The organism is Parafrankia sp. BMG5.11, assembly GCF_004337455.1.
Window position 1 is genome coordinate 1 of record NZ_SJXI01000083.1, and the last position, 57,671, is coordinate 57,671.

The 57,671-nt window shown below is 73.9% G+C and carries 36 protein-coding genes and 4 pseudogenes (1 of these 40 running past the window's edge); 15 read left to right on the forward strand and 25 right to left on the reverse strand.

Going from position 1 to position 57,671, the window contains the following annotated elements:
- The 3 pseudogenes from tnpB to E0504_RS52780 all read right to left on the reverse strand — a co-directional run.
- Positions 1–1,044 (reverse strand): annotated as a pseudogene (tnpB, locus tag E0504_RS40735) (IS607 family element RNA-guided endonuclease TnpB); the annotation flags it as partial.
- Positions 1,041–1,208, reverse strand: a pseudogene (locus E0504_RS51560) (IS607 family transposase); the annotation flags it as partial. The pseudogenes tnpB and E0504_RS51560, both read right to left, overlap by 4 nt.
- A gap of 135 nt (positions 1,209–1,343) precedes the next feature.
- Positions 1,344–2,315 (reverse strand): annotated as a pseudogene (locus E0504_RS52780) (amidase); the annotation flags it as partial.
- A gap of 611 nt (positions 2,316–2,926) precedes the next feature.
- Between E0504_RS52780 and E0504_RS40745 the strand changes: the two are divergent.
- Positions 2,927–4,084 carry a DUF2637 domain-containing protein gene (locus E0504_RS40745; protein WP_131626984.1) on the forward strand — a complete coding sequence of 386 codons (1,158 nt, stop codon included), beginning with the start codon at positions 2,927–2,929 and terminating at the stop codon, positions 4,082–4,084.
- Between the two features lie 34 nt (positions 4,085–4,118).
- Here E0504_RS40745 and E0504_RS40750 read toward each other — a convergent pair whose 3' ends face one another.
- The gene (locus E0504_RS40750) at positions 4,119–4,637 is read right to left on the reverse strand and encodes a MarR family winged helix-turn-helix transcriptional regulator (protein ID WP_112108949.1); all 519 of its coding nucleotides are present in this window, start codon (positions 4,635–4,637) and stop codon (positions 4,119–4,121) included.
- A gap of 152 nt (positions 4,638–4,789) precedes the next feature.
- On the opposite strand from E0504_RS40750, the gene E0504_RS40755 reads away from it, so the two are divergent.
- Positions 4,790–6,304 carry an MFS transporter gene (locus tag E0504_RS40755; RefSeq protein ID WP_071063121.1) on the forward strand — a complete coding sequence of 505 codons (1,515 nt, stop codon included), beginning with the start codon at positions 4,790–4,792 and terminating at the stop codon, positions 6,302–6,304.
- Positions 6,305–6,372: 68 nt separating this feature from the next.
- Here the strand turns inward: E0504_RS40755 and E0504_RS40760 are convergent, their stop codons facing one another.
- Positions 6,373–7,776 carry a histidine kinase gene (locus E0504_RS40760; RefSeq protein ID WP_112108950.1) on the reverse strand — a complete coding sequence of 468 codons (1,404 nt, stop codon included), beginning with the start codon at positions 7,774–7,776 and terminating at the stop codon, positions 6,373–6,375.
- Positions 7,777–7,835: 59 nt separating this feature from the next.
- Positions 7,836–9,623, reverse strand: coding sequence for a sensor histidine kinase (locus E0504_RS40765; protein ID WP_131626986.1), 1,788 nt, complete (start codon positions 9,621–9,623; stop codon positions 7,836–7,838).
- A 494-nt stretch (positions 9,624–10,117) separates the two neighbouring features.
- On the opposite strand from E0504_RS40765, the gene E0504_RS40770 reads away from it, so the two are divergent.
- Positions 10,118–11,053, forward strand: a complete 936-nt coding sequence (locus E0504_RS40770) for a cation diffusion facilitator family transporter (protein WP_368672130.1) — start codon at positions 10,118–10,120, stop codon at positions 11,051–11,053.
- A 24-nt stretch (positions 11,054–11,077) separates the two neighbouring features.
- Here the strand turns inward: E0504_RS40770 and E0504_RS40775 are convergent, their stop codons facing one another.
- From E0504_RS40775 to E0504_RS54595, 3 genes are all read right to left on the reverse strand, one after another.
- Positions 11,078–12,292, reverse strand: a complete 1,215-nt coding sequence (locus E0504_RS40775; RefSeq protein WP_131626990.1) for a homoserine O-acetyltransferase — start codon at positions 12,290–12,292, stop codon at positions 11,078–11,080.
- On the reverse strand, positions 12,289–13,584 hold the full coding sequence (locus tag E0504_RS40780) for a bifunctional o-acetylhomoserine/o-acetylserine sulfhydrylase (RefSeq protein ID WP_131626992.1): 1,296 nt from the start codon (positions 13,582–13,584) through the stop codon (positions 12,289–12,291). Before E0504_RS40780 ends, E0504_RS40775 begins: the two co-directional genes overlap by 4 nt.
- Positions 13,585–14,028: 444 nt before the next feature.
- Positions 14,029–14,121: a putative leader peptide gene (locus E0504_RS54595; protein WP_338045467.1), complete on the reverse strand. Its 93-nt coding sequence runs from the start codon at positions 14,119–14,121 to the stop codon at positions 14,029–14,031.
- 197 nt (positions 14,122–14,318) lie between these two features.
- Between E0504_RS54595 and E0504_RS40785 the strand changes: the two genes are divergently transcribed.
- The gene (locus tag E0504_RS40785; RefSeq protein ID WP_131626994.1) at positions 14,319–15,563 is read left to right on the forward strand and encodes an isopenicillin N synthase family oxygenase; all 1,245 of its coding nucleotides are present in this window, start codon (positions 14,319–14,321) and stop codon (positions 15,561–15,563) included.
- On the forward strand, positions 15,560–16,966 hold the full coding sequence (locus E0504_RS40790; RefSeq protein WP_131626996.1) for a bifunctional o-acetylhomoserine/o-acetylserine sulfhydrylase: 1,407 nt from the start codon (positions 15,560–15,562) through the stop codon (positions 16,964–16,966). The genes E0504_RS40785 and E0504_RS40790 overlap by 4 nt, the downstream gene beginning before the upstream one ends.
- A 63-nt stretch (positions 16,967–17,029) precedes the next feature.
- On the opposite strand, the gene E0504_RS40795 is transcribed toward E0504_RS40790, so the two are convergent.
- Both E0504_RS40795 and E0504_RS52785 read right to left on the reverse strand, forming a co-directional pair.
- Positions 17,030–19,417 carry a TIR domain-containing protein gene (locus E0504_RS40795; protein WP_131626998.1) on the reverse strand — a complete coding sequence of 796 codons (2,388 nt, stop codon included), beginning with the start codon at positions 19,415–19,417 and terminating at the stop codon, positions 17,030–17,032.
- A gap of 214 nt (positions 19,418–19,631) precedes the next feature.
- On the reverse strand, positions 19,632–21,266 hold the full coding sequence (locus E0504_RS52785; RefSeq protein ID WP_243657849.1) for a serine/threonine-protein kinase: 1,635 nt from the start codon (positions 21,264–21,266) through the stop codon (positions 19,632–19,634).
- Between the two features lie 337 nt (positions 21,267–21,603).
- On the opposite strand from E0504_RS52785, the gene E0504_RS40805 reads away from it, so the two are divergent.
- Positions 21,604–22,191: a pyridoxamine 5'-phosphate oxidase family protein gene (locus E0504_RS40805; RefSeq protein WP_071063107.1), complete on the forward strand. Its 588-nt coding sequence runs from the start codon at positions 21,604–21,606 to the stop codon at positions 22,189–22,191.
- 111 nt (positions 22,192–22,302) lie between these two features.
- On the forward strand, positions 22,303–23,580 hold the full coding sequence (locus E0504_RS40810) for an MFS transporter (protein WP_071063106.1): 1,278 nt from the start codon (positions 22,303–22,305) through the stop codon (positions 23,578–23,580).
- 42 nt (positions 23,581–23,622) lie between these two features.
- Here E0504_RS40810 and E0504_RS53760 read toward each other — a convergent pair.
- The 6 genes and pseudogenes from E0504_RS53760 to E0504_RS40840 all read right to left on the reverse strand — a co-directional run.
- Positions 23,623–23,721: pseudogene (locus tag E0504_RS53760) on the reverse strand (hypothetical protein); the annotation flags it as partial.
- A gap of 1 nt (position 23,722) precedes the next feature.
- Positions 23,723–24,913, reverse strand: a complete 1,191-nt coding sequence (locus tag E0504_RS40820) for an FAD-dependent monooxygenase (RefSeq protein WP_235014992.1) — start codon at positions 24,911–24,913, stop codon at positions 23,723–23,725.
- Positions 24,914–25,303: 390 nt separating this feature from the next.
- Positions 25,304–27,142, reverse strand: a complete 1,839-nt coding sequence (locus E0504_RS40825; RefSeq protein WP_131627000.1) for a DNA-binding protein — start codon at positions 27,140–27,142, stop codon at positions 25,304–25,306.
- Positions 27,143–27,168: 26 nt separating this feature from the next.
- A complete protein-coding gene (locus E0504_RS40830; protein WP_112105809.1) occupies positions 27,169–27,984 on the reverse strand; it encodes a protein phosphatase 2C domain-containing protein in 816 nt (271 codons plus the stop codon).
- Positions 27,981–28,853, reverse strand: a complete 873-nt coding sequence (locus E0504_RS40835) for a vWA domain-containing protein (protein WP_020461782.1) — start codon at positions 28,851–28,853, stop codon at positions 27,981–27,983. The genes E0504_RS40830 and E0504_RS40835 overlap by 4 nt, the downstream gene beginning before the upstream one ends.
- 199 nt (positions 28,854–29,052) lie before the next feature.
- Complete coding sequence (locus E0504_RS40840; protein ID WP_112105808.1) at positions 29,053–29,556, reverse strand: hypothetical protein; 504 nt, start codon at positions 29,554–29,556, stop codon at positions 29,053–29,055.
- A 638-nt stretch (positions 29,557–30,194) separates the two neighbouring features.
- On the opposite strand from E0504_RS40840, the gene E0504_RS40845 reads away from it, so the two are divergent.
- Positions 30,195–36,278 carry a type I polyketide synthase gene (locus E0504_RS40845; RefSeq protein ID WP_131627001.1) on the forward strand — a complete coding sequence of 2,028 codons (6,084 nt, stop codon included), beginning with the start codon at positions 30,195–30,197 and terminating at the stop codon, positions 36,276–36,278.
- A 103-nt stretch (positions 36,279–36,381) separates the two neighbouring features.
- On the opposite strand, the gene E0504_RS40850 is transcribed toward E0504_RS40845, so the two are convergent.
- Complete coding sequence (locus tag E0504_RS40850; protein ID WP_112105806.1) at positions 36,382–37,428, reverse strand: hypothetical protein; 1,047 nt, start codon at positions 37,426–37,428, stop codon at positions 36,382–36,384.
- A gap of 434 nt (positions 37,429–37,862) precedes the next feature.
- On the opposite strand from E0504_RS40850, the gene E0504_RS40855 reads away from it, so the two are divergent.
- A complete protein-coding gene (locus tag E0504_RS40855; RefSeq protein ID WP_131627003.1) occupies positions 37,863–39,299 on the forward strand; it encodes a P-loop ATPase, Sll1717 family in 1,437 nt (478 codons plus the stop codon).
- Positions 39,300–39,611: 312 nt separating this feature from the next.
- Positions 39,612–40,637, forward strand: a complete 1,026-nt coding sequence (locus tag E0504_RS40860; RefSeq protein WP_131627005.1) for an alpha/beta hydrolase fold domain-containing protein — start codon at positions 39,612–39,614, stop codon at positions 40,635–40,637.
- Positions 40,638–40,740: 103 nt separating this feature from the next.
- On the opposite strand, the gene E0504_RS40865 is transcribed toward E0504_RS40860, so the two are convergent.
- Complete coding sequence (locus E0504_RS40865) at positions 40,741–40,980, reverse strand: hypothetical protein (protein WP_020461788.1); 240 nt, start codon at positions 40,978–40,980, stop codon at positions 40,741–40,743.
- A gap of 784 nt (positions 40,981–41,764) precedes the next feature.
- Here E0504_RS40865 and E0504_RS40870 point away from each other — a divergent pair.
- Positions 41,765–42,835, forward strand: a complete 1,071-nt coding sequence (locus E0504_RS40870) for an aromatic ring-hydroxylating dioxygenase subunit alpha (RefSeq protein ID WP_071063088.1) — start codon at positions 41,765–41,767, stop codon at positions 42,833–42,835.
- Between the two features lie 190 nt (positions 42,836–43,025).
- On the opposite strand, the gene E0504_RS40875 is transcribed toward E0504_RS40870, so the two are convergent.
- From E0504_RS40875 to E0504_RS40885, 3 genes are all read right to left on the reverse strand, one after another.
- A complete protein-coding gene (locus E0504_RS40875; RefSeq protein WP_112105804.1) occupies positions 43,026–45,245 on the reverse strand; it encodes an NADP-dependent isocitrate dehydrogenase in 2,220 nt (739 codons plus the stop codon).
- A 232-nt stretch (positions 45,246–45,477) separates the two neighbouring features.
- Positions 45,478–46,365: a siderophore-interacting protein gene (locus E0504_RS40880; RefSeq protein ID WP_131627007.1), complete on the reverse strand. Its 888-nt coding sequence runs from the start codon at positions 46,363–46,365 to the stop codon at positions 45,478–45,480.
- Between the two features lie 211 nt (positions 46,366–46,576).
- Positions 46,577–50,194, reverse strand: a complete 3,618-nt coding sequence (locus E0504_RS40885) for a proline dehydrogenase family protein (RefSeq protein WP_131627009.1) — start codon at positions 50,192–50,194, stop codon at positions 46,577–46,579.
- Between the two features lie 264 nt (positions 50,195–50,458).
- Between E0504_RS40885 and E0504_RS40890 the strand changes: the two genes are divergently transcribed.
- The 3 genes from E0504_RS40890 to E0504_RS40900 all read left to right on the forward strand — a co-directional run bounded on the left by E0504_RS40890 (position 50,459) and on the right by E0504_RS40900 (position 53,510).
- A complete protein-coding gene (locus E0504_RS40890) occupies positions 50,459–50,845 on the forward strand; it encodes a VOC family protein (RefSeq protein ID WP_071063080.1) in 387 nt (128 codons plus the stop codon).
- Between the two features lie 23 nt (positions 50,846–50,868).
- Positions 50,869–52,104: a pentapeptide repeat-containing protein gene (locus E0504_RS40895; RefSeq protein ID WP_131627011.1), complete on the forward strand. Its 1,236-nt coding sequence runs from the start codon at positions 50,869–50,871 to the stop codon at positions 52,102–52,104.
- A gap of 98 nt (positions 52,105–52,202) precedes the next feature.
- Positions 52,203–53,510, forward strand: a complete 1,308-nt coding sequence (locus E0504_RS40900; RefSeq protein ID WP_131627013.1) for an EAL domain-containing protein — start codon at positions 52,203–52,205, stop codon at positions 53,508–53,510.
- Positions 53,511–53,550: 40 nt separating this feature from the next.
- Here E0504_RS40900 and E0504_RS40905 read toward each other — a convergent pair whose 3' ends face one another.
- Entirely contained in the window at positions 53,551–54,891 is a 1,341-nt protein-coding gene (locus E0504_RS40905) for a lamin tail domain-containing protein (protein ID WP_112105799.1), read from the reverse strand.
- 535 nt (positions 54,892–55,426) lie between these two features.
- Between E0504_RS40905 and E0504_RS40910 the strand changes: the two genes are divergently transcribed.
- Positions 55,427–56,593, forward strand: a complete 1,167-nt coding sequence (locus E0504_RS40910) for a glycoside hydrolase family 43 protein (protein WP_112105798.1) — start codon at positions 55,427–55,429, stop codon at positions 56,591–56,593.
- A gap of 120 nt (positions 56,594–56,713) precedes the next feature.
- Here E0504_RS40910 and E0504_RS40915 read toward each other — a convergent pair whose 3' ends face one another.
- Both E0504_RS40915 and E0504_RS40920 read right to left on the reverse strand, forming a co-directional pair.
- Positions 56,714–57,361, reverse strand: coding sequence for a CoA transferase subunit B (locus tag E0504_RS40915; RefSeq protein ID WP_112105797.1), 648 nt, complete (start codon positions 57,359–57,361; stop codon positions 56,714–56,716).
- 1 nt (position 57,362) lies between these two features.
- Positions 57,363–57,671, reverse strand: partial view of a CoA transferase subunit A gene (locus E0504_RS40920; protein ID WP_071063147.1) — the end only. It continues 435 nt past the right edge of the window; the window shows 309 of its 744 coding nt (coding positions 436–744); the start codon falls outside the window, past its right edge — the gene reads right to left on this strand; the stop codon is at positions 57,363–57,365.

Sequence of the window (57,671 nt, forward strand, 5' to 3'; positions counted from 1 at the left end):
ACCAACGGTCCGCGACGTGCAGCCGCGAACCGTACCAGCGGGTCTTGTAGTCGAGTTGCCGGCGGATCTCACCCATCCCGACGTCCGAGACGGCGCGGGCGAGCCGCCGGTTGCGGACCATCCCGGCGACGTGCAGATCCTCGACCACGATCACGTCGTGGGACCGGGCGAGCCGTGTCGTGAGCTTGTGCAGCCCGTCGCGGCGCTGGCTCGCGACCCGGACATGGATCGTCGCGAGCTGGCGGCGCGCTGCCGGCGCCCAGCGCTGCCCGGCTTCGACCGGGCATAGGCCCGCGACGCGCGACGCAGTTTCCGTAGCGCGGCGGCGTGCCGTTTCGGGTTCGCCACCGTCTCGCCGCTGGAGAGGACCGCGAGGTGTTTCACGCCCAAGTCGACGCCGACCGTGCCGCCCGTCCGCTGACGGCGGGTCGGCCGTTCAGAAACGTCCCGGTCGGCCTCGACGGTGAACGCCACGAGCCAGCGGCCAGCCGTCCGGGACACCGTCGCGCCGCCCAGCCGCGCCCGGCCGTCCGCCAGCCGCGACGTGAGCGCGCCCATCGGCTCGTGGACCTTGACCCGGCCGATTCGGGGCAGCTTCACGTGCAGGTCGCCGGCCGGGCCGTAGGCACCGGTGGTGTAGCGGAACGAGTCGCGGGCTTTCCCGCGCTTCTTGAACCGGGGAAAGCCGACCCGGCGGCCCTTCCGCTTTCCCTTCCGGGAGTCGGTGAAGTTCTTCAGTCCACAGGCAAGCTGGTCCAGCCCGGCCGAGTACGCCTCCTTCGAGCACTCGTCCCACCACGGGGCGACCTCCCGCTTGGCAGCGTTCCAGGCAAGCCGCAGCGCGGGCAGCGTCCACGGCACCGGGGTGAGCAGGTCGCCGTCCAAGCCGTAGGACTTCTCCGCGTCGCGCTGCGCAAACGCGGCCTTCACCCGGGCCAGGCCCCAGTTGTAGGCGAACCGGGCCGCCCCCGCGTGGCGACGCAGGTTCGCGGCCTGGACGTCGTTCGGGTCGAGCGCGAACCGATACGCCTGCAACGTCCTCATTCGGCCGCCTCAGTGGCAGCGGCGACCGCGCGGCGGGCTCGGTTCGCGGCGGCGCGGCGGCCGTACAGCCGGGCGCACATCGAGGTCAGGATCTCGGTGATGTCGCGGACCAGGTCGTCATCGACCTCGGCCGGGTCCACGACGAGTAGGCGGCGGGCGACCGCCCGACTCACCCGTCCGGCCGCGTTCAGCCCGGCCACCAGGTCGACGGCACGGCGCTCCCGGGCGGCGGAGATCATCACCCGGGAGACCGCCTCGAGCCGCTCGGCCGGCGGCTGCCGTGGGGCGAGCAGGAAGGGCGCCGCGGAGGCCACCGCCTCCGCCGCCACGGCGCTCACCACGCTCTCCCAGTCCAGGACGGGGCTGGCGACATCGACGTGATGGCCGAGCCCGGCGAGGCACTCGGCGGCCCGCACGGCCGCCTGGGCGATCTCGCCGTCGACCGCGGCACCGGACCACGCCCGGGTGGTGACGGCCACCCGCAGCCGCCCCGGGTCGGCGGTGACCTCGTCGGCGTAGCGGCCGGTGGGCGGCGGGGCGGTGAACGCGTCACCGAGCCCTGGGCCGGCGACGACGTCCAGGAGCCGGGCGGTGTCGCGGACCGTTCTGGTCAGGGCGAACTCGGAGAGCATCCCGAGCAGGCCCATCCCGGTGTCGGCGCCGACGGGGGTGCGCCCGCGGCTCGGCTTCAGCCCGGCCAGCCCGCAGCACGACGCGGGGACGCGCAGCGAGCCCGCGCCGTCGTTGCCGTGGGCCAGCGGAACCGCGCCGGCCGCGACAAGGCCCGCGGCGCCGCCGCTGGAGCCGCCGACCCCGCGGTCGAGGTTCCAGGGGTTGCGGGTCGGTCCGTACCGGACCGCCTCGGTGGCGAAGTTGAGGCCCAGCTCCGGCGCGGTCGTCAGGCCCATCGTGACCAGCCCGGCCGCCCGGAAGCGGGCCATGAGCTCGTGGTCCTCCTGGGCCGGCACACCCGGGCCGAGGGCGCGGCTGCCGCAGTAGAAGGGAACTCCCCGGGCCATCGGGCCGATGTCCTTGATCAGGAACGGCACTCCGGTGAACGGGCCGTCCCCGTGATCGAGCGCCGGGGTGAACAGCGGCGCGGCCAGCCCGTTGATCTTCTCGTTCACCGTCTCCAGGGCCCGCCGGGCGGCCTGTTCGACCTCGGCGGCGCTGACCTCGCCCCGGCGGATCAGCCCGCTCAGGCCGACCCCGTCATGGCATGCGTACTCGTGAGTCTCCATCGATCTTTCCTGTTCGGAGGCAGGGGACATCGGCGGCCGGCCCCGTCCGGGCACCGGCCGCGAGGTTGATCGTTTCGATGGCGACTCAGGCTCGCATGCGGCGCATGCATCCCCCCTCCGGCCGGCCGCCGTCCATTGGGTTTCCGGCTGGCAGCGGGGCTGCGGGCCCACTCGGACGGCGCTACCCGGAGTACGTCACCCGGAGTACTTCGTCAGCACGCGGAACGTCAGGAAACACCGGGTGGAAATCCCGGGAAAACGTCGCCGGTATGCGCTCGCCGGCATTCCGGGCCGGCGGCGCGGTGTTCGGACGGCCGTTCATCGAGCGGGCGCCGGCGCGACAGCGGGCGTTCGACCCCACGTCCCCAGCGTCGGCGAGTGCGGCCCGGCCGCCCGGACCCCGCACGGAAACCTGCTGGTCACGATGCTCGTACAGGCTCGCGGGAGACGCCGCGGGCGGTCGCTGGAACAGGTACTCCCGCGGAGTTCCGCAGGGAAACCTGACGGTCACCCTTTGGAGCCCCACACCGGCACCACGGTGCATAAGAACCGTACGCGCCGTTCGCGACTTCCGTCTTGTGTGCGATGGTTTGTGTCGAGAGGTTCCAGGCTGTTATTGACGGGCTGAAAAGGTGATCGGTGTGGTCGACGGACGTCCGGCGCAGGAGGCTCGGCGGGCCGGAGGCCGGGCGGAACGGGCCATCCGGATCACCACCGTGATCGCGGTGGCCACGGTCGCGGCCGTGGCGGGTTTCGTCTCCTACCGCCACATGCGCGGCGTCGCCCTGCAGTACGGCGAGGACGCGATGACCTCGGCCGTTCTCCCGTTCAGCGTGGACGGGCTGATCGTGGCCGCGTCGATGACGATGCTGGCCGACCGGCGGGCCGGCCGGCGGCGGTCCTGGCTGTCCTACACACTGCTGATGCTGGGGGCGTGCGCGTCACTGGCGGCGAACGTCCTGCACGCCGAGCCGACCACCGCAGCCCGGATCATCGCCGGCTGGCCTCCGCTGGCACTGCTCGGCTCGTACGAGCTGCTCATGCGCCAGATCCACCCGACCAGCCGGCGGACAGCCCGCCAGCAGGCCGCCGCCGCGGCGCCGGCCGACGTCCCGACTGTCGATCCCCAGGCTGATGGCCCAGCTGCCGGTGGGCAGCCGGGCGGTGGGCAGCCGGGCGGTGGGCAGCCGGTTCCGGCGCCGGGGTCCATTCCGCCGCAGCGGCAGCGGATGCCCGCCGTCGGCGGCGACTTCCCGGCTGGCACCCCCGCTCCCGCCGCGACAGCTCCCGCGGCGACCGACAACGCTGTGGCCGACAACGTTGTGGCCGACAGCACGGTGGCGGTGGTCGACCTCTCGGTGACCGCACCCATGGTCACGCCCGCCCCCGCGACGGCCCAGGCCCTCGACCCGGCACCCGGGCGGACGCCTGCGCCGGGCCCGGCCGTCCCGACAGGCGCCTCGGCAACCGTCCCGACAGACGGGCCGGCGTCCACGGCCGGGGCCGGCTCCGCCGGCGGAGTGGACACCGTGGACTCCTCGGTGAAGCGCGAGGCGATCATTCGCGCGCTGGACGAGACCGGCGGTTCGGCGACCTCGGCGGTCACCCTGCTCGGCCGGTGGGGCATCACGGTGAGCAAGAGCTGGGTGTACCAGGTGCGCAAGGAGACCCGGCACGCCGACGTGCAGACCGGGCCGCTGGTCATGCCCACCCACCGTGCCCATCCCGCCAGCCGCGGGCGGCGGCGCGGTATGGCGCCCGACCGGCCGCTCGTGGCACCGAGGACGACCGGGGGCTGACGCCCGCCGTTCGTTGGCCGCGCCCCCGCAGTGACTAGAGGGCGCGCAGCAGAACGCGCAGCGCCTGGTCGAAGTGCTCCCGCTGCTCAGCCGTGAGGTGGTTCGCCAGCCGCGCGATGTTGGCGGCGTGCCCGGTGAACGCGGTATCGATGACGGCGAGGCCCTTGTCGGTCAGCCCGACCCGGAAGCTGCGCCGGTCGTCGGGATCCAGGTTGCGCTTCACCAGGCCGGCGGCCTCCAGCCGGTCGAGCCGGTTCGTGATGCCGGCCCGCGACATCATCAGCGACGCGGAGAGCTGCGAGGGGATCAGCACGCACGGCGGGCCGGTGCGGCGCAGCGTGGCGAGCACGTCGAACTCGCCGGGAGTCAGGCCGTGCTTGTCGAGCTCGCCCTCCATGCTCGCGGTGAGCCCGGCGATGAACATCTTCATCCGGGCGAACATCCCCATCGCGCTCAGATCAAGATCGGGGCGCTCGCTCTGCCACTGCTCGACGATGCCGTCGATCTGGTCGGGCTCCGCCCCACTGATGCACGCGTCCGTACCGCCGTCCATGCAATGAGCTTATTTGATCATCGATGGTTCGCCCAGAAATAATTCGAGCCTGTACTATCAGGCCGCGTACTATTCGACAGCGAACCAGATGCCGGGCCACTCCCGGTGACCACCTCGACTGACAGCAACCACCGGACACGAGGAGATCTTCCGTGACCGTTTCCACCGACGTCGTCGGCGACGGGCACCCGCCCGCCGCGGTCGGGTCACCAGGGGCGAGTAGCCAGCTCGACCCGCGACGCTGGCTGGCGCTCAGCATCATCGCGGTCGCCCAGCTCATGGTCGTGCTCGACGCGTCGATCGTGACGATCGCCCTCCCGCACGCCCAGAGCGACCTGGGCATCTCCACCGCCAACCGGCAGTGGGTCATGACCGCCTACACCCTGGCGTTCGGCGGCCTGCTCCTGCTCGGCGGGCGCATCGCCGACTTCCTCGGACGCAAGAGGATCTTCATCTGGGGCCTGGTCGGCTTCGCGGCCGCCTCGGCGCTGGGCGGCGCCGCTCCCAACGCCGAGTTCCTTTTCGCGGCCCGGGCCCTGCAGGGTGCCTGCGCGGCGCTCCTCGCCCCAGCGGCACTCTCCCTGATCACCGTGACGTTCACCGAGGGCAAGGAGCGCGCCCGCGCCTTCGGCGTCTACGGCGGGATCTCCGGTGGCGGCGCGGCGATCGGGCTCATCGTCGGCGGGCTGCTCACCGAGTACGCGTCCTGGCGCTGGTGCCTGTTGGTCAACGTCCCGATCGCCCTCGCCACCGCCGCGGCCGCGCTGCCCATCGTGCGGGAGAGCAAGGCCGAGGGCACACCGAGCTACGACATCCCCGGCGCGGTGACCGTCACCGCCGGCCTGCTCGCACTCGTGTACGGGTTCACCGTCGCGGCCGACGACGGCTGGGGCTCGGCGACCACGATCGGCCTGCTCGCCGGCGCGGTGGCGCTGCTCGCGGTGTTCGTCGTGATCGAGACACGCACGGCCGCCCCGCTGCTGCCGATGCGCGTGCCGCTGGAACGCAACCGAGGCGGCTCCTTCCTGGCGTCGCTACTCATCGGCGGCGGCCTGTTCGCGATGTTCCTGTTCCTCACCTTCTACTTCCAGTCGACGCTCGGGTACAGCGCGCTGCGCAGCGGCTTCGCCTTCCTGCCGTTCAGCGCGGGCATCATCCTCTCGGCCGGTCTGGCCAGCCAGTTCCTCCCCCGGGTGGGGCCGACGATACTGATGATCATCGGCACCGCGCTGGCCGCCGGCGGGCTGGTCCTGCTCAGCCAGATCGGGGCGGACTCCAGCTACGCGGGCCACGTCCTGCCCGCCGAGATCCTGATCAGCCTCGGGATGGGCCTCGCGTTCGTCCCGATGTCCAGCGTCTCCCTGCTGGGGGTCGCCGACCACGACGCCGGTGTGGCGAGCGCGCTGGTCAACACCACCCAGCAGGTCGGCGGGTCACTCGGCGTCGCGCTGCTGAACACCGTGTACGCGACGGCGGTCTCGGACTACCTGGGCTCGCACGGCACCGGCGCGGCCGCGCAGCGGCAGGCGGCCATCGAGGGCTACACCACGTCGTTCGTATGGAGCGCCGGGCTCGTGGGGATCGCCCTGGTCGCGGTGATCCTGCTGGTCCGTGCGGGCCGGGACGACGTCCCCGCGGTCGACGGGGTGCCCGTCCACGCGGGCTGATCGCGTCTGCCGGCCGATCAGCCCTTCGGCTGGCCGGCCGGCAGATCGGCTCCGGCTGGCCGGGCTGATCAGCCGGCGGAGCGGGAGCGCGCCGGGGCCGCGTGGGTGCCGTCCCGCGGGCTCAGGCCACGCCCCAGGTCGCGGACCTCCTGGTTCGCGGCGAGCAGGCCCTCGTGCAGCCCCCGCAGCACGGTCCGCGCCGCGACCGGGTCGGCCGCCGCAGCGTCCTCGGCCGCGGCGGCGGCCCGCTCGAGCTCGGCGAGCCGCCGCTGCATCCCGTCGTGGAGGTCGCGGGCCATCCGGCGGCGCTGCGCGGCCTGCGCGTCGGCCTCGCGCAGGTGCGCCTCCCGCGTCTCGACCAGCCGGGCCCGGACGGCGACCTGCAGCTGGGCGTTCTCCAGCGCGAGGCGCCCGGCCCGCAGCGCCGCGTCGGTGAACGCACCGTGATGGCCGAGCGCGGGATCACCCGTCACCACGGCGAGCGGCTCGCCGGCCCGGGTGCGGACGTCGCGCGTCCAGCGGGGACCGCGCGGTTCCACCGGGGCGACGGCCGGCCGGCCGTCCACGTCGACATACCCCGCGCCGCCGGGCAACCGGAAGTACACCTCGACCGTCGGGTCGTGCAGGACGGCACGCAGCGCGTCGCGGACGCTGCGCACGGTCGCCGGCGCGGCGAGACGGAGCACCCGGTCGGCGGCGGTGGCCACGCCGAGCACGCGGCGGCCGGTGGCGACCACCAGCATCGCCGGGAACACCGCCAGAACAGCGCCCTGCGACGCGACCGCCCCCAGCACCCGGCTCAGGTCATCGGCCTCGATGGCCGGTGCCAGCAGGGCCGCGCCGGCCATCGCCACGCCCACCCCGAGCAGCACCAGCGGCGCGACGGCGCGCTCCGGGCCGCGCACCCGCCGGAGCCGTCGGATCAGCAGAACCGCGAAACCGACCGCGAGCAGCGGGTTGACCACCTGGTACGCGTCGCTGATCGCACCGAAGACGTCCTCGTCGGCCAGGGGCGCGGGCCACCAGACGTCCGGGGCGTACCCGTTCCACTCGGGCCGCGAGGCGAGGATGCTCCACAGCATCAGCGGCCCGAGCACGATCGCCATCAGCACCAGGATCGCCCGGTCGGCCCGCCCGATGAACCGCCCGTCGGGGTAGAGCAGCAGCGCGGTGCAGAACAGCAGATAGAACTGGCAGCTGCCGGCGATGCCCAGCAGCGGCAGCACGCCGGTGTCCCAGCTCATCGTCCACGTCGTGAGCCAGGCGAGACCGGCCCCGGCGAGCAGGACGCCGGTGCGCCGCAGCAGCGCCGACCCGGCCAGCAGGACGCCGGCGGTGGTCAGCGAGCCGGCGACGAGAATGTTCAACGCCGCCAGCGCGGGCTCGTGACGCAGGTAGGGCCAGCCGGCGCAGAGCGTCCCCGCGGCGACCGCGGCACCGGCGCCCACCGCCGGCAGCAGCGGACGCGCCACCGCCCACCCCCGCCGGACCAACCGTGCCAACGGGTGCGCCATGTGCCCCGGGCGCGGCGTCAGCGCGCACCGCCGACGGGGACGCTGACAAGTACCGTCGTCCCCGCACCGGGCGGGCTGGTCAGCAGCATGCTGCCGCCCGCGGCGTCGACCCGGTCCCGCAGGCCGGCCAGGCCCCCGGCGGTGCCGGCCGCGGCGCCGCCGCAGCCGTCGTCGCGGACCTCGGCCTCGAGCCGGGCCTCACCGCCGGTCAGCCGCACCCACACTGCGCCGGCCCCGGAGTGCTTCACCGCGTTCGCCAGCGCCTCGCAGACCGCGAAGTACACCGTGCGCTCGGCGAGGTCGCCGTAGGGGGCGGTGCCGGTGAGCTCGACGCGCAGGTCCACGGGCAGCCCCGGGCGGCCGGCCGCGTCCCGGACCGCCCCGGCCAGGCCGGCGGTACGCAGGATCTCCGGGTCCAGACCGCGGGCGACGTTGCGGACCTCCGCGTTCGCCGCCAGCAGCCCCGCCCGGATGTCCCGGAACACCGATGCCGTGCTGTCCGGATCGTCGTCGGTGGACCACTCCGCCGCGCTCGCCGACATCGCCAGCGCGAGCAGGCGTTGCTGCACACCGTCGTGCAGATCACGCGCGATGCGGTTGCGCTCGGCGGCCTCGGCATCCTCGACGCGCCGCTGGGCGGCCCGGGTCTCCACCAGCTGCGCCTGGATGGCGACCTGGAGCTGCGCGTTCTGCAGCGCCAGCCGCGCGGCCCGCAGCGCGGCCTCGGTGAACGGTGCGTGCCGACGCAGCAGCGGCCCGCCGGTCACCACCGCGAGCCGCTCCCCCGAGGTCGCCGTCACCTCCTGGCGCCAGGCCTGCGGCCGCCCGTCCGGGTCGGCCGCCTCCCCGTCGACGTCGACGAAACGATGCTCCTCGGGCAGCCAGAAGAAGACGTCCACGGTGCCGTCGCGCAGCACGCTGCGCAGCGCGTCCCGGACGGCGCCGACCGTCGCCGGGCCGCCGCCGAGACGCAGCATGCGATCGGCCGCCGTCGCCGCGGCGACGGCGCGCCGCACCATCGCGACGAGCAGCGCGAGCGGGAACACCGCCAGCGCGGCGCCCTGCGCGGCGATACCGTCGGCGACGTGCCCAGGCCGGTGGTTCTCCAGCGTGGGTGACAGCGCCGCCAGGCAGAGCACGACGACGCCCAGCACGGCGAGCGCGGGCGCGATCAGCGAGCGCTCCAGCCCGTAGAGCCGGGCGCAGCGCCGCACGAGCAGGCCGACGAACACCACCGCGAGCACCGGGTTGACGACCGTGTAGAGGTCGCTGACGAACCCGAACACGGCCTCGTCGGACAGCAGGGACGGCCAGCGGACCTCCGGCGCGAACCCGTTCCACTCCGGTTCGGCCACGATGATCGCCACCACGGCCAGCAGGCCGAACGCCACGGTGGTGGCCATGGCCGCCCACCAGTCCGCCCGTCCGGTGAGCCGCCCGTCCGGGTAGAGCAGCACCCCCCAGCCGAGCACGACGAAGAACAGCGCGTTCGCGAACAGGCCGATCGCCGGAAGCGGTCCGACCTCCCGGCACAGCAGCCAGGTGGCGGCCCAGCACAGCCCGGCCGCGATGGCGAGCAGACCGGTGCGGCGCAGCGCGGCGAGGCTGGCGAGCAGGATCCCGGAGGTGACGAACGCGCCGGTCACGAAGGCGTTGACCGCGGCCGCCGCGGGCTCGGCACGCCAGTACGGCCATCCGGCGGCGAGGGCGAGACCGCCCGCCACCGCGCCGAGCGCGAGGGCCGCCGACGCTAACCGGTACCGGCCCCAGCGGTCCGTTGCCGGGCCGATCACGATCGTCGACACGGATCCCCTCCGCCGGCCGCCACGTGGCGTGGGCGGCTGTGCAGTTACGCGTTCACAGCGCGGTCACCGAAGCCGCCGCTCTGCGTGGCGATCGTCGCACGCTCACGGACAGCCACGGCCGCCTGGGATCACGCACCGCCCGGCCGGGGGACGACTGATCGACCAACTGGGGGTCACAACGACGCTCACCCGGAGCCCACCCCCGACGCGCCAGAGGAATGGTCGCAGAAGCGAAATGCTTGCACCTGCGACATCGGGCTTTCCGCCTTGTAGCCGCAATATTGTTTTCGTGTCACGGTATTCGCGTGAAGGACTTCAGCCCGCCGAATCCAGCTCCGGAAAATGCGGCGAACGACGATCGGGCACACCATTCGCGCGGCGCCGTCCACGGGCACGGGCACGGGCACGGGCACGGGCACGGGTCACGGCACCGCGGCTGGGAGCGGCTGCGTCTCCCGCACCCCCACCGCCACTCGCACGGCCTGTCCGGCCGGATGGACGCGGAGGCCGCGTCCGCGGAGGGGATACGGGCGCTGCGGAACTCCCTGGTGATCCTCGGTGTCACGGCCGTCTGTCAGTTCGTCGTTGTCCTGCTCTCCGGGTCGGTGGCCCTGCTCGGAGACACCATCCACAACGCCGCGGACGCGCTGACCGCGCTTCCCCTCGCGGTCGCGTTCTGGCTGGGCCGGCGGCCGGCGACCCGCCGGTTCACCTACGGGTACGGCCGTGCGGAGGACCTGGCCGGCATCGCGGTGGTGCTCGTCATCGCCGCGTCCGCGGGGGTGGCCGCATACGAGGCGGTGGACCGGCTGATCCATCCGCGGGACGTGTCGCATCTGCCGGCGGTGGCGGTGGCCGGCCTGCTCGGATTCATCGGCAATGAATGGGTCGCCCGCTACCGGATCGAAACAGGCCGGAGAATCGGGTCGGCGGCACTGGTCGCCGACGGGCTGCACGCCCGCACGGACGGATTCACCTCGCTGGCCGTGCTGATCGGCGCCGGCGGGGTCGGGCTGGGCTGGCAGCTGGCGGACCCGCTGATCGGCCTCCTGGTCACGGTCGCGATCCTCGCGGTGCTGCGGGACGCGGTCCGGGAGGTCTACGAGCGCCTGATGGATGCCGTTGATCCCGGGTTGGTCGACGCGGCGGAGGCCGCGCTGGCCGCGACGGCCGGGGTACGCGGGGTCGGCGCGCTGCGGCTGCGGTGGATCGGCCACCAGCTCCGCGCCGAGGCCGACATCCTCGTGGACGAGCACCTGACCGTCGTCGACGCGCACGCGATCGCGGTGGAGGCCGAGCACTCCATGATCCACGCCGTCTCCCGACTGACCGCGGCGACGGTCCACACGGATCACGCGTCCACCGCGTCGTCGGGCGGCAGGCACGAGGCTTTGGCCCACCACCTCCATCAGGTCGGACCCGCCGGATAGCGGCACGAAGGCCGCCCGGGGCGATCAGCACGTCGCGGCGGGGGCGAGCGCGTCGCGGACGACCCTGCCGACGGCGGCCGTCTCGAGCAGGAAGCCGTCGTGACCCGACGCGGAGGGGACGAGGCGCAGCTCGGTGCCCAGGTGGCGGGCGAGCTCGGCCTGCAGGCGCGGCGGGTAGAGGCGGTCGCTGTCGATGCCGGCGACCGTCACCGGGACGGGGCAGGCCCGCAGCGCCGCCGGCACGCCGCCACGGCCGCGGCCGGCGTCCTGGCTCATCATCGCCGCGGTCAGCGTGAGGTAGCTGCCGGCGTCGAAACGGTGCGCCAGCTTCGCCCCGTGATGCTCGACGTAGGACGCGGCGGCGTAGCGGCCGTCCGCCTGCACCGCGTTGCCGAACCGGTGGGCCAGCTCGCGCTCGCTGCGGTAGCTGACCTGCCCCATCTGCCGGGCCAGGCCCAGCCCGACGTGCGGCCCGGCCCCGGGCGGGCGGTCGTGGTAGTCACCGCCGTGCCAGTTCGGGTCGGCACGGATCATCGCAAGCTGGGTGGCGTAGAGCGCGATCTGTTCGGCGGTCGCCGCCGCTCCGCAGGCGATCACGACGGCGCGCCGTACCCGGGCGGGGAACGCCAGCGCCCATTCCAGCGCCCGCATCCCGCCCATCGAGCCGCCGATGACGGCCGCCCACCGGCCCACGCCGAGCTCGTCGGCCAGCAGGGCCTCCGCCCTGACCTGGTCGCCGACGGTGATCTCCGGCCAGCGGCCACCCCAGGGACGTCCGTCGGGTGCGGCGGAGGCCGGGCCCGTGGTGCCCTGACAGCCGCCGAGGACGTTCGGGCAGACGACGAAGAACCGGTCGGTGTCGAGGACGGCGCCCGGCCCCACCAGCCCACCCCACCAGCCCGGGGTCGGATGCCCCGGCCCGGCGCCGCCGGCGGCGTGACTGTCGCCGGTGAGCGCGTGCAGCACCAGCACGGCGTTACCCGCGTCGGGCGCGAGCGTGCCCCACGTCTCGTAGGCGATCGTCACCTCGGGCAGCGAACCACCGCGTTCCAGGGTCAGCGGGCCGGCCGACCTGACGAACCGGCGATCTCCCACCGGGTCGCCGGGGCGCCACGCCGCCGACGCCGGCGGCGACGGCGACGGCGACGGCGACGGCGGTGCCGGCCGCGGACCCGACGGTGGCCGGGGTGGCGGCGCCGGCTGGCTGGCGGGTGCGGCGTCCTGACGCTGGTCGGTCATCCGGACTTCGCGGCCCGGAAGCCCGCGTCGAGGTCGGCGAGGATGTCGTCGATGCCCTCGATGCCCACCGACAGCCGGATCAGGTCGGGGGTGACCCCGGTCGCCGCCTGTTCGGCGTCGGTGAGCTGCGAGTGGGTGGTCGTCGCCGGGTGGATGACCAGCGAGCGGACGTCGCCGATGTTGGCGAGGTGGCTGAACAGCTCCAGGCCCTCGACGAACTTCCGGCCCGCCGCCGCACCGCCCTCGATACCGAACGCCAGCACGGCGCCCGCGCCGCGGGGCAGGACCCGGCTCGCCCGCTCGTACCACGGCGAACCGGCCAGCTTCGGGTAGGCGACCCAGCTCACCTCGTCGCGCGCCCGCAGCCACTCGGCGACCCGCTGGGCGTTGGCGCTGTGCCGCTCCATCCGCAGTGACAGCGTCTCCAGGCCCTGCAGGAACAGGAAGGAGTTGAGCGGCGCGACGGCCGGGCCGAGGTCGCGCAGGAGCTGCACCCGGGCCTTGGCGATGTAGCTGCCGTGACCGAGGGCGTCCCAGTAGACCAGGCCGTGGTAGCTCGGGTCGGGGGTGGTGAAGTTCGCGAACCGCCCGCTGGCGCCGTAGTCGAACCGGCCGCTGTCGACGATGATCCCGCCGATCGAGGTGCCGTGGCCGCCGATGAACTTGGTCGCCGAGTGCACGACGATGTCGGCGCCGTGCTCGAACGGCCGGTACAGGTAGGGCGTCGCCAGGGTGTTGTCGATGATCAGAGGTATCCCGGCCTCGTGCGCGACGGCCGCGACGCCCTCGGTGTCGAAGACGTCCCCGCGCGGGTTGCCGATCGTCTCGCCGTAGAAGGCCCGCGTCTCGGGGCGTACCGCGGCCCGCCAGGCGTCAAGGTCGTCCGGGTTGTCGACGAACGACACCGAGACGCCGAACTTGGGCAGCGTGTAGTGGAACAGGTTGTAGGTGCCGCCGTAGAGGTTCGCGGAGCTGACGATGTGGTCGCCGGCCTCGGCCAGGTTGAGGATCGCCAGCGTCTCCGCCGCCTGCCCCGATGCCGTGGCGAGCGCGCCGATCCCGCCTTCGAGGGCGGCGACGCGCTGCTCGAAGACGTCCTGGGTGGGGTTCATGATCCGGGTGTAGATGTTGCCCGGCTCGCCGAGCGCGAACAGCGCGGCCGCGTGGTCGGTGTCGCGGAAGACGAAGCTCGTCGTCTGGTAGATCGGGACGGCTCGCGCACCGGTCGTCGGATCGGGCTGGGCGCCCGCGTGGATCTGCTGCGTCTCGAACGACCAGTTCGACTCGGTCATGGCGGAAGTCCCCCTCTGGCGGTGGTGGTACGGCGGAGCCTGGTTCGGGGTGGTTCTCGGACGGCGGCGTGGACGGGGGGCCTCACGGGGTGCGCCACGCCCATCTCATGGCCTGGCCGGCCCCCCGGCGCACATCCGTTGGTCGCGGGCGGGTGGCCGTTCGGCACCTCGGCCCGGGGCCGGAAGAAGGATGCCCCGCCCGGAGCGGAATGGCGCGGATACACGCCGCACCGGCACCACTCCGCCGGGTCATGGCCTGGCAGCGCGTCGGCCGAACGGCCCCGCTCGCAGTGCGGGTCACAGCGGTGCCGGACCACATGTACGGGACGGCGGGCGCCACCGGACGGATGCGTGCGGCTTGCGGGAGCAGCGCGAGCGTGGGAGCGCAGGAGCAGCGCGAGCGTGGGACCGTGGGAGCGGGGTGTCGCGCTCGCCCGACGGGAACTAGCCGAGCGGCCGGCCGCCGGTACAGGCGGCCGAGGTGACGCGGAGCAGATCGATGTACTCCCGACGCACCAGCATCAGCGGAGTCGACATGCCCGAACCGAAACACGCCTAATACCGGGCCGACAACACGCGTCCAACGTGTCCCACACCACACTCCTGTGTGTCACCAACCCAACCCCGAACGTCCTGTGGACCCACGACCTCGCCCTTCACGGAAAACTACTTCTCCGATCGGGAAAGGGAGTAAAGTCCCGCCGACGCATCCCGCCCGGAGCAGGGAGGCTCGCATGCCCGACTCCCCCGACTCCCCCGCTCGTCCGCGCGCCGCGAGCGCGGGTGCCGCGCGACTCCCCGTCCTCGACCTGCGCGACTACACCGCGCCGGACGGCCGTGCCGACCGCCGGGACTTCCTCGACGCACTGCGCGCGGCCTGCCGCGATCCGGGCTTTCTCCAGCTGACCGGGCACGGCGTACCTTCCGGCCTCACGGAGCGGATCATCGCGGTGAGCCGCGCGTTCTTCGACCTGCCGCTCGCTGCCAAACTCGAGATCGAGAACGTCCACTCCCCGCACTTCCGCGGCTACACCCGCCTCGGGCACGAGATAACCCGGGGCAGGCCGGACCTCCGCGAGCAGATCGACATCTCCGACGAGCGGCCGGCCCGCGTCCTCGGGCCGGACGACCCGCCCTACCTGCGTCTGGACGGGCCCAACCAGTGGCCGGCGGCGCTGCCGGAGCTGCGCGTGGCCGCCCTCGCCTACCTGGCCGAGCTTGGGCGCGTCGCGCGGGTGCTGGTGCGTGCGCTCGCCGAATCGCTGGGGCTGCCGCCCGACCACCTGGACCCGACCTTCTCCGCCGAGCCCCGCTCCCATCTGAAACTGCTGCGCTACCTGCCGACCCCCGCCGGCAGCACCACCGGACACGACGCTGCCGGACACGACGCCACCGGACACGACGCTGCCGAGCCCAACGCCGCCGCGGACGGCCAGAACGTCGACCAAGGCATCGGCCAGGGCGTCGGCGCGCACAAGGACGGCGGCTTCCTGACCTTCGTCCTGCAGGACGGCGTCCGCTCAGCCCGCCAGGACGGCGCCCACCCGGACCCCCGCTCCCCCACGGGCCCGTCCGGCCTACAGGTCGCCGACGGCGCGGGCGGGTGGATCGAGGCCGCCGCAGTGCCTGGCGCGTTCGTGGTGAACATCGGCGAGATGTTCGAGCTGGCCACCCGGCGTTACTACCGGGCAACCGTCCACCGGGTCGTGAGCCCACCACCAGGCCACGAGCGGGTGTCCGTGGCGTTCTTCTTCGGGCCACGGCTGTCGGCCACCCTCGAACCCATGCCGCTGCCCGACGCCCTCCTCGCGGAGATCCCCGACGCCGAACCACCCGACCCGGAGAACCCGATCTTCGCCCAGCACGGGACGAACACCCTGAAGAGCTGGCTGCGCAGCCATCCCGAGGTGGCCCGCCGCCACTACGCCGACGTGGCACCCCCGGCGGGCGTGGCGCCGGCGGCCGGAGGCGGCGCGTGACCGACACCATCGGCGCCTCCCCGGCCCGCCAGAACACCGCCGCGCCGGCAGGCCAGAAGGCCGTCACGCCGGCGCCCCGCGAGAGAGGCGAGCCGGGGCGGCCGGCGGCGGGCACGCCGGACTGGTCGTTCGAGACCCGGCAGATCCACGCCGGGACCCGCCCCGATCCCACGACCGGGGCCCGCGCGGTGCCGATCTACCAGAGCACCTCGTTCGTGTTCCCGGACGCGGCCTACGCCGCCGGTCTGTTCGCCCTCACCGAGACGGGTTTCACCTACACGCGGGTGGTGAACCCGACGCAGGACGCCCTCGAGCAGCGCGTCGCCGACCTCGAGGGCGGTGTCGCCGCCCTGGCGACAGCCAGCGGGCAGGCCGCGCAGACCCTGGCCGTCCTCAACCTCGCCTCCGCCGGCGACCACCTGGTGTCGTCCGCGTCGCTCTACGGCGGAACGTACGCCCTGTTCCGCCACACCCTGGCCGACCTGGGCATCGAGACCACGTTCGTCGACGACCCGGACGACCTCGACGCCTGGCGCGCGGCGATCCGGCCGAACACCGCGGCGTTCTACGGCGAGACGATCGGCAACCCGCGCGGGAACGTCCTCGGCATCGCCGGCGTCGCGGGGGTCGCGCACGAGGCCGGGATACCGCTGCTCGTCGACAACACGCTGGCCTCGCCCTACCTGGCCCGCCCGCTTGAGCATGGGGCTGACGTCGTGCTGCACTCGGCCACGAAGTTCATCGGCGGGCACGGGACGTCCATCGGCGGGATCATCGTCGACGGCGGCCGGTTCGACTGGGGCAACGGGCGCTACCCGCGGTTCACCGAACCGGACCCGGCCTACGACGGCCTGGTGTTCCTCGACGCCTTCCCCGAGACGGCCTTCATCCTGCGGGCCCGCGCGCGGCTGCTGCGCGACCTCGGCCCCGCGCTGGCGCCGATGAACGCGTTCCTGCTGTTGCAGGGCCTGGAGACGCTGTCGCTGCGGATGGAGCGGCACAGCGCCAACGCGCTGCGCGTCGCCGAGTGGCTGGCCGCGCGCGACGAGGTCGGCTGGGTGGCCTACCCGGGGCTGCGTTCCAGCCCGTGGCACGCCGCGGCGGCGCGTTACCTGCCGCGCGGCACCGGGGCGGTGGTCGCGTTCGGCCTGCGCGGCGGGGCGGCGGCCGGGCCCGCGTTCATCGAGGCGCTGGAGCTGCACAGCCACCTGGCGAACGTCGGCGACGTCCGCTCGCTGGCCATCCACCCGGCGTCCACCACGCACGCGCAGCTACGCGAGGACGAACGGCTCACCAGCGGGGTGTCCGCCGACCTGGTCAGGCTCTGCGTCGGCCTCGAGGGCGTGGACGACATCCTCGCCGACCTCGACGGGGCGTTCCGCGCGATCACGGGCCCCGTCTGAGACCTCCGGCGGTCGGGACGCCCGCGGTCGGCCGACGTCCCGACGGCGCCCGGGCGGGGCGGGTCAGGGCGCTCCGAGGCCGACCTCCCGACCGTCGCAGCGCGTGCTCGCCGCTGCCGCGGCGCGCGGGTCCGGGATGGCACAGCTGACGGTGATGACCGCGCGCGACGGTTCCGCGGAGAGCTCGTAGACCACCATCAGCTTCCCGGCCGGGTCCAGGCCGCCGCCCTGGTCGGGCACGTCGAGCGCGCGGTCGGGCTCGGGGTCGTGCACGACCCCGGTGACCCCCACGAAGCCGCGTCTGCCCTGGTAGACCTCGCGGAGCGCGACGTACAGGTCGAAGCCGTCGAAACCGGTGGTGAGCCGGCGGTGCGACGTCTCGCGGACGGCGTCCGCCCGGTCCAGCAGCTCGCGGCACCCGTCCCCGGCCGGTTCGCGCCGGCACGACCCGGCACGCAGCCCGACCTGCCCGGCGAGCGTGACGGCGTCGTACAGGGCCCAGGCGGCCGAGTCGGGAAACTCCGCGAATCTGGGCCGGTCCTCCTCCGGGAGAAGGTCCCGGACCCTGCGGAATTCGCTCTCGGCCGGGCCGAAGTCGGCGATGAGACCGTTCTCGAGCAGCCTTCGCGCCGAATTCGGCTCCTCCGGGCCGAAAGCCGAGAACAGGAGCTTCGGCCTGGTGACGGGGTCCTTCTCGAGAATTTCCCGGACGGTGTCCCAGGCATCCCCGTCGCGCAGGTCGGAAAGCGCGTCGCCACCCAGCACGTGGACGTTGCTCCGGCACTTCGCGGGCAGGGTCATGAGAAGGCTGAGCAGCTCGGGGAGTTCTGCCGTCCGCCCGGCATAGATGATGAGCCGGGGTGCGTCGGTCACCGCCGTTCCGTTTATCTCGGGGTTGTCCCCGCAGATCCTGTCCTGCGGTTCCGCCAGCACGTCACCCAGCGGTCTCGGGGTGTCGGGATCCGTCGAGTAGGCGATCACCCGCTGCTCGAGCAGGGTCTCGAACGCGGTGCCGTCGAACCGGGACTTGTACTCGGGGCTGGTCAGCTTCCGGTTGTAGGCATCGAGCATGCTCCGGCCCCAGCGATCCGCGTCGTCGTAGACGATGAACGGCACGACCCGGTGGAGCAGGCCCCGCGGCGCCCAGGACAGCCCCATCTCGGCCTGCCGGTCGTCGGATCCGCCGATCCGGAAGTAACCGGGCTCCCCGGTCAGGTCCGTCCCGGACTGGGTGGCTGCGATCATCGGCACGCCTGAGAAGGCGTCCGTGTTGCCGGCGAGGTCCATCTGGCCGACATTATTGATCATCTTCTCGGAGTCGTCACGGGTCTGGCCGAGCCCCACGACGATCACCGGCCCGGCATCCCTGGCGGCCTCGCTGATCTTGTCCCCGGCCTGCGCGGCGAACTCCGCGTCCCCGCCGAGGTTCGCGGCCCACACCCGCATCCGCAGGTCGTCACGGTGCGCGGCATTGAACTGCCGCATCCCGGTCAGCGCGGTAAGCAGCTCGACGTTGTCGAGCCCGTCCGTCTGTTCCCCGGAGCTCAGGTGGCCGGCCAGCACGACCGTCAGGTAGTCGGGCGATGCGCCGCGCTCACGGTCCGCCCGCTCGGTCCGCTCGTTCTCGGCCACGATCTGCTGCCAGGCCGCCTCGATGCTCCGCTCGGTGTCGCTGGGCACCTCCCCGCCCGCCGGCACGCCCTGGCCGGCCGGCGCGCCGTCACCGGCGTTCGGATCGGCGGCGGTGCCATCACCGCCACCGGATCCGAGGATGTTCCAGAGCACGAACGAGACCAGCACCGCAAGGACGGTGACCAGGCCGACGAGGGCGGTTCGCAACCGGCCGCCCCGGCGGCGGGCGAGGACGGATACCGACCCGGCCAGCCGGCTCCCGAGGCTCGGCGGCGGGGGCAGCCGGTCCGCCATGACCTGCGCCAGGCGGCCGATCTCCCGCACGTACGTCCCGCTGCTCGGGCGCAGGGTGCGCAGTGGCCTGATGGCATGGTGCTGGCGGTCGCGCAGCACCCGGAGCATGGCGGCGCGCTGATGGTCGCTGCTCGCCTCGGCGGCGGCGAGCAGCCCGGCCAGGTCCACCTCGGACCAGTAGATCGGGATTATCCGGCGGCGCGCGCCGCGCCTGGACTGCTCGGCGCGTTCCAGGGCCAGGAACTGGGTGAACTCGCGGAGGCACTCGTCACTGGCCACGAAGGCGGGGGACACCACCGGCAGCAGGAACAGAACCCTGCCCAGCCCGGTCTCGAGTGTGGATCGCCAGAGGTCACCCGCTACGACGTCGCTGCGATCCTGGAAGATCTTGATATCCCGGCCGGAGCGCTCGCAGAGCTCGTGTTCCAGATCCGTCCTGAGCCTGGTGAGACGACCGCGACCGGTGTCGTCCGTGTGCGCATAGCTCAGGAAGGCAACCGGCTCCACCATGGCCCGCGGCGCCATTCAACGTCTCCCCCCTCGTGCGAACACGTCAGTATCACCTGCTCGCACACAGTGGGGGAATAACCGGTGCCGTTCCGCGCCGGCAGAACAGGCCGCGCACGGAGCAAGCCGACATCTGGCGGGACTCGCCTGGGACGGCCCCGCCCCCTGGCATGGGGAAACGATTTGTCGTGCCGGCGGCCGGTATGCGGGCCGGTATGTCGACGCAGCCGGGTCAATGCCCCCGCGAGGTGCCCCGACCAGCACGTTCCCGCGGCTCCGACCGCATCCAGGACAGCGTCCGGAGCAGTTCCACCGACGGCACGGGTGTCCGGGAGAAGACATCGGGCAGGCGGCGGGAGAGCACCAGGACCGGCCGCGCTCCCGGGACCTCGACGGACACCCCCGACACGTCGGGCAGGTCCGGCAGGTCCGGCACCCGGGGGGTCGCCACCTCCCCCACTGTCGGCCGCCACGGGGCGAGCAGCCGGTCGAGGCCGGCGAAGCCGGCCAGCGCCGACTCCGCCGCGGTCCCGGCGCCCGCGGCCGCCGGGTGCCCGGCCCACGCGCGCCGTACGGGGGCCGGCGCCGGACGACCGGCCGCGGCGGTGACTCCACCGATGGCTCCGGTGACGGCCACCGCGGGCGGCTCGACGGGCGGGGGCGGGGGTGGCGGGTCCACCGGCACGGCCACCCGGTCCCGCCCGTCGCGCGTCGCGGGCGACCCCGCCGCCGGGCCGGCCCCGGCCGCACTCACCACGGGCAGCGCCGCCTGCTCGGCCCGGCTGGACCGCGCGGCGGTCAGCGCGTCCCCCGGGACGACGTTCATCCCGGCCGCCGCGGCGACGATCGCGACGACCCCGGCGGCCGGAACCAGTCGGCGGCCCGCCGCCGGCACCCGACGACGCAGACCCGGCCGGCCCTGCGCGCCGTCCCCGGCGGCACCTCCGCTGGCCGGAGCGTCCCCGCCCGTCGGAGCTCCCGCACCCGTCGGAGCGTCCGGGCCCGTGACGACCTCGAGGACCCGGTCGGCGTCCGCTCGCGGGTCGATGCCGGCCGGCACGTCACCGGAGACCAGCCAGCGCAGCAGATCCGCCGCACCCGGGCGCAGCTCCGGCCGCTTGCGCAGCGCCGTGGTCACCACCGGGCGCAGGTCGGCGGGGACGCCGTCGATGTCGGCGTCTCCCTGCACCGTACGCAGCACGAGCGCCTGCAGCGGCCCGTCACCGAACGGCGCCCGCCCGGTCGCCGCGAACGCGACCGTCAGCGCCCAGCCGAAGACGTCGGCGGCCGGGCCCGGCCGGTTGTCACCGGCGATCAGCTCGGGCGCCATGTAGCCGACGCTGCCCAGCACCACACCGGAGGCCGTCATCGTCCCCGGCAGGCCCGCGGCGATGCCGAAGTCGATCACCTTCGGGCCGTCCGCGGCGAGGATGACGTTGCTGGGCTTGAGGTCGCGGTGCACCACGTCGACGTCGTGGATCGCGCGCAGCGCCTCGGCGAGACCGGTCGCGAGGGTGCGCAGGGCCTCCTGCCCGGCGGGGCCGTCCGCCGTGACGGCGCCGAGCAGGGTGGGGCCGTAGACGTATTCGGTGGCGATCCACGGCGGGTCACCGGCCGGTTCGGCGTCCAGGAGGCGGGCGACCCGCGGGCTGTCGATGACGGCGATCGCGGCGGCCTCCCGGGTGAACCGGCGGCGGAAGCCCTCGTCGTCGAGGTACTCGTCGCGCAGCACCTTGACGGCGGCCTGGCAACCGGCGCCGTCCACGCCGAGGTACACGACGCCCATGCCGCCGCTGCCCAGCCGGGCCGCCAGCCGGTAGGGCCCCACGACGAGCGGGTCACCGGCCCGCAGCGGCTTCAACGCCACCAGCTCCTCCGACCGCCAGGTTCCTGGGCCGCTGCGTCGGACGGGTTCACGGTCACCACCGGATCACTCGTGATCGGACATCGGGCATCGGGCATCGGGCGGACGTGCCCGACGGGCTCGGCACCCGGTTGGCGGCCCACCGCCGCGCGCACGGCGACCACCGGGCTCGAGCCCGTCCACAGGTAGATACGCGGTGACCACCCGGCTACCCACGCGCCACATCAGCGCAGCCACCCGAACGGCCCCGAGCCAGGTTCGGAGTCGGGTTCAGGACCGGGTTCCGGGCACCGGCGCCGAAGGCCGGTGGGCGGGCCGTCCGGTCGCGGATACTCCGGGAATGGGGCGCACCTATGACCGGATCGACGACCGACTGCGGTCGTTCATCGAGGATCAGAAGATCTTCTTCGTGGCGTCGGCGCCGCTCTCCGCCGACGGCCACGTCAACCTCTCGCCGAAGGGCCGCGACGGCTCGCTCACCGTGCTCGACGAGCGGACGGTCGCCTACCTCGACTTCGGCGGCAGCCACGCGGAGACGATCGCGCACCTGCGCGAGAACGGCCGGATCACCCTCATGTGGTGCGCCTTCGACGGGCCGCCGAAGATCGTCCGGGTGCACGGGACCGGTGAGCCGGTGTTCCGCGACGACCCGCGGTGGCCGGAGCTGATCGCCCGCTTCCCGCCCGGCCAGGCGGCCGCGGGCGGGCTTCGGGCGGTCATCCTGATCTCCGCGCGGCGGATCAGCGACAGCTGCGGCTACGCCGTCCCCTTCATGGACTACCGGGACGAGCGCCCGCTGCACGCCCAGTACTTCGACCGCAGGACGGACCCCGAGTTCGGCGCCTACTGCGATCGGGCCCCGTACAACGGCGCGAGCATCGACGGCCTGCCCGCCCTCCCGCTCCCCCTGCCGCCCCGCACCGGCTGAGCCGCTCTCCTACCGACCGAGCCACCGGCTGAGCCGGCCCGTGCCTGCCCGGCCTGCGGCGACATCGCAGGTCCTGTCACCTGCGAACGGAAAGCACCGTACGATCCCGGCGTGTCGGTTTCGCCTCCCGCCGCGCCGCGAGGCCGCGCAGACGACGGGTCTCCCGCCTCCCCCGCGACGGCCCCGCCCGTCGCCCCGGCCGGCGGGCGGGCAGCCTCGCTCACCCATGCCCGGCTGCCGCTGCTGTTCTCCGCCGTCGGGCTGGAGAGCACGACGGCGGTGGTCGCACCGTTCATCGCCGGGACGCTGGGAGCCGCGCCGATCGCGCTCGCCGGGATCGAGGCGGCGGGGCGTGCCGGCGGCAGCGCGGCCCGTGCCGGCGCGACGAAGCTCGCCGACCGCCGGCCCGGGCTGCGCGGGCCGTTCACCGTCGCCGGGAACGCCGGGCTGGCGCTGGCCGCCGCCTTCCTGGCCGGAAGCAACGCCGTCTGGCAGGCCGGGGCGTGCCGGTCGGGGTCGTGGGTGGCACGCGGCCTGGGTACCCCGCCGCTGCTGGAGGTGGCGAGCTCGACCTCCGCGCCGCGCGAGCTCGGTGCCCGGCTCGGCCTCGAGCGCTCGGTGGGGGCCCTCGGCGCCGCCTTCGGCGCGCTCGCGGCGGCGCTGCTGCTGGCGTTCGTCGAGGTGCGGACGGTGATCCTGCTCGCGCTGGTCCCGGTGGTCGCCGCGGTCGCCGTGAGCGCGCACGGCACCCTGCGCGGGCGGGACACGCTCGACCACGGCATCCCAGCCCAGACCCGACCCCAGCTCTCGCTGCTGCGCCAGCCGCCGCTGCGCCGGCTCGCCCTCGGCATCACCTGCTACGAGGCGTCCAACATCGCGGCCGTGCTCCTGCTGCTGCGCGCCAGCAAGTTGCTGCCCGACGGCTCCGGACGGCTCAGCCAGCTCCAGGTGGTCGCCGTGCTCTACGGCCTGTTCCACCTGTCCTCGGCCGCCGCGGCGGTGTGGGGCGGCCGGCTCGCCGACCGGTTCGGGGCCGGTCGGGTGATCGCGACCGGCGCGGCCTTCCTGCTCGGCGCCTACGCCGGCTTCGCCTTCGCCGGCGAGGGTGACCTGACCGCGATGACGGTCTGTTTCCTGCTCGCCGGGACGGCCGCGGGCGCGGTCGACGCCGCCGAGTACACCGGCGCCGGGCGGCTCACCCCGCCGGAGACGCACCGGGCCGTGTTCGGCGCGCTGTCCGGGCTGCAGAGCGCCGGCCGGGTCGTCGCGACGATCACCGCCGGCGGGCTGTGGACCCTCGTCGGGCCCGAGGCCGGGCTGCTGGTCTGCGGCCCGCTGCTCGTCCTGTGCGTCGCCCTGTTCACCAGGGGCACCGACCGACCGCGTTGACGGCCGCCCGCGGGCCCGCTCGTCGGGGAGCGTCACGGTGTAGGCGTCGAGTGTCTCCAGGGTCGTCCTGATCACCGGATGGTCCCGGTCGTAGCCGAGCAGCCGCAACGCGATGATCGAGTAGACGGCGGGTGGCTGGATGTCAGAAGACGGTTGAGAGCGGGTCGCGGCCGGGGGACGGCTCGTCCCAGGCGATCCGGTAGTCGTACATGGCGGCCATCTGGCGCAGGCCGACCTTCATCGCCACCGGGACGATGTGGTCGCGCATCCAGCGGGCGGGGGCGTTCGGCGGCGGGGTGCGCGGCCGGTTGCGTCGGGCCAGCCGGTGGACGTGCGCCACCCGCTCGGCGCGGGCCGCCCGGTAGGCGGCGAAGCCGATGGGGGCCGTCGGGGCGTCGCGCAGGCAGCGGCCGAGCACGATCGCGTCCTCGATCGCCATGGACGCCCCCTGGCCGGCGTGCGGGAGCATGGCGTGGGCGGCGTCCCCGAGCAGGCAGACGTTGCGGCGGTACCAGGTCCCGACCGGCTCCAGGACCGACAGCGGGAGCCGCTCGAGCCGGTCGGTCGCGTCCACGACCGACCGCAGGTGGGCGGGGGCGTGCTCGAGCTGGGTGAGCAGCCGGCGTCGCACCTGCTCCTGACCGGCGTCGGTGCGCGGTGAGGGCCACGGGTCGGTGGACACCATCGACATCGCCCACATCACCTCACCGCCCGCCGTGCCGTAGTGGATGAACGTCCCGGTGCCGACGATGGTGAACTCGAGCATGCCGGTCTTGTACGAGCGGCCGACGCGGTCCGCGAACCCGCCGACGGTCACCAGGCCGGCGAAGGTCGGCCAGGGCGTCTCGGGCGCGACGTGGCGGCGCACCCGGGAGCGCAGGCCGTCGCAGCCGAGCAGGAAGTCACCCACGGCGCTGGAGCCGTCTGCGAAGTAGGCGCGGACGCCGGCCTCGCCCCGGTCGTCGACCGAGTCGAACCTGCTCGCCGGAACGACCGGGATCCCGCGCCGGTCGAGTTCCCGCAGCAGCACCCGCCGCAGCTCGCTGCGGCGGATCACCCGGGCGGGCGCCTCGATCGTGCCGAGGTGGCGGCCGTGGACGTCGACGAAATGGTTTCCCGCCGAGAGGTGCCCGGCCTCGTCGAGGCCCTGGACACCGAGAAGCTCCAGGCCGCGCAGGCCGTTCGGGGCGACGCCGAGCAGCAGGCTGCCGGCGGACTCCGGGTCGGCGTCGGCCTCGAAGACCGTGGGAAGAATGCCGGCCCGGGCCAGCGCTATCGCCGCCGCGGGTCCCGCGATGCCCCCACCGATCACCAGCGCCTGCCGACCAGCCATCCCCATGCACTTAATTATCCGCACGAATAGGCGACCACTCAGACGGGGCGGGGGTGGGGCCCCGCCGCGATGGTCAGAGCGGGCGGGGGGTGCGGCCCCGCCGCGGGGGTCAGGGCGGCGGGGCCGCTCTGCGCGGCAACGGCCGTCGGGTCAGGGACGGCCGTCATCAGGAATTCGCCGCCGGCCGGGGCCGGCCCGCGAACAGATCGCCGCAGCGCTCTCGGCACCGCCTCGTGGGGGGCCCGACAGGCCCCGGGCGGTACGCCGATCGGGGTGTGTTTTCCCTGGTGGCAGGGGTTTCTCGAGTCCCGGGGAGGGACTAGTCCCGGGCTATACGGACACCGCCCGTCCGGGCCAGGGGCACCACGATCGCGGGGGCCCGCGGTGCCGTCAGCTCCACCCGCGCCACGCCGGCGAACGGGTCAGCGTCGGCCCCGGCACCGGCGGCGGAGGGATCGGCCGGCGGGGCGGCAGGACCGGCCCCGATCCGTAGGCCGAGCGGGTCGCGGGCGCGGCGGGCACCGTCCCGGGCCGGTTCAGCAGGCTCTCGGCCTGGCGCTCGGTCAGCACCCGCAGCAGGCTCCCCCTGCGCAGCTCGATCCGGGGCGCGGGCGGCCGCCCGGCGGCAGCGTCGGATCGGCCCCCCCGGCTGTCCCGGCTCCCGCTGCCGGCGCGGCTCCCCCGGCCGTCGCGGCCGTCGCGGCCCGAGCCGCTGGACTGGCTGGACCAGCTCGGCCCGGTCGGCCGAACGAGCCGCGCCGGCGACGTCGCGGTGGGCCCGTGAAACGAGCTCCCCCGGTCGTCCACGGCCAACTGCCCGATCACCCGCACCCAGGTGCCCGCGAGCCGCGCAGGGTCGCCGTGGGTCGCGACGAGCTCCCTGCTGACCCGGTCCCACCCGAGGACGCTGAAGCCGCCGCCACGGTCGTCCCCGAACTCCAGGACCGTGATCATGCCGGTGCGTTCCAGCTGCCGGACCCGGACGACCCGACCGACGACGGTGATCTCCTCCCCCCGGCGGGCGAGCAGACCGGCCCGGTCGAGGGCGGAGAGCACCCCGGGCCCACCGACGGGCACCGGGGCCGGCCGCAGCGGCCGGGTGCGCAGGTAACGCGCCGCGCTCACCGTGCTGACCACACCCACGGCGCCGGCCGGACGCGGGTGCCGTGTCACCGCCTCGTGCCCGCCCACCGGCACCGGACCAGCCGGCCGCGCCGGCCGCGGCGGATGCGGCGGAAGCGCTGAACGGTCCGCGGGCGCCGCGCAGCCCGCGGGCGCCGGGCCGGCCGAGAGTGCCGGGCCGGTCACCCCGGCGCAGCCGGCCCCGCCCACCGCGCCCGACCGGTACGGAGCGAGCGCGTCGGCGTCGAGCACCGCCGGCACGTCCTGGAAGTCGACCAGGCAGGCGTCCCGCAGCCGGCGCGCGGCGGCCGCGACCCCGGGCATCCGCTCGAGGCGGGCGAACAGGGCCGAGGCGGACGGGTCGGCGAAGTCCGCGGCCGAGAAGATCAGGTTCTCGCCGGTGTTGAACTCACGCCACAGGCCCGGATTCCGGGCGAGGGCGGCGAGCGACACCGTGATCACCTCTTCGGCGAAGCGGTCGAGCGTGACGTCGTACTGGTTCGAGCGGTCCGGATGCTGGTAGTTGCGGTGGCCCCGCTCGGAGGCGCCGAGCCCGCTCAGCCCCGGCAGGTACATCCCGTCGTAGTCGACGAGCCGCACGGACGTGTCCGGCAGCACGAGGATGTTGCCGTGCTGCAGGTCGCCGTGCGCGGCACCGCGGCGGCGCAGCTCGGCGACGGCGAAGCCCAGGCCGAGCCGGGCCCGGTCGAGGTGCGCGGGCCGGTCCAGGTTCTCCTGGACCCAGTCGTCGAGCCGCGCGCCGTCGATCCACTCCATCCGCACGATCGGCCAGCAGTGGCCGCGCACCCGGATCCCGGCCGGCTGGTAGTCCACGCCGACCAGGAAGTCCAGCGCGGCCGAGCGGACGAACTCGGCGATGCAGGCGTAGCGCAGCTCCAGGTTGTCGCTGTGCCGGTGGAAGCAGCGCACGGCGTGGCGCCGGCCGTCCAGGCTGACGTCGAAGGTCAGGGCGAACCCGCCGGTGGCGACCGCCGGCATGCCCAGCGGGGTCAGCCGCGGCACGCTCTCCCGCAGCTGGTCGTCCAGGAAGGACAGCCGCGGGATCTGGACGGCCTGCTGGTAGTCGAGCAGGGTTGGCAGTTTCATTCACATGCCCTCGGGCCGGCGCGGGCTCACACTTGCACCACGCAGATCGTCGTGTCGTCGTCGGCGAGGTACCCGTGGTGCCGGTAGGCGGCGACGGCGCGGGAGAACCGGCCGGCGGTCTGCGCGAGCCAGCAGGGCGACGGCATCCGGCCGCGGGTCTCGGCCGCGTGCAGCAGGAGCCGGGCGAGCGCGTCGGTGGCGAGGACGAGCACGTCGCCAGGCCGCAGCTCACCGGTCAGCAGGGTCGGCTCCGGGGCGGACGGGCCGTGGCTGCCGACCAGCTCCGCGAACCGGGTGAAGTCGCTGGACCGCCCGACCGGGCCCACCGAGCGCGTCTCCCCGTCGCGTAGGTGGAACACGCACGAGTCACCGACGCACGTCGCTGTCCAACTCTGGTTCGCGACGTCGACGGAAAGCCCGAGGAAAGACGCGTCTGCGCCCGACTGCAGCTTCGCCCGCGCGAACCAGGGCAGCCCCGGCCGGCTCACCTGCGCCCACCAGCGCTCGCGCAGCGCACGCAGGACGTCGGGAGCGAGCGGGTCGAGCCCGTCGTGGGCGTAGGCGTCGACCAGCAGCCGGCTCCACACCTCCGGTCGGGCCGAGGTCGACGCCCCGTCGGCCACGGCGAACCGGCCGAGCTCCGGCCGGATCGCGCAGCTGTCCTCGTTCTCCGCCGGCGACCGGCCGAGCCTCGCCACCGAGTGGGCTGTAGCCGCCAGAACAACGGCCGCTCCCGAGGGCATGGGCGTGGGTTTCGGCGCGGGCGGCGGTGCCGGCTGCGACGGCGCCGGCGAGGCGGTCACCGGGCGCGCGGACGTCGCCGTGGCGGGCAGCGGGGTCATCCCGCCGACCGCGGCCCGACGGTGAGGTCACGCAGGCCGGTCGGCGTGACCGCGCGGGTCCCGATGTCGAGGAACTCGATCAACGCGGTGACGTCGGCGTTGTAGAGGAATCCCCGCGAGCCCGTGCCGGCGGGATATCCCAGGCTGCCGGCCGCCGCCACCATCGTGGGGGGCAGCGCGCTCGACATGTCGAACAGCGCGCGGGCGAAGTCGTCGGGCAGATCGGCCCGGTCGTCGGGAAAGGTGACGGCGTTGCGCGCCGTGGCCGACAGGTGGGCGTTGAACAGCAGCGCGTCGCCGTCCGCCGTGCCGGCGGCCCGCACCCGGGCGGCGGCGATCCGCGGGTCACCGTCCGTGCTCTGACCGTCGGTGACGTTGACCACGATCGGCGGGAAGCTGGAGGCGTGCCCCCGGCACCACTCGTCGACGATCCAGGCGGCCGTCGTCAGCGCCTCTGCCATCGGGGTCCAGCCGTCCGCGACCGGGTCGACCCAGGCCGGGATCGGCGTCTGCACCTCGACCAGGCCACCGGCGCCGTCGGAGATCCGGCGCAGCACATGGTCGACCCGGTTCGGGTTCAGCGCGACCTCGCTGATGGGCAGCAGCGGCCGGCTCGCGCTCGAGCCGTACAGGACGGGCGACACACCGCGCCCATAGCCCAGAATTCCTACCTCGAAATAGTCGTAGACGCGGTCGTCACCTTTACTGCAGAGCAGCACGGCGTTGCCGAGAAGCCGATTGACGGCGAGCGCGAGCTGGTCTGCCTTGCTCATCGCGCCACCGGCCCAGGTCTCGGCCATCGACGTCGAGTGATCGATGACGAGCAGCAGACAGGCCGGCTGCTTGCGATTGATCTCGGCGGAGTACATGTCCTTATCGTTTCATATCGCCTGGCCATTCCGATGCTCCGGTGGCGCTCGACAACAGTCCGCGCCCGGCCCGGTAACACCTTTTGATGAATGCGCGCCGGAATCTCGTCCGGGCTGCCCGACAACAACGGGCCGCGCCGGCGCGGGAGCGGTGCCCGCGGGCTCGGCGCGGCCTGCGGCGCCGCCGCCGGAGCACCGGTCAGCGCGGTGCTCCGGGGCGGTCCGTCGATCCCGGCACGCCCGGCGCCGGCTCGCGGGCCGCCTTACCTGCCGGGGCCGCCTCGTCGGCCGGGGCCATCGCGTCGGTCGGGGGCGTCGCGTCGGGTGCCGCGCCGGCTGTCGGGTCCCGTCCCGGCGGGGCTCCCCGCAGGACCGCCAGGGCGTGCTCGTAGGCGTCGTGGGTGGGCAGCAGCCTGCGAACGTTCAGCGGCGCCAGGTCCTCGCGGTTCGTCCGGCCACAGCGGGGGCAGGTCTGCTGGCTCAGGGGCAGCAGCACGCCACAGCCGCCGTCACCTGCTCCGCAGCGGCGCCAGTCGTCCCCCACCTCGATGCGCGATCGCTGGTGGGCGAGGCGCCCGGCACCGCCGCGCCCGAGGGCCCTGGCCAGCCGCCGGGCCGGGCGCGGCCAGCCGCCCCGGGCCGCCTGGTCGCCCGCCGTGCTCGCCGTGCTCGCCGGGGCGCCCGGCGGCGTGGTCTCTCGCATGCGCGTCCTCGCTCCTCTGTCGGGCGATGGCGGTGATGTCCCGGCCTCGCTCACCGGCCTCCCGCACCGGCTTCGGTCACCGGCCGCACCGGCCCCGGCCGCCGGCGTCGGGCCGGCCGGCGAGGGACCGCCCGGCAGCCGCCAGCGGCCGCCGGCGCGGGACGCCGCCGGTCAGAGATACGCCCGGCGTCAGCGGAAAGCGACACTACGGATCGATGGTGATATCGACAATCCGTCGGTGCCAGCCAATGGCCCGAACGTCTCACGCGTTCGGGTCGCACGTCCTCATCTCGGCGCCCGGGCGCGGGGTGGAATGACCCGCCGCCGCGGGGTCGGAGTACTGCCCGTTACCCCGTTTAGCGTAGCCCGATGGCGCCATCCCTATTTTGAGCCCATACCCGACGTGGGGCACGATTCGCCCGTGGTCGCTCCGTCGGCTTCTTCGCCGGCCGGGTGCGCGGTCCCGACCGGGCCCGATATCCGCCGGGCGCCGCCCGATGACTTCCGCGCGCGGGCCGAGCCGGTTCTCCCGCCCGTGTTCCCCCCACCGGACGGACCGAGAACCGCCGAAAAGGTCACGGGAAATCGCCCCGGCGCGGCGCCCAGCCGCCCCGCCTGCGCACGTCAGGAGTGTTCGGATGGACAGCACCCGCCCAGAGCAGGGCCGCTCCGGGGCGACCGCGGACCGGGCCCGCGACGCGTGGCGGGCCCGGCTCGCCGAGCTGTCGCCACCCGCCCAGATCGAGGCGCTGCTCGACCTCGTCGTCGACCACGTGGTCGTGGTCACCGGCAGCCACGGCGGCTCGGCGGGCGTCGACCGCGGTGCCCCCTGGCGCGCGCTGGGGGTCTACCGGCGCATCGCGGACGTCCTGCGGGCGAAGCTCACCGCGGCGACCGGGGTGCGGCTGCCGGCGACGGTGCTCTTCGAGCGCCCCACACCGAAGGCGGTGGCCTCGTTCCTGCACGCCGAGATCCTGGGCGTGCGCGAGGAGGCAGCCGACACCGCGCCCGCGCCCACGCCGGCCGCACCGGCAGAGGGGGGCGGGCGCGGCGCCGATCCCGTGGTCGTGGTGGGCATGGGCTGCCGGCTGCCCGGCGCCGACTCGCCGGAGGCCCTGTGGGAGCTGGTGGCGCAGGGCCGTGACGTCGTCGCCGGCCTGCCGACGGACCGCGGCTGGGACCTGGACGGCCTGTACCACCCGGACCCCGAGCACCCGGGCACCGCCTACACCCGCCAGGGCGGCTTCCTCCCCGGGGTCGGCCTGTTCGACGCCGGCTTCTTCGGGATCGGACCCCGCGAGGCCACCGCGATGGACCCGCAGCAACGGCTCATGCTCGAGGTGTCCTGGGAGGCGTTCGAGCACGCGGGCATCGACCCGCACCGGCTGCGCGGCAGCCGCACCGGGGTGTTCACCGGTGTCTCCCTGCAGGACTACGGCCCGCCCTGGCACGACGCCCCCGCCGAACTGCAGGGTCACCTGCTGACCGGCAACGCGCTGGGCGTGGTCGCCGGCCGGGTCTCCTACACCTTCGGCTTCGAGGGCCCCGCGCTGACGGTGGACACCCAGTGCTCCGCCTCGCTCGTCGCCGTCCACCTGGCGACCGCGGCCCTGTACGCCGGGGAGTGCGACCTCGCCCTCGCCGGCGGCGTCACCGTGATGAGCACGCCGTCCATGCTGATGGAGTTCAGCCGCAAGCGCGGGCTGGCGCCCGACGGCCGGTGCAAGGCGTTCTCCGCCGACGCCGACGGCACCGGATGGGCCGAGGGCGCCACCGTGGTCGTCCTCACCCGGCTCTCCCACGCCCGCGCGCGGCAGCTGCCGGTGCTGGCCGTCGTCGCGGGCAGCGCCGTGAACCAGGACGGCGCCAGCAACGGCCTGACCGCCCCCAACGGCCTGTCCCAGCAGCGGCTCATCCAGCAGGCCCTGGCCAACGCCGGCCTGCGCGCCGGCGACGTCGACGCGGTCGAGGCGCACGGCACCGGCACCCCGCTCGGCGACCCCATCGAGGCCCGCGCGCTGCTCGCTACCTACGGCGCCGGCCGGTCCCCGGACCGGCCGCTGTACCTGGGCTCCCTCAAGTCCAACATCGGCCATGCCCAGGCCGCCGCGGGCACCGCCGGCATGATCAAGATGATCGAGGCACTGCGCCACGAGACGCTGCCCGCCAGCCTGCACATCACCGTCCCCACCCCCCACGTGGACTGGGCGACCGGCGCCCTCACCCTCCTGACACAGCCCACGGCGTGGCCCGCCACCGCACGGCCGCGCCGCGCCGCCGTCTCCGCCTTCGGCGTCTCGGGCACCAACGCCCACCTCATCCTCGAGGAGCCCCCCGGCCCGGCCCGCATCCCCGCGCAGGCCACGCCTACCGCCGCGCCCACCGGCGCCGCCGAGGACCGGGACGCCGTCCGCGGCGGGGACACTCTCGAGTGGGCGGCCAACCTGCCCACGACGGTGATCCTCTCCGCCCGCGGTGACGAGGCGCTGCGCGCGCACGCCGCCCGCCTCGCCGACCACCTCGCCGGCCATCCGGACATCACCGTCGACGACGCCGCCCACACCCTGGGCGCGCGTGCCCAGTTCCCCACGCGCGCCGCCGTCGTCCTGGACGGGCCGCCGACGGAACGGGCGTCCCACCTGGTTCGGGCGCTGACCACGCTGGCCGCCGGGCGGGCGGCGCCCGCTCTCATCCGCGGCAGCACCCCCGCGGACCTCGCCGGCGCCCGGATCGCGATGGTGTTCACCGGCCAGGGCAGCCAGCTCCACGGCATGGGACGGCGGCTGCACGCCGCCTACCCGGCCTTCGCCCGCGCGCTCGACGCCGCGTGCGACCGCTTCGAGCCGCATCTCGACGAGCCGCTGCGCGACGTCATGTTCGCCGCCCCGGACACCCCGCCCGCCGTCCTGCTGGACCAGACGCTGTACACCCAGTGCGCGCTCTTCGCCTACCAGAGCGCCCTGTTCCGGCTGTTGGAGAGCTTCGGGGTCACCCCGCACCTGCTGCTCGGCCACTCCGTGGGCGAGCTCACCGCGGCGCACGTCGCCGGCGTCTGGACCCTGTCTGACACGGCCGCGCTGGTCGCCGCCCGCGGCCGTCTCATGCAGAGCTGTGTGCCCGGCGCCATGGCCGCCGTCGGCGCGACCGAGGACGAGGTCCGTCGGTGCCTCGACGAGTACGGGGGCCGGGTCGACATCGCCGCCGTCAACGGCCCCACCGCCGTCGTCGTGGCCGGTGACTACGACGCCGTCGGCGCGCTCGCGGCGCACTGGGCCGAGCAGGGGCGCCCGACCCGCGGCCTCGCCGTCAGTCACGCCTTCCACTCCGCGCACATGGATCCCGTCCTCGACCGCTTCGCCGCCGTCGCCCGCACGCTCGCCTACCGCCCGCCCGCCGTCCCGATCGCCTCCGCCCTCACCGGACGTCTGAGCACCGACCCGGATGCCCCGGTCGACCTCACCGACCCGGCGTACTGGGTCCGCCACATCCGCGAAACCGTCCGGTTCCACCAGGCCGTCACCCGCGCCGACGCCGAGAACATCACCACCTACCTGGAGATCGGGCCGAAGCCCACGCTGACGCCGTACCTCGGCGACGCCCGCGTGGTCACCGCGGCACGCCGCGGGCAGCCCGAGACCACCGCTCTGCACATCGGCCTCGCCGAGCTGCACACGCACGGCACCCCGATCGCGTGGCGGGCGGCCAACAACCCGCACGCCGCCAGCCGCCGGCCCGCCCACCGCCACCTGCCCACCTACCCGTTCCAGCGCCGCCACCACTGGACGGACCCGATCCGCCGATCCGCCCCGCCCGGCGCGCCCGGCCCGGACGGGTGGCGCTACCGCATCAGCTGGCGCTCCCGGCCCGTCCCCAGCACCGGCGCCCTGCCCGGGACGGACGGCACCCCGCCGCCGCTCACGGGCCGCTGGCTCCTGCCGCTCCCGCCCGCGGGCGTCACCGACGAGGAGATCTCCCGCGTCTCGTGGATCGTCGAGCGCCTCGGCGGCACCGTGCTCCGCGTGCCACTGCGCCACGAGGACGCCGACCGGGCCCGCCTCGCCGCCCGCCTGTGCGCCCTCGGCCGGCCCGGTGCGATCGCGGGCCGGGGCGGCGTGCTGTCACTGCTCGGCCTCGACACGACGCGCCACCCCGACCACCCCGCGCTCACGACCGGTTTCGCCCTCACCTGCGCGCTCGCGCAGGCCCTGCACGACATCGAGCTGGACGCGCCGCTGTGGACGCTCACCCGTGGCGCCGTCCGGACCGGGGCCGCAGCCGCGACGGCGGCCAGCGACCGGATTCTGGATCCGGCCGGGGCGCTGCTCTGGGGGCTGGGGCGGTCCCTCGCCCTCGAGCGGCCAGGTGCCTGGGGCGGTCTCGTCGACATCCCCGCCGAGCTGGACGACACCACGCTCGGCTGGCTCGGCGCCGCACTGACCGCACCGGACGGCGAGGACCAGTTCGCCGCCCGCCCGGCGGGGCTGCTGGTACCTCGCCTGGTCCGGGAGACCACGCCCGTCACCACCGCACCGTGGGACGTCCGCGGAGCGGTTGTGCTCATCACCGGAGGCACCGGCGCCCTCGGCACCCGGATCGCCCGCCGTCTCGCCCGCGACGGAGCCCGCCGGCTGATCCTGGCCAGCCGCCGCGGCCCGGACGCGCCCGGGGCGGCCGAGCTGTGCGCCGAGCTGACCGCCCTCGGCGTCCAGGCCGTCGTCCGTCGCTGCGACGCCTCCGCCGCCGACGCGGGCACCGCCGCGGCCGCCGGCACGGGCACAGGCACGGGCACGGGCACGGGTCAGCTGGCCGCGCTCGTCCGCGAGCTCGCCGCCGATCCCGAGGCCCCGCTCACCGCGATCGTCCACGCCGCGGGCGTCGACGGCCCCATGGCCGCGCTGCCCGAGCTCGACCTGGGCCAGATCGCGGCCGTGCTCGCGCCCAAGGCCGGCGCCGCCGAGCTCCTGCACGAGGCCGCTGGGACCATCCCGCTCGTGTTCCTGTCGTCGGTCTCGGCGACCTGGGGCAGCGGCGGCCAGGCCCCGTACAGCGCGGCGAACGCCTACCTCGACGCGCTGGCCGCGTTCCGGCACGCCAGCGGGCACCCGGCCACCTCGGTCGCGTTCGGCCCGTGGGCCGAGGCCGGCATGGGCGCCGAGCCGGCCCGCCGTGACTACCTGCACCGCCGCGGCCTGAACCCGCTCACCCCCGACCGGGCCATCGATGCCCTGGCCCAGGCGGTTGGCACCGGACGTCCCGGCCCGGTCACCGTCGCCGATGTCGACTGGGCGCGGTTCCTGCCCGCCTACACCGCCGCCCGGCCCTCACGCCTGTTCGACGAGCTACGCGCCACCGCCGACGAAGCCGCCTCCCCGGCCGCCGCCGGAACGCAGCCCGCGGATCTCACCGGGGCGCCGCGCGGTGATGGCACGGAGCCGGGTGATGATCTCGCGGCGCTGCCCGCGGCGGAGCGGGGCCGGGCGCTGCGCGAGCTCGTCCGGGCCGAGGCCGCGGCGGTGCTGGGCCACCGTGAGGCCGACGAGGTCGAGACGGGACGCCGCTTCCTCGAACTGGGCTTCGACTCGCTGGCCTCCGTGCAGCTCAGCCGCCGGCTGGCGGGTGCGACCGGGGTCGCGCTCGCCACCGCCGCGGTCTTCGAGCACCCCACCGTCGCCGACCTCGCCGACCACCTCCACGCCCTGCTCGCCAGCCGGCCCGCGCCCGGCGCCACCGGCACCGGCGCGGTCGGCGCGGTCGGGAGCGGCGCCCGAACCGGGACCGGCTGGACCTCGACCAGTGCCAGTGCCGCCGGCGTCCCCGCCGTAGGCGGCGCGGAGCCGGTCGGCGTCCGTGGGCTCTACCGGCAGGCGTGCGCCGACGGCAAGTTCGCCGAAGGGGTCGGGGTGCTGCGCGCCGCCGCAAAGCTGCGGTCGACGTTCACCGCGCCGAGCGAGCTGGCCAGGCGGCCACGTCCGGTCACCCTCGCGTCCGGCCCGGCCGGGCCGGCGCTGGTCTGCCTGCCGTCGATGGTCGCGCCGTCCGGGCCGCACACCTTCGCCCGGCTCGCCCTGCACCTGCACGGCCGCCGCGCCGTGCACGCGCTGGCACACCCCGGCTTCGGCGACGGCGAGCTTCTGCCCGCCACCGCCGATCTCGTGGTCGACCTGCACGCCGAGACGGTGGCCGCGCACTTCCCCGACACACCGGTCGCGCTCGCGGGCTACTCGTCCGGTGGCTGGCTGGCACACGCCGTCGCGGCGCGGCTGGAGGCACGCGGCATCCACCCGAGCGCCGTGGTCCTGCTCGACACCTGGCTGCCCGGCGACCGGATCCCCGAGGCCGACATCGCCGAGGAGCTGCGCGGCATCGCCGTCAACGACCAGGCGTTCGCGCTGATGACCGAGTCCCAGGTGACCGCGCAGGGCGCCTACCTCGACCTGTTCGAAGGATGGAAACCCACGTCGGTGCGTGCGCCGATCGTCCTCGTCCGCGCGGTCCAGCGCATGCCGGGACAGCGGGCCGACCCGGACCCCGCGGGCCCGGTGACCGGCTGGGCGGACGAATGGGACCTGGCCTTCGACACGAGGGACACCGCCGGCGACCACCAGTCGATGATGAACGAGCACGCCGGCTCCACAGCGCGCACGGTCCACGCCTGGCTCGGCGACCTCCACGCACGCCGGTCCCCGGCCCGTACTGTCGCCAGCGGGACGGCTGTCCGCTGACGCCGCCAAAGCCCCATGCCCCCACGCCAGCCCGAACCCGGTCCAGGCCGGGGGTGTTGTCGGGCCCCCGGCCTGGATCATCCGTCACACCGTCCGCCGGGTTTCACTCCCGTGCCGCATGCCATTGCCCGGCTGGCGCGCGGGGCAGGCCGACGTCGGTCAGGTGCAGGATCCCGGGCCTTGCGGCCTTGACGTTGAAGGCGGCGTTGACCGCGGGCAGGGCGGTCATGGTGTCCCACTCGTGGTTGCCCCAGTGCTCGGGCGGGATGAAGCGGATCCGGGTGTCGATCCCCGGCTCCCCGTCGATGACCACGCGGTACTGGTCGTCGTTGAACTCCCAGTCCTCGTTCAGATGCTTGGTCAGGTACCAGCGGAACTTCATCTGGATGACCGTGCTGCCGCTCAGGTTGCCGTTCCAGCCGACCTCCACAGCGGCGTTCGTGCCCTTCTCGATGGTCATGTAGCCCAGGTCGACCGTCTGGGAGGCGGTGGCGTAGCCGAGGAAGAACTCGACGCTGTCGAGCGTGTATTCCAGGGCGTGCGCCATGCGCTGCACGGCTTCCTCGGCCGGCATCATCCACAGCTTCGCCATGTCGGCGATCTGCGGTGTGGTGCCGGTCAGGGAGATGCCCATGGCCTCCCAGGTCTCCTTCGACTCGTAGACGGAGCAGTCGGCGGCCTCCAGGATGGAGATCTTCCGTACGTCCCGGCACACGCCGGTCATGGCCGTCACCATCGTGTTGATCCACCCGGGGCTTATGCCCGTGATGTAGAGCGAGCTGTTCCCGCGGGCGCAGGCGGCCTCCAGCCGCTCCTTCGTCTCACCCTTGACTCCGCCGACGTTGAAGAACAGGTTGGTGCTGACCACGTCCATTCCCGCCTCAAGCAGCGGCAGGACATGGTCGAGATCGGCCATGAAAGGGGTGTAGACGACGGTGTCCGCCTTGAGCGCGATCAAGGCGTCGATGTCGTTGGTCGCCGCGACGCCACACGGCGGCCGACCGCACAGCGTTCCCGCATCGGTGCCGACCTTGTCCGCCGACCAGGCGTACACACCCACAAGGTCCAGACGCGGATCATCAAGTATCGCCCGTAACGTCAGCTTGCCCACTTTTCCGGTGGTCCACTGGATGACACGAAGCCTTTCCATACGCCTGCCCGTCCTCTCGGTCGAAGCGCCCTGCCGCCCCGATACGGGCGTCGGACCCGCTGCCGGCCGCACCTTCGACGCCGCCGACACCGGGAGCGGGACATCCGCTCCGTCTCACGTCACCGGAAACTCTTGATCCACCAGCCCCGCCGCTGAACACTTGTATAACAGCGGGGCACGGACCGTACAAGCTTCCGCAGACCCTGGCCCTGGCCACCGGACGGGCCGGTACGTCCGGTGGCGGCGTGGCACCCACAAGAGCCCGTCCAGCCCGTCCAGCCCGACGACCGGGCCGTCCCCCGGGCATCGGTCTCCACCCGGCCACTGTGCCGCAGCCGTCCACGATTGTCGCCCCTCTGGATATTTCACTACTGAAGCGGCCCTCGCCCGTCTAGGCTCTCGTAGCGGGAACCGACGGAAGCACGGGAGGCCGCGTGCCCGACTTCAGCCACCTCAGTTTCGGTGCGCCGGCCGCCGAACGCGACATCAGGCGCGGGCTCGACGCCTACTTCATCGAGTCGGCCGCGTACCGCAACATGAACACCGGAACGAAGACGATCCTGGTCGCGAACCGGGGTGCCGGCAAGAGCGCGATCCTCAAGACCATGGCCCGCCGGCACCGCGACCGCGGGGCCTCGGTCATCGAGCTCGCACCCGAGGACTACTCGTACGAATTCCTCAGCGGGGCGATGACCCGCGAGGCCGACGGCGCGTGGGCCAAGCTCGGCGCGTACGCCGTGGCCTGGAAATACCTGCTGCTCGTGCTCATCATGAAGGAGCTGACGAAACGGCACGGCCGGATAAGACGCGGCGCCGAGAGCCAGATATACGCCTACCTGCGCGACAATCACCGCGGCGCCGCAGTAACCCCGCTGGATTCGTTCGTCTCCTATCTGCGCCGCATCGAGTCGGTGAAGCTGGGAAGCTTCGAGGCCGGTATCCGCACGACGGAGCTCCAGCGCCTCTACAAACTCCAGGAGCTGGAACACCTGATCCAGCCGTTGAGCCGCCTGTGCGCGCGCTCGGGGGTCACCGTCCTGGTCGACGAGCTGGACCGCGGCTGGGACGCGAGCGAGGACGCGCAGGCCTTCGTCGCCGGTCTCTTCCAGGCCTGTATGTCACTGAACGACCTCTCGCCGCACCTGCACGTCTTCATGTCGCTGCGCCAGGAGCTCTACGACAACATTCCCGCCCTCTACGACGACGCGCAGAAGTTCCGCGACCTGATCGAGGTGGTGCGGTGGGACGAGCCGCACCTGTGGCAGCTGATCGCCTGCCGTATCCGGCACACCGTGCCCGGGCTGAGCGGTGTGGGCGACGACGAGTGCTGGGCGGCGGTGTTCCGCGATCCGCGCTGGTCGTTCCGCTACATCGTCGACCGCTCGCTGCGCCGCCCACGCGAGATCATCCAGTACTGCAGCCACGCGCTCGAACACGCGCGCCAGAACCGGTCCGCCGGTGGCCGGCGGATCGCGCGGCGCGACATCCTCGCCGTGGAAGCCACCTACTCCGGCGAGCGGACCCGCGACATCGCCGCCGAGTACCGGTTCCAGCACCCGGGCCTGCTCAGCGTGTTCGAGGCGTTCCGCGGCCGCCCGGCGGTCTGGGCCCGGGACGACCTCGAGTACCTGCTGCTGGACATCGCGACGGGAGCCGTGCGGACCAGCAGGGAGGCCACGAAGTGGATCTCCGACCGGGATCCCGACCATCTGCTGGAGACACTGTGGAACGTGGGTTTCATCCGCGACCACTCAGTGCTGTCCGCATCGTGGGCGGGGAGCGATCGCGCTGACTCCCTCACCTCGACCAGGGGTGTCTCGACCTTCGCCGTGCATCCGATGTTCCGGCAGTACGTGGGAACCCTGGACTGAAGGTCGGCCCCGGCCGGGTGAAGATCGATCCGAGCACGGAGCACCACGGGTGGCCCACCGTGCCGCGCCGGCACGGCTGAGTAGTTCCCCCCGGCGGCCCAGCCGCGACCAGGCCGTCGGCGACCAGTTACGCGCAGCACGGCACGCACCACCTGAAAGTGTCCGTCCGGGCGGTGCGCGGAATGCCGATCCGTCAAAACAACGGCCCTAAGGGCATCCTGAGGGGCTTCCAGGGGTGAACATTGGGCGTGGTTTGGACGAGCGGGGGGCGCGTCAGACCGCGAGTGCCCGACACGTGTGCTGGAGGATGCGATGCCGTACCGCTTCGATCCCGAACTCGCCTCGCTGGTCGAGATCACGCCGCACGTCACCGTCGACGACATCACCGCGACGCGCGCCCGCGCGGCCGAGTTGATGCTCGCCGCCACGCGTGAGATCGACCTGACCGGGGTCAACATCACCGACACCTGCGTACCCGGCCCACCGGACGCCCCCGACGTGGCGGTGCGCATCTACACGCCGGTCGGTGTCGCCCGACCCACCCCGGCCGTCCTGCACCTGCCCGGCGGCGGCTTCGTCGCAGGCGGCCTCGGGACGGAGCACCGCGCCAACATCGGGCTGAGCCGGGCCGTCGGTGCCGTCGTCGTCGCGGTGGACTACCGGCTGGCCCCCGAGCATCCCTATCCGTCCGCGCTCGAGGACTGCTACGCGGCCCTGTGCTGGATGGCGGCCCGCGCTGACCGGCTCGGCGTCGATCCGAACCGGATCGCCGTGCACGGGGCGCACGCCGGCGGGGGCCTGGCCGCGGCGCTGGCGCTGCTCACCCGTGACCGGGGCGGGCCCGCGCTGTGCTTCCAGTGCCTGGACTTCCCCGAGCTCGACGACCGGCGCGCGGTGCCGAGCCTGGCGGCGGCCCCCGTAGGCCTCGGCGACGCGCTCGGCGGCGGCCGCGAGCACCGTCCCGGAACGACCGGTGCCAGAACAGACAGCGCCGGGGCGGACGGCGGCTCCGTCGGCGCGGCGCGGCGGGCCGACACCGCCGTGCACTGGGACGCGTACCTCGGTGAGGGCCGGGCGGGAACCGACGGCGTACCGCTGTACGCGGCGCCCGCGCGGGCCGAGGACCTGCGTGGGCTGCCGCCGGCGTACGTCTGCGTCCAGGAGCGGGACCGCCTGCGCGAGCAGGGAGTCGCCTACGCCGACGCGCTGCGTTCCGCCGGTGTCCCGGCGCGGCTGCAGGTCGTCGCCGGCTCGGCCCCCGAGCCGGCGCCCAGGCGGCGCGCCGCCTCACCCGAGACGGTGGCCGCCCTCCGCGCCGCCCTGCACGGCCGCGACTGAGGCGCCGGGGGCCCGAGGACGGACCGCCGGCTCACGCCGCGACGGGCCCGTCCAGGGCTGGTGGTGGGGAGTGGGTAGTTGGAGCTGGGGCGTGGCTAACTGGTCAGTCGCGCTCGGTCGCGTCGGCACTGACCTCGGAGTCATCCACCTTGCGCTGGCCGGGGACGACCGACGGGCCGCTGGCCGCGTTGTGCCGGGTGTAGATCGCCTGGATCTCCTGCCGCGCAGCGGGCGTCTCGGTCGAGCTGATGACGAGATCGAACTCGTGGCGCATACGGCGGACGGCACGGCGGGCGGCAAGCTTCTGGTAGAGGCCCGGACGGTCGGAGCTGGTGAGGTTCACGTCAATCCCCCTGAAGCATCCTCAGTGGCGGCTGGATTTCGGGCGGCTGGATTTCGGCCGTCGCTATTAATAATGCCGCTGCGACGGCGCGATAATCCATACTGAGGACGTGACCTCGGCCGCACCTTCGGGGGTCGGACGCACTACAATGTGGGCCACGTCTATGCCGTGGGACACAACCCCGACGGGGGCGTCGGGGAACCGACACCCCGAGGTGGCGCGGGTCACTCACCGCCGATTGTCGTGACCCACGTCACGGGACGCCGAATCCCATCGAGAATCCCCGCCACGGGCGGGGCCGCGTTTCTCCCCCGCCTCGGGGCCGGGCCGGGCCGTCCGTCAGGGCCGGCGGGGCGGCCCGTCGGCGGCCGTCGGGACGCCGCCGCCCCGACCCTCCCCACGGCGGCGGACCCGCCGGCACACCGGCTGACGTCCCGCTCAACGGGACACCCGGGGGCAGGAGTGCCTGGCACGACGGAGCAATCACCTCCGGCGGGGTCACCCCCACCCAGGTGCCGGCTGCCGGCACCGGGCCCGCGCCGGCCACTTTCGTCGCACCTGGCCGTGACGCACGGCAGTGCACCCCTTCCTGTCGGGATGGTGACTTAGCCCGAGTAAAGACCGTTGGTGGTGAGCACATACAATTCTGTCTACCTGATCCCATCCCGCCGCCCCGCGCGCGGGATGATGCCGTCATCGAATTGGGAGGGCTCACATCGACCGCCACGAGCTCGTCGACCTCACGCGACGGGCGCTGAAAATAGCGACCGACAATACAACCGACATGACGCCGACGGAAGGCGGCGTGGCGGCGACGGCCTATACCAGCCGGGAACGTTTCGAACTGGAACGTGAAGTCGTCCGGCGTTCACCGCAGCTCGTGGGCTACAGCTCCGAACTGCCCGAGGCCGGAACCTACTGCACAAAGACCGTGATGGACGTCCCCGTGCTGTTGACGCGCGGCGATGACGGAACGGTGCGCGCTTTCCAGAACGTGTGCGCCCACCGGCAGGCTCAGGTCGCCCAGGGCTGCGGCGTGGCGCAGCGGTTCACCTGCCCCTGGCATGCGTGGACGTACGACGCGCACGGCGAGTTCGTCGGCGGTCCGGGGCGGGAGGGCTTCCCCGCGACACTCAACGGTCAGGCGCGGCTCACCGAGCTGCCCGCCGCCGAGAACGCGGGGTTCCTGTGGGTCGGGCTGGACCCGGCCGCCGGGCCGCTCGACATCGACGCGCACCTGGGCGAGCTGGGCCCGGAGCTGGCGTCCTGGAACATCGGGTCGTGGGCGCCGGTGGGCGAGAAGGTCATCGACTCACCGGTCAACTGGAAGCTCGCGCTCGACACGTTCGCCGAGAGCTACCACTTCGCGTCGGTGCACCGGGACACGTTCGCGCTGATCAACAAGAGCAACTGCGCGCTGTTCGACTCCTACGGGCCGCACCACCGCCTGGTCTTCCCGATGAACCACATCACCGACCTGGCGGACAAGCCGGAGGAGGAGTGGGAGCCGCTGAACAACTTCGTGTTGATCTACGCCCTGTTCCCCAACATCGTCCTGTCCGTGACGGTCGCGAACGGCGAGGTGTTCCGGGTGTACCCGGGCGAGCGCCCGGGCCATTCGATCACCTACCACCAGAACGCGTCCCCGATGGACCTCACCGACGAGGCGACCCGGGAGACCGCGGAGACGATCTTCGACTACGCGCACAACGCCGTCCGCGACGAGGACTACGCGCTGGCGGCCCAGGTGCAGGCGAGCATGGCCTCGGGCGCGCGCGCGGACCTCGTCTTCGGGCGCAACGAGCCCGGCCTGCACCACCGGCACGAGGTTCTCGAGGACGCGCTCGGCCGCTAGCGGCCCGCGCGGACGACAACCGCCCCGTGCCGGCGGCGGCCGCTTCGCACCGGCGGAAGCCGGTCCGGCGGCGAGCCCGCACGCGGGAGGTCGAAACGATCAGGGAAAGGGCCCGTGCGGAGCCCGGGCCCTTTCCCTTGACCCACGTTCTCCTGACGTCCCGCTCCTGACACGTGGTCAGGCCGGCAGATCAGGCAAGCGTCGCGATGGCCTCGTTGAAGGTCTTCGACGGGCGCATCACGGCCGCGGCCTTGGCCGGGTCGGGCTGGTAGTAGCCACCGATGTCGGCCGGCGAGCCCTGCACGGCGAGCAGCTCGTCGACGATGGTCTTCTCCTGGGCCGCGAGGCTCTCGGCCAGGCCGGCGAACGCCTGCGCGAGCGCGGCGTCGGTGGTCTGCGCGGCCAGCTCCTGGGCCCAGTACATCGCCAGGTAGAAGTGGCTGCCCCGGTTGTCGATGCCACCGACCCGGCGGGTGGGCGACTTGTCCTCGTTGAGGAACGTCGCGGTCGCCCGGTCGAGGGTGTCGGCCAGCACCTGGGCGCGGGCGTTGCCCGTGCGCTGCGCGAGGTGCTCGAAGCTCACCGCCAGCGCCAGGAACTCGCCCAGGCTGTCCCAGCGCAGGTAGTTCTCCTTGACGAGCTGCTGCACGTGCTTGGGCGCCGACCCGCCGGCACCGGTCTCGAACAGGCCGCCGCCGTTCATCAGCGGGACGACCGAGAGCATCTTCGCGCTCGTGCCGAGCTCCAGGATCGGGAACAGGTCGGTCAGGTAGTCACGCAGCACGTTGCCGGTCACCGAGATGGTGTCCTCGCCGCGGCGGATGCGCTCCAGCGAGAAGGTGATCGCGTCGACCGGGGCCTTGATCTCGATCTGCAGCCCGGTGGTGTCGTGGTCGGCCAGGTAGGTCCGGACCTTGGTGATGAGCTGGGCGTCGTGCGCGCGGGTCTCGTCGAGCCAGAACACGGCCGGGTTGCCGGTGGCGCGGGCCCGGGTGACGGCGAGCTTCACCCAGTCGCGGATCGGGGCGTCCTTGGTCTGGCAGGCGCGGAAGATGTCACCCGCGCTCACGGTCAGCTCGAGGACCGCCGTGCCCGCCCCGTCGACGAGCCGCACGGTGCCGGTCGTCGGGATCTCGAAGGTCTTGTCGTGGCTGCCGTACTCCTCGGCCTTCTGCGCCATCAGGCCGACGTTGGGCACCGAGCCCATCGTCGCCGGGTCGTAGGCGCCGTGCGCGCGGCAGTCGTCGATGACGGCCTGGTAGATGCCGGCATAGCTGCTGTCGGGCAGGACGGCGAGGGTGTCCGCCTCGGCACCGTCCGGCCCCCACATGTGGCCGGAGGTGCGGATCATCGCCGGCATGGACGCGTCGACGATGACGTCGCTGGGCACGTGCAGGTTCGTGATGCCCCGGTCGGAGTCGACCATGGCCAGCGGCGGCCCGGCGGCGAGCTCGGCCTCGAAGGAGGCCTTGATCTCGGCGCCCTCGGGCAGCGCCTCCAGCCCCTTGAAGATGCCGCCGAGACCCTCGTTGGGGGTCAGGCCGGCGGCGGCGAGCACCGCGCCGTGCCGGGCGAACGTCTCCGGGAAAAAGGCCCGCACCACGTGGCCGAAGATGATCGGGTCGGAGACCTTCATCATCGTGGCCTTCAGGTGCACCGAGAACAGCACGCCCTCGGCCTTGGCCCGGGCCACCTGCGCGGTGAGGAACTCGCGCAGCGCCCCGACCCGCATGACGGAGGCGTCGACGACCTCACTCGCGAGCACCGGTACCGACTCGCGCAGGACGGTCGTGGTGCCGTCGTCGCCGACCAGCTCGATGCGCAGGGCGCCGTCCGCGGCGATCACCGCGGACTTCTCGGTCGAACGGAAGTCGTCGGCGTCCATGGTCGCGACGTTCGTCTTCGACTCGGCGCTCCAGGCGCCCATGCGGTGCGGGTGCGCCTTCGCGTAGCCCTTCACCGACGCCGGCGCCCGGCGGTCGGAGTTGCCCTCGCGCAGCACGGGGTTGACCGCACTACCCTTGATCTTGTCGTAGCGGGCGCGGACCTCCCGCTCCTGGTCGGTCTTCGGGTCGTCGGGGTAGTCGGGCAGCGCGTAGCCCTGCTGCTGCAGCTCGACGACCGCGGCCCGCAGCTGCGGGATCGACGCCGAGACGTTCGGCAGCTTGATGATGTTCGCCTCGGGCGTGCGGGCCAGATCGCCGAGCTCGGCGAGCGCGTCGTCGATGCGCTGGGACGGCTCGAGGTACTCCGGGAAGCTGGCGATGATCCGCCCGGCCAGGGAAATGTCGCGACTGACGACACTGACCCCGGCCGTCGACGCGTACGCCTGCACCACCGGCAGGAACGAGTACGTCGCCAGAGCCGGCGCCTCGTCCGTCTGGGTGTAGATGATCACCGAATCAGTCACCGATACTCCGCTTCACGTCTACTACTTCGTGTCGTATCAAGGTATGCCCTGCCCGTCCCGAGCCTCTGATCCTTGCGCAGAGGCATGTGGCACCGTGCGTTGCCGCTCGTCCCGGCCATCCACTGTCGCCGCCCGCGGGTGCGCCGTGCCACCGTTTGCGACCTGCGCGACCCGGCGCCCACCCGCCAGGGCGGTGAACCGGGCCGGGTGGCCGGTGCGGCTGGGCGGCGCGCTACGCGAGTGCCAGTTCCTCGAGCACGGCGGGGTCGGAGAGGTCGCGGCCCTGCGCCGCCGCCTCGGCGTACCGGAGCTCCGCGGCGGCGTCGGCCTCCTCCATGGTCTCACCGGCCCTCCAGTAGGCGGAGGCCCGCAGGTCACCGCGCGGCACGCCGAGATCCTCCGCGAGCAGGCGGCGGATCACCCGGACCTCGCTCGCCTCCGCCGCGACGAAGGCCAGCGCGCCACCGTCCGGCCTGGTCAGGGCCCGCACCGCGGCCGGCAGCCCGCCGGCGGGCACCAGGCGCAGGTCGTCGCCCGGGCGTTCCGGCAGAAGCCCGAGATCCTGCTCGGCGAGACCGCTGAGGAGAACCACTGCGGGCTGCCCGGCGGGCAGCGCGGCGAGGATGGCCGCGACCGCCGGAAGCCCGCTACCGTCGGCGACGAGGATCGCGGTGCTGGTCCGCGCTGGCGCGCCGGCTTCCGGCGGGGCGAACTCGACCCGCATCCCGAGAAGGTCCGCGGTGTCACCGGGCCACAGGCGGTCGAGCCAGCCGGCGGCGAACCCGGAGCCGTGCCGGTGCACGTCGAAGGTGAGCCGGTTCGCCGCCGGGTCGAACGTGCGCACCGTGAAGGCCCTCGACAGTTCGGCCCGATCATCCGGCCCGGCCGCGCCCGCGTCGGCCCCGGAGCCGGTGCCGGCCGCGGCGGGCGGGTGGAGGAAGAGCCGGAAGGCGTCGGCGGGCAGCGGGTCGATGTAGGCCGACAGCCCGTCGCCGCGCACCGTCACCCGACGGAAGGACGGCGAGACCACGGCGACGGCCTCGACCGCCACCTCACACTGGATCATGCGGCCGGCCCGCCGCGCGGACGCGGCACGAATGGACTCACGCAGAGTGGCCACGGTTCAGCTCCTCGATCGGCTGCGTCACGGCGCACGCTCAGCGAGGATGGGAGCGGAGCTGGACCGCGGGTCTTCCCGCCCCACGAACGCCGAAATTTAGGTAAGCCTAACCTAGGAAACGGTCGGAAGAGGCGCATTGGCCGGATCGGCCGACGCCACACACCGGCAGGTCAGAGCCCCCGCTCTCAGCGCACGGCGTTGGCGCGGGTTGTCAGAGGAGGCCGTCGGAGAGGCCGTCCGGGGTACCGAAGCGGTGGGCGGTGATGCTGACCGCCTGCTCGCGCAGGAACGGCAGCAACTCCAGCCGCCCGGACTCGGTCACCGGCCGCGCGTGGACGGCGATCTCCAGGCGGTCACCGACCGCGGCCGTCAGCGCGCCGGCGTCCCCGCCGATCAGCCGAACCCGCAGCCCGGCCCGGCTCGCCGGGCGTCGGGCCAGGTCAGCGAGCCACTCGTCGTCGGACTGGCAGCTGTTACCGACCGCCAGCCCGGCGAGCTCCGCGCGTAGCCACCGCGGGAGCTCGACCGCGGAGCTCACCCGCAACGGCGAGCCGGCCAGCAGCCCGGCCGCGACCACGCGGACGAGCTGGTGGATCCCGCCGCCCGCGAAGCGGATCTCGACCAGAACGGGCTGGTAGCGCAGCATGTTGCGCTCGGCGGACAGCCCGGCGAGCTCGCGGGCGGCGCCGTACCCGCCGGCCCAGGCGGCCGCGTCGCTGCGCAGCGCCCGTTCCAGCCCAGCGAGATCCGCGACCGCGCCGACCCCACCACCGGCGCCTCCGCCAGGCGCGGCACCGCCAGCGGACGCGCCGCCGGCGGAGGCATCACTAGCGGAGGCGCCACCAACGGAGGCACCGTCGCCGGACTCTCCTACACAGTCACTGTCAGCGACGACGGCGAGCAGGCGGCGGGCGGCCGGCCCGAGCTCGGCCGTCGCGGAGCTGGGTCTGCTGGTCCAGCCGGCGAGGGCGTAGAGGTAGGTCGGGCCGCCCGTCTTGGTTCCCGGGCCCACCGCCGAGCGCTTCCAGCCGCCGAACGGCTGGCGGCCCACGATCGCGCCGGTGATGCCGCGGTTCACGTAGAGGTTGCCCGCCTGGACGTGGCGCAGCCAGTAGTCGAGCTCCGCCGCGTCGAGCGAGTGCAGACCCGCGGTGAGACCGAAGTCGACCTCGTTCTGGATCTCCACGGCCTCGGCGAGATCGACCGCCTCCATGATCCCCAGGACCGGGCCGAAGTACTCCGTCCGGTGGAACTCCGACCCGCGGGACACCCCCGCGCGCACTCCGGGCGACCACAGCCGGCCCTGTTCGTCGAGGCGCCGTGGCTCGACGAGCCAGCGCTCGCCCGGGCCGAGCTCGGTCAGCGCGCGCAGCAGCTTGCCCGAAGCCGGTTCGATGAGCGGCCCGAGCTGGGTCCGCGGGTCGGCCGACTCCCCCACGACCAGCGAGCGGACCGCGTCGACGAGCTGGTCGCGCAGCCGGCGGGACGCCGCCGCGGAGCCGACGAGGATGAGCAGCGACGCCGCCGAGCACTTCTGGCCGGCGTGGCCGAACGCGGAGGCGACGACGTCGCGCACGGCCAGGTCGGGGTCGGCGCTCGGCGTCACCACGATCGCGTTCTTGCCGCTCGTCTCCGCGAGCAGCGGCAGGTCGCGGCGGAACGACCGGAACAGCTCCGCCGTCTCGAACGCGCCGGTGAGGATGACCCGATCGACGCGAGGGTCACCGACCAGCGCCCGGCCGAGGTCGCCCTCGTCCACGTTGACGAGCTGGAGGACCTCGCGGGGGATGCCGGCGTCCCACAGCGCCCTTACCAGGACGGCGCCGCAGCGGCGGGCCTGACCAGCGGGTTTGATCACCACCGGCGAGCCGGCGGCGAGGGCGGCGAGAGTGGACCCGGCGGGGATCGCGACCGGGAAGTTCCACGGCGGCGTGACCACGGTGAGGCGCACCGGCGCGAGCAGCGCCCCGTCGACGTCGTCGAGCCCGGCACCCCGCTCGGCGTAGTAGCGGGCGAAGTCGACGGCCTCCGAGACCTCCGGATCGGCCTGGTCGAAGGTCTTCGCGGTCTCGGTGGCCATGACCTCGACCAGCTCGCCGCGCCGCTGTTCGAGCACCTCGGCGGCCCGGCGTAGAACGGCCGCGCGGCCCGCCCCACCCAGCGCCGCCCAACCCGGGCCAGCGGCGACCGCGCGTGCCAGCACCGCGTCCAGCTCGTCCGCCGAGCGGATCGTGGTGGCCGCGACGAGGTCGACGCCCAGCGTGGACGCCGGCACCCGGGCCAGGACGCGCCGTGCCCACGTCCGGTTGGCTGCCAGGGAGGGGTCGGTGTCCGGAGCGTTCCGGAAGCCTCCTGCGCCATCAGGCCCGGCCGGCCCCGCTGCGCCGATGGGAGGCGCGGCGCGCAGGCGGTTCTGGGTGCGGCGCGGGGACGGGACGGTGTCGTCGACGTCGGCCAGCGAGGCGCGGAACCGCTTCTCCTCACGGGCGAACAGCGTCTCGTCGGTGGCGAGGTCGAACACGGCCGACATGAAGTTCTCCCGGCTCGCGCCCTCCTCGAGCCGGCGGACCAGGTAGGCGATGGCGACGTCGAACTCCGCCGGCCGCACCACCGGGGTGTAGAGGAGCAGGCCGCCCACCTCGCGCGCGACGACCCGGGCCTGCGCCTGCGCCATCCCGAGCAGCATCTCGAAGCGGAGGCCGCCGCGGGCGCCGCGGCGGCCGGCGAGGAGCCACGCGAAGGCCAGGTCGAACAGGTTGTGGCCGGCGACCCCGACGCGCACGTTGGCGACCCGGTCGGGATGCAGGGCGTAGTCCAGCAGCCGTTTGTAGTTGGCGTCGGTGTCCTGCTTGGTGTCGTACGGCGCCGGCGGCCAGCCGCGCAGGGACGCCTCGGCCCGTTCCATCGGCAGGTTCGCGCCTTTCACCAGCCGTACGGTGACCGGGGCGCCGCCGGCCGCCCGCCGGGACGCGCTCCACTCCTGCAGGCGGGTAAGGGCGCCGAGCGCGTCGGGCAGGTAGGCCTGCAGGACGATCCCGGCCGCCAGGCGCCGCAGGGCCGGCCGGTCGAGCAGCGTGGTGAACACCTCGATCGTCAGGTCCAGGTCGCGGTACTCCTCCATGTCCAACGTGACGAACGTGGCCGGCCGCGACTCCGCCGGCCGTGACTCCGCCGGCCGCGCTGCCGTGGCCTGCTCGAACAGCGGTGTCAGCGTCTCCACGACATGCGCCATGGTCTCCTCGAAGGCCCAGGGGGCGTGCGGCGCGACGCTCGCCGACACCTTGATCGACACGTGGTCGACGTCGTCCCGGGCGAGCAGCGCCGTCGTGCCCGCCAGCCGGCGCGCGGCCTCCCGCTCACCGAGGACGGCCTCCCCCAGCAGGTTCATGTTCAGCTGGACGCCGGGCCGGCGCAGCCGCTCGATGGCCCGCCCGAGGCCGCGGTCGGTGGCATCGACGACGAGGTGGCCGACCATCCGGCGCAGCACCCGCCGGGCGGCCGGGACGACGACCCACGGCACCACGGGCCCGGCCGCTCCCCCTGCCCGCACCGCACCGCGCAGGTACCAGGGCAGGAAGGCGGGCACGGACGGCGCGAGCCGGGCCAGGTTGCGCGCCGCTACCCGCGGGTCCTCCGGACGGATCACCCCGTCGACGAAGCGCACGGTGAACGCCAGCCCGCCCGGCTCCCGCAGGACGGCGGCCAGCCGGGCGGCGGCCGGGTCCACCGGCTCGGACGCCGCCTCGGCGACCCAGCGGCGGACCAGCGCGACAGCCTCGTCGCCCAGGTCGGACAGGTCGTGCGGGCTACTGCTCACTGCCGCGGTCATCGCCGTCCTCGGGTCGGTGTGGCGGTCTTTCACAGTGTGGCCGCGAGCACCGACAACACGGCCCCACCGGCGGGGTACACACCGGTCGTACCCGCGGCGCGCGGTCCGTCCACGTCCGCCCCCCACCGGGCGGCCACGGGTCTGCCGGGATACCCGGCGCGGCACGGGAAAGCTTCATAGGATCTTGACTGCGGCGCCGCGTTCCGGTCACCGGCCGGGTGAGGGATGGAGGCGCCGCGAGGTGTCGCACGGAGGCGTTCACCCATGTCCGTCGAGCTGAACCACACGATCGTCCACGCCCGGAACGACGAGGAGTCCGCCCGGTTCCTGGCCCACATCCTGGGTCTCGAGGTCGGGCCGCGGACGGGCCGGTTCCTGCCGGTCGTCACGGCCAACGGCGTGGCCCTCGACTTCGCCGCCACCGCGGCGGAGTCCATCGCCACGCAGCACTACGCGTTCCTGGTGTCGGACGAGGAGTTCGACGCGGCGTTCGCCCGGATCAGGCAGGCCGGCATCACCTTCTACGCCGATCCCCAGGGGCGACAGAAGGGCGAGATCAACCACAACCACGGCGGGCGCGGCCTGTACTTCCTCGACCCGTCCGGGCACTGGATGGAGATCCTCACCCGCCCCTACGGGAACAACGGGTAGCGACCGGAGGACGGGGGCGGGAGATGACCGACAACGCCGGTGTGACCCCCGGCGCTCATGGAACCTGCTCCTGCGGCGGCGCGGCCGGCGTCGCCACCAGCGGCGCCGCGCGACGGTCCGCGGGCCGGCGCTGGCTGTGGATCGTCGCCGGGCTGGCCGCGGCCGGCGCGGCGGCGGCCGCGGCCGGGATCTGGCATCTCCCCCCGCGGATGTACCCGGACCCGGGCGACACCGACGCGCGGGCGGCCCTGCAGGGCGGCCTGCTGACCGCGGCCTCGGCCCTCATCGCCGTGGCCGGCGCCCTGGTCGCCCTGGACGAGACCCGGGCGGCCAACACCGAGACCCGGCGGGCGAACGAGGCGGCCGACGAACGCGAGCGGCAGGCCTACGCGAACACCCACGTCCGCGAGCTCTACACCCGGGCGATCGACCAGCTCGGCTCGGACAGCGACACGATCCGCCTGGGCGGCATCTACGCCCTCGAACGGATCGTCGCCGACAGCCCCGCCGACCGGCGGGCCGTCGTCGAGGTCCTCGCCGCCTTCGTCCGCACCCTCAGCACCGATCCCCGGCGCGCCCCGGCACCCGCCGCACCCGCCGCGCCGTCCGCCAGGCCCGGGCGGCGCGGGCCGTCCCGGCCGCCCGCCGTCGACATCCGCGCCGCCGTCGGCGTCCTCGCCCGGCTCCCGCACCCCGCGGACCTCACCGGCGCCGACCTGACCGGGCTCACCGGCCTCACCAACCACGCAGATCTTCCCGGTGCGCCCAGCCTCGCCCACCTGACGCTCACCAACGCCACCCTGGCCGACGCCCGGCTGGCCGGGGTCGACTTCACCGGCGGCAGCCTGGACGACGCCGATCTCGCCCGCGCCGACCTGCGCCGGGCGAACCTCACCGACGCCGAGCTTGTCGACGCGGACCTCACCGGCGCCCGGCTCGCCGACGCGACCCTTGCCGGCGCCCTGCTCTTCCGGGCGACCCTCACCGGCGCCCAGCTGGGCCGGGCCGATCTCACCGGCGCCCAGCTCGGCGGCGCCGACCTCACGAACGCCGTCCTGGACGAGGCGATCCTCGCCGACGCCGTCCTCTCCGGGGCGAACCTCACCAACGCCCGGCTGGACGGCGCCGACCTCACCGCGGCCACCGGCCTGGCCCAGAAGCAGGTGGACTCCGCGCGCGGCGACCGGCGGACCCACCTGCCGGCGGGCCTGGCCCGGCCGGCGTCGTGGGACACCGCGGAAGGGCCGGCCGGGCAGTAGAACCGGGCCCGGCCGGGGGACGTCCGCCGCCGCGGCGGGCGCGGTGGATGTGCGCGCCGCGGGGATCGAGTCGATCCTGACGGTGGAGGTGACGGCGCATGACGGCCGGCGGTCTGTCGATCCTGGGGACGCCGGTGGACGTCCCGGAACCGGACACACCGGACACACCGGACACAGCAGTGGTGCACCTGCTCGGCGTGCTGCGCAACCAGCTGGGGATGGATCTCAGCTGGCTGTGCCGCTTCGACGGCGACCGGCTGGTCCTGCAGGCCCATAACGGCGACGGCGCCTCCTACGGCGTCGGCCCGGGCACGACCGTGCTCGGCTCGCCCGAGGAGCGGGAGCGCACGCTCTACTGGCGGGTGCTGACCGGCCGACTGCCGCCGATCATTCCCGACACGCTGGAGGACCCCCGGACGGCGGGTCTGCCCACCATCACTGAGCTCGGTGTCCGCGCCTACGCGGCGACGCCCGTCCGCGACGGCGACCGCGTCTACGGGGTCGTCGGCTGTATCGGGCGCGTTCCCCGGCCGGACCTGGATTCACGGCACGTCCAGATCCTGATGTTGATCGCGGACCTGCTCAGCGTGTCGGTCCGGGATCTGCACCGGATGTGGGAGCACTCCGGCCGGACCTGGCGGGCCGTCCGGGAGGTCCTCGACAGCGGCGGGCCGCGTCTGGTGTTCCAGCCGGTCGTCGACCTGCGCACCGGGTCGGCCGTGGCGGCCGAGGCCCTCGCCCGGTTTCCCGGCCCGCCGGCCGATCCCCAACAGTGGTTCGCGCGGGCCGCCGGCGTCGGGCTCGGCGTCGAGCTGGAGCTCTCCGCCGTCCGGCGGGCGCTGGGCGTGCTGCCCGCCATCCCGGCCAACGCCCGCCTGGCGGTCAACGCCTCCCCGACCGCGCTCACCGGTGGTCTGCTCGGTGTCCTCCCGGACATCGACCTGACCCGGCTCGTCGTCGAGATCACCGAGCAGGAACGCAGCCTGGACGACCCGGCCGTGCTGCGCGCGGCCCGGGAGCTGCGCGCCCGCGGGACCCGGATCGCCGTCGACGACGTCGGCGCCGGCTACGCCGGGCTCGCCCGGCTCGTGCAGCTGCGCCCCGACGTGATCAAAATGGACCGGTGCCTGATCCACGGCATCGACACCGATCCCGTCCGCCGCGCGACCGCCATCGCGCTGGTCTACCTCGCCGGGAAGATCGGCAGCCGGATCATCGCCGAGGGCATCGAGACCGCCGCCGAGCTCACCGCGGTGCGCGACACCGGGATCGGCTACGGCCAGGGGAACCATCTCGGCGCCCCGGACCCGATGCTGCCCGTCTTCCACCGGCCCCGGTGGCCGGGCGGCCCGGGACCACCCGACCACCGCCCGGCCACCGGGGCCCAGAACGTCAGCAGCGCTTAGGACCTCAGCATTGCGTGGGACGTCAGCATTGAGGGGGACGTCAGCAGTTGAGCGTTCCGGCACGCAGCGCGTGGCTGGCGTCGTTGGCGTCGTCGGACCACAGGACCGGCTTCAGGCCGGACGCACAGGTCTCCTGCGGCGCGATGGCGAATCCCTCGTTGTTGTAGTTCGCCATTCCGGTGGGCCGCTCGTAGACGGCCGTGACGGCGAGCTGGCCCTGGGCGTTGACGTCGAGCGTCGCGGTGCGGCCCTGGCAGGTGTCGTCGCAGGCCGCCCACAGGTGGCCGGTGCTGGGCTCGTACTCGAGGTCCATCACGCCCGCGAAGCCGCTCGGCACGGCGGCGATCCGGGTGTAACCGCCACCTGTCTGGTCGAGGGCGTAGGCGTAGATCGTGCCGTTGGCCTCCAGGCCGACGAAGTACAGGCCGCTGCCGTGGCCGGGGTAGGAGGCCGGGTTGTACGCGGCGCTGGTGTGCTCGTCCCGGAAGCCGTGCGCGGTGAGGAACGAGTCGGGGATCCACGCGATGCCCTCGGGGCCGCTGTTGGCCGCCACCGCGGGCAGGTCGGAGGTGAGGTCCCACTCCGCGGTCGCGTTGAGCGCGGTGGCCGTGGAGGACACGTCGAACCGGGCGATCTTCGGCAGGCTGGTGCTGCCGTTGTTGTCGCGTTCGGTGGCGACCATCACGCCGTCGGGGGTGACGACCACGCCTTCCGCGTCGAGGTCGCCGGTCCCGTTGGCGTAGTGCAGCGCCTTCCCGGACGTCCAGCCGCCGGAGGTGTCGGGGATCCACGTCGCGCCGCTGGGCACGAGCCGGTAGAGCGCGCCGGGGCCGTTCTTCACCGCCCAGAGCACGCTGGCGCTCTGAAAGGACAGCCCGCTCAGGTTGGTGCCGAACGCGTTCGCGGCGTCGGCGACGGTGACCGCGGTGCCACCGGGCCACGCCGCGGCCGTACCGCCGCCTGAACAGGAGTTGGCGGCGCCCCGGGTCGACACGCTGGTCGTGGTGAACGCGCCGCTGCCGTCCGGGCACCGCCCATAGGTCGTCGTGGCATGCGAGGTCCAGGTGTACGAGTCCACCAGCGTCGTCCCGCCCGGCTGGTACAGCCGCACCGAGTCGGCGCTGCCCAGGCCGAACACCGGATCCACGTCGAGCACCACGCGTCCGCCGGCGGCCACCGAGGTGCCTGAGGCGACCGTGAACACGTGCGAGTTGTTGTTGTCCTTGACCACCCAACCCGAGATGTTCACCGCGGCCGTACCGGTGTTCACCAGCTCCACCCAGTCACCCGGCGAACCGCCGTTCGACTCGATCTCGTTGATCCGCACGTCGGTCGGCCCGGCCATAGCCGTCGGCACGCCGAACAGGGCGAGCGCGACCATGGCCAGGGCGGCGGCGACAGCGAGCCGCCCCCTCCCACGCAAATTCCAACGCAACGCAGTGGCTCCTTCTCCCAGGGTGACCAGTGGAGAGCGGCGAAATCGCGCCCCGGCGAAGCCTTCAGCACACGGTCGACCGGAAGCTGAACGCCCAACCAACAACACAGGCAACACAGATGGCCACCATCCGTGGGTGGACGTGCCGGCTGAGGCACGTTCCACGTCCGCCGTGAGCGCTGCCGGCGCTGGCGCCCGGATCCGAGCGCCTGGCGGCTCACATGAGGCCCACATCAACGGCATCAAGACTGCGGACGACGCCGGACCGGCCCGCCATCCGGCCACTCCGCCACCGCGCAGCTCGCTTCGCCGCCGTCCCGCCGTCCTGTGCCGCTTCGCCCCCGCCGTTCTCAGGAGGATGCCCGCCGTGCCGACTTCGGCCGAACCCCGTCCCGGCACGGCGCCCCACCCACCGCCTCCGGCGCTCCCCCCGACGGATCCGCCGACGCGGCGGCGCGGTCGACCGCCGCGACGGGCCGCCGTGGCCGCCGGCGCCCTGATCGCCGTCGGAGCGGTCGTCGCCGTGCTGGTCACCGCACCGATCGCCGCGCGGGGCGGTTCCGCCCAGGCGCCGTCCGCCGCCTCGGTCCCGAGCACCGGCACGAGTGGCGCGAGCGGCACGCCGGGTGGTTCCGGTGGCGCTCCCTCGGACGGCTCATCGCCCGGCTCGCCGGCGGACGAACGCGGCGTGGTCGCCGTCCGGGGATCGAACCTCGCCGACCCCTACGTGCTCGCCGCCGGCGCCACCAGCTACGCCTACGGGACCAACGCGGACGATGCCAACATCCCCGTGCTCGTCAGCACCGATCCGGAGCTACGAACCTGGACGCGGGCCGGCGACGCGCTGCCGCGGCTGCCCGGCTGGGCGCAGGACACCGGCTTCACCACCTGGGCGCCCGCGGTCGCCAGGGTCGACGACGGGTATGTGCTCTACTACGCCACCCGGGTCGCCGCCACCGGGCACCAGTGTGTCTCGACGGCCCACGCGGCCAGCCCGACCGGCCCGTTCGCCGACACCTCGGCCGCGCCGCTGATCTGCCAGGAGTCCGAGGGCGGCAGCATCGACCCGAGCCCGTACACCGTGGGCGCCGACCGCTACCTCACCTGGAAGAGCGAGGGCGTCCTGCCCGGAACCATCCCGGCGATCTGGGCGCAGCGCCTCTCCCCCGACGGGCGCACCCTGCTCGGCGAGCCGGCCCGGCTGCTCACGCCAACCCTTGACTGGGAGCACGGCGTCGTCGAGGGCCCGGCGATGCTGGCGCGCGACGGCCGCTACGACCTGCTCTACTCCGCCGGGGACTGGCACAGCACCGACTACGCGACGGGCTCGGCGACCTGCGCCGGGCCACTCGGCCCCTGCACACCGCGGCCGGAGCCCCTGCTGCGCACCGGCACCGCCGGCGTCGGCCCCGGCGGCGCCGAACCCTTCCAGGCGCCGGACGGAGCCTGGTGGCTGGCGTTCCACACCTGGAACCGCCGGCAGCCGGCGGCCTCACCGCACGCCGACCGCCAGCTCGTCCTGGCACCACTCGCTCCGGCCGGCCCGCCCGCGCTGCCTGGGCGGGAGCCCGGCCGGCCCGCTCGAGCCGGCCTCGAGCTGGGCCGTGTCCTCAGCGTCCAGGCAGCCAGCCAGACCGCCAGTGGCTAACAGCGCTCCGGTTCCGCGGAACCCCAGGACCGACCACGGCCCGCAGCGGACACAGCCAGCAGACGTTCCGGTTCCGCGGAACCTCGAGACCGACCGCGGCTCGCGGCGATCCCGGTGGCGCTAGGTGGTGACCAGGTCGACGGTGAGCTCCGTGCCGGTGGCGGCGCGGACGTCGTCGACGGTCACGCCGGGCGCGGTCTCGCGCAGAGCCAGGACACCGCCGGGCACGACGTCGATGACCGCGAGGTCGGTGATGATCCGCTGAGCGCAGGCGCGGCCGGTCAGCGGCAGCGTGCACTCGTCGAGGATCTTGTGGCTGCCGTCGCGGGCGACGTGCTCCATCATCACGATCACGTGCCGGGCGCCGTGCACGAGGTCCATCGCGCCGCCCATGCCCTTGACCATCTTGCCGGGGATCATCCAGTTCGCCAGGTCGCCGACCCGGGAGACCTGCATCGCCCCGAGCACCGCGACGTCGACATGACCGCCGCGGATCATCCCGAACGAGGTGGCCGAGTCGAAGAAGGCCGCCCCGGGCAGGACGGTGACGGTCTCCTTGCCGGCGTTGATCAGGTCGGGGTCGACGGCGGCGTCCGCCGGGTAGGGGCCGACGCCGAGGATGCCGTTCTCGCTGTGCAGGACCACGGTCACGCCGTCGGGCAGATAGTTCGGAACCAGGGTCGGCAGGCCGATACCGAGGTTCACGTACTGTCCGCTCTCGAGCTCGCGGGCGACCCGGGCCGCGAGCTCGGTACGAGTCAGGGCCATCTCAGCTCACCGTCCGCTTCTCGATCCGCTTCTCCGTGTCGGGCGCGTGCACGACCCGCTGGACGAAGATCCCCGGGGTGTGCACCTGGGCCGGGTCGAGCTCGCCGGGCTCGACCAGTTCCTCGACCTCGGCGATGGTGACCCGCCCGGCCGTCGCGCACAGCGGGTTGAAGTTGGCGGCGCTCGCCCGGTAGACCAGGTTGCCGTGCCGGTCGCCCTTCCAGGCATGGACCAGGGCGAAGTCGCAGACTATGCCGCGTTCGAGGACGTAGGTCCGGTCGTCGAAGATCCGGGTCTCCTTGGGCGGCGA

What these genes read in the sequence shown, in the direction of transcription:
- E0504_RS40895 (WP_131627011.1), top strand. Translation starts at nt 50,869, where the DNA reads ATGACCGACAACGCCGGTGTGACCCCCGGCGCTCATGGAACCTGCTCC.
- E0504_RS40860 (WP_131627005.1), top strand. Translation starts at nt 39,612, where the DNA reads ATGCCGTACCGCTTCGATCCCGAACTCGCCTCGCTGGTCGAGATCACG.
- E0504_RS40840 (WP_112105808.1), bottom strand. Translation starts at nt 29,556, where the DNA reads ATGCGAGAGACCACGCCGCCGGGCGCCCCGGCGAGCACGGCGAGCACG.
- E0504_RS40780 (WP_131626992.1), bottom strand. Translation starts at nt 13,584, where the DNA reads ATGACCGAGTCGAACTGGTCGTTCGAGACGCAGCAGATCCACGCGGGC.
- E0504_RS40775 (WP_131626990.1), bottom strand. Translation starts at nt 12,292, where the DNA reads ATGACCGACCAGCGTCAGGACGCCGCACCCGCCAGCCAGCCGGCGCCG.
- E0504_RS40870 (WP_071063088.1), top strand. Translation starts at nt 41,765, where the DNA reads ATGACGCCGACGGAAGGCGGCGTGGCGGCGACGGCCTATACCAGCCGG.
- E0504_RS40885 (WP_131627009.1), bottom strand. Translation starts at nt 50,194, where the DNA reads ATGACCGCGGCAGTGAGCAGTAGCCCGCACGACCTGTCCGACCTGGGC.
- E0504_RS40850 (WP_112105806.1), bottom strand. Translation starts at nt 37,428, where the DNA reads ATGGAAAGGCTTCGTGTCATCCAGTGGACCACCGGAAAAGTGGGCAAG.
- E0504_RS40795 (WP_131626998.1), bottom strand. Translation starts at nt 19,417, where the DNA reads ATGGCGCCGCGGGCCATGGTGGAGCCGGTTGCCTTCCTGAGCTATGCG.
- E0504_RS40785 (WP_131626994.1), top strand. Translation starts at nt 14,319, where the DNA reads ATGCCCGACTCCCCCGACTCCCCCGCTCGTCCGCGCGCCGCGAGCGCG.
- E0504_RS40750 (WP_112108949.1), bottom strand. Translation starts at nt 4,637, where the DNA reads ATGGACGGCGGTACGGACGCGTGCATCAGTGGGGCGGAGCCCGACCAG.
- E0504_RS40770 (WP_368672130.1), top strand. Translation starts at nt 10,118, where the DNA reads ATGGACGCGGAGGCCGCGTCCGCGGAGGGGATACGGGCGCTGCGGAAC.
- E0504_RS40915 (WP_112105797.1), bottom strand. Translation starts at nt 57,361, where the DNA reads ATGGCCCTGACTCGTACCGAGCTCGCGGCCCGGGTCGCCCGCGAGCTC.
- E0504_RS40805 (WP_071063107.1), top strand. Translation starts at nt 21,604, where the DNA reads ATGGGGCGCACCTATGACCGGATCGACGACCGACTGCGGTCGTTCATC.
- E0504_RS40845 (WP_131627001.1), top strand. Translation starts at nt 30,195, where the DNA reads ATGGACAGCACCCGCCCAGAGCAGGGCCGCTCCGGGGCGACCGCGGAC.
- E0504_RS40905 (WP_112105799.1), bottom strand. Translation starts at nt 54,891, where the DNA reads ATGGTCGCGCTCGCCCTGTTCGGCGTGCCGACGGCTATGGCCGGGCCG.
- E0504_RS40890 (WP_071063080.1), top strand. Translation starts at nt 50,459, where the DNA reads ATGTCCGTCGAGCTGAACCACACGATCGTCCACGCCCGGAACGACGAG.
- E0504_RS40900 (WP_131627013.1), top strand. Translation starts at nt 52,203, where the DNA reads ATGACGGCCGGCGGTCTGTCGATCCTGGGGACGCCGGTGGACGTCCCG.
- E0504_RS40825 (WP_131627000.1), bottom strand. Translation starts at nt 27,142, where the DNA reads ATGAAACTGCCAACCCTGCTCGACTACCAGCAGGCCGTCCAGATCCCG.
- E0504_RS40835 (WP_020461782.1), bottom strand. Translation starts at nt 28,853, where the DNA reads ATGTACTCCGCCGAGATCAATCGCAAGCAGCCGGCCTGTCTGCTGCTC.
- E0504_RS54595 (WP_338045467.1), bottom strand. Translation starts at nt 14,121, where the DNA reads ATGTCGACTCCGCTGATGCTGGTGCGTCGGGAGTACATCGATCTGCTC.
- E0504_RS40830 (WP_112105809.1), bottom strand. Translation starts at nt 27,984, where the DNA reads ATGACCCCGCTGCCCGCCACGGCGACGTCCGCGCGCCCGGTGACCGCC.
- E0504_RS40820 (WP_235014992.1), bottom strand. Translation starts at nt 24,913, where the DNA reads ATGGCTGGTCGGCAGGCGCTGGTGATCGGTGGGGGCATCGCGGGACCC.